Consider the following 57,671-nt stretch of genomic DNA (forward strand, 5'->3'; position numbering starts at 1 on the left):
GCAGCAGGTAATTCAACATGAGCTTCAATCTGGCCAACAAAACCCTCGCCGAACGCGCCGAGCTGGAAGATGAAAAATCCCGTCTGTTCGACCTGTGGCAAAGCAACCTTGGCAAATCCAAGGGCGAGGCTGCACGGTTGTTTGGCGAACGTGCCAAGCGCAAAGGCAAATGGGCTGAATGGGTTCGCGCCGAACTCGATGGCATGTCGCCCCCGGAGTTTGCAAACATGGTGCGCAGCGAAGTGAACCGCTTGATGGCCGCCAAGTAAGGCCCGCCTCAGGCAAAACTTGCGACAATGGCCTCGCGCACTTTTAATACCACCGGATCGAGCTGCGTGTTGGTGCGCCAGCCGAGTTCGATCGGGTAGCGCGGTAACGCCAAAGGGCAGGGCAGCAGCGCCAGGCCGCAGAGCGCCGCGATGCTTTGAGCGGCGTGGGCCGGAATGGTCGCCANCGCCTGGCTGCCCTTGAGCAAGTGCGGCAGCGCGGCAAAATGGCTGGTNGANGCGCACACCCGCCGACTCAGCCCCAGCGCCGCCAACCCCTCATCGGTGATCCCGATAAAGCCACCGGACGACACCAGAATGTGCTCGCGGGCGACGAACTCCTCAAGCGTGAGGCTCTGTTGCCCCGGGGCCAGGCTGAGTGGGTCCACCAGGCACAGATAACCGCCTTCACCCAGCACCTGACGACTGAGCAATCGCTCGCTGAACCCGCCCGCCGTGATTGCCAGATCAATGCTGCGCTCCATCAACGCCTGGGCGACGATCTGGCTGTGGGTTTGCCGAAAGATCAGGCGCAACTTCGGTGCACTGCGCGCAATCGTCTCGATCAATCGCCGTCCGTAGGCCACCTCGAAATCATCCGACAACCCTACCGTGACCGAACGCCCGTCGTAATGATTGGCCGCCGGATCGACCATCGCCAGGCTCTGACGGCATTTGTTCAGCGCATCGCTCACTACCGGTTTCAACTGATTGGCCTTGAGCGTCGGCGCCAGGCCACGGCCGGTGCGCACGAACAATTGATCGCCATACAACTCGCGTAGCCGCCGCAGNGCNGCACTGATTGCCGACTGGGTGACGCCCAGGCGCAATGCCGCGCGGCTGGCGCTGGACTCGTCGTGCAGGGCTTCGAAGGTTTTCAGCAGGTTAAGGTCAACCTGCGCGATATTCATTTGGCTCATATCATTCAGCAGTGAGTCGGGCTTTATTCATGAACCCGTGGCGCAGGAGAATGGGCAACACCTCAATGCTTTCGGAGTGACCGTCATGCCCAAGTCCATTGTTGCAGCGTTGCAAATCGGCGCCTTGCCCGGCGGCAAGGCCGAGACCCTTGAACAGATCCTTGCCTGGGAAAACGCAATTATCGAATCCGGCGCCGCGCTGGTGGTCATGCCCGAAGCGTTGCTCGGTGGTTACCCCAAAGGCGAGGGCTTTGGCACGCAACTGGGCTACCGTTTGCCGGAAGGTCGCGAAGCGTTTGCCCGCTATTTTGCCAACGCCATCGACGTGCCCGGGGCCGAAACCGACGCCCTGGCCGGGTTGTCGGCACGTACCGGCGCGAGCCTGGTACTCGGTGTGATTGAGCGCAGTGGCAGCACGCTGTATTGCACCGTGCTGTATTTCGAGCCGTCGGGCGGCCTGGTCGCCAAGCACCGCAAGTTGATGCCCACCGGCACCGAACGGCTGATCTGGGGCAAGGGCGATGGCTCGACCTTGCCGGTGATCGACGCAGCGGTAGGCCGCATCGGCGGCGCAGTGTGCTGGGAAAACATGATGCCGTTACTGCGCACAGCGATGTACGCCAAGGGCGTGGAGGTGTGGTGCGCGCCGACCGTGGATGAGCGCGAGATGTGGCAGGTGAGCATGCGCCATATTGCCCATGAGGGCCGCTGCTTCGTGGTCAGTGCATGTCAGGTTCAGGACTCACCGCAAGCCTTGGGCGTGGAGATTGCCAACTGGCCGGCGGATCGACCGCTGATTGCGGGCGGCAGCGTGATTGTCGGGCCTATGGGAGACATTCTGGCGGGGCCGCTGCGTAACGAGGCCGGGTTGCTCACCGCTGAAATCGACACTGACGATTTGGTCCGCGCGCGGTATGACTTCGATGTCGTCGGTCACTACGCGCGCCCCGATGTGTTCGAGTTGACCGTCGATGAACGGCCTAAACCGGGTGTTCGCTTCACCTCATGACCCTCCTGCGGGAGCGATGGGGTCGATCACAAATCTCCCGGCCGGCCAGGAACCCTGTGGGAGCGAGCTTGCTCGCGATGAGGCCGGCACATCCCACATTGATGTCGCTCCCACAGGGGATATTCATTGTCGGTATGACCGAGTTCCGGGCTGTCGACCTCGGCAAGCGCAGTTTTCCGGTGTCGACGAAGCGCACCGTTCCAAACAAGCCGCCCGCCAGTTTGCCGCGTAACACGTAGGGAAGATTATTCAGTGTCTGCGTCTGGCTCAGCCCCAACGTCCGGCGTAACAACGAGAACGCCGAAACGCTCAGCACGGTTTCGGAAAAGCGTGCAATCGAGCCCGACTGATCGCTGACGCCGGACGCCATGCCACGGCTGGCTACGCTGCTGACCCAACAGCATTCACGTGCTGTCATCGGTTGTTCTTGTCCCTGGTATGCAACCATTCCTGCCAGGCTTGTCGGTATTTTTCATCCGCCCGTTTTTTTGCGTCAGAAAACTTATGGATGGTCTGCGCCGAAACGGGCTCGTTCAAAAATGCATAGGCTTGATCGTTCAAACGGTCGGCTTCAAAAAACAACGCCCTGCTATGGCTGATCGATTTAAGGTTGGTTGCATGCGGCGAGGCTGATTCATTGGTGGCCATGGTCGTACTCCTTCTGGAAGCACAAGAAGGTGAGCTCGGTGTCCTGATCCCCCCTCAACTTTCCATATTGAGACAACCGCGCCCGGTTCTATTCGTCACGTGTCCAGTTAACGCTCAAGCCATACTTATCATCGCCGTACCGGTAATCAGAGTTCCCTTTGAACGCGGCTTCCAGTGCATGGCCCAGGCGATTCGCGAGATGGATGCCGGTCGTGGTCACGATTAGAGCAGCCGCTGAGTCGGTAAGGCCGATGATGCGCTCCAGGGCATGCTCGGCTTTTTCCTTTTTTTCGGTGTTTTTGATCAGGTTGATGATTTCATTTCGATGCTTGAGCAAGAAGCTGCCCGATAACGTGAGCGTCCCCGCTGGCATGTTGTCATCGATGCGTCGGCAGGCTGGGCACGTCACTGTTTGCGCATCATGAATGACCGTATTTTCAGGGTGTTTCCAAGTCCAGTTCCCGGCTTGATAGACCGCATCACACTGCGGGCAGATGGCTGAACCTTCAACCCGCTGCGAGCAATAGGGGTCATGAGTGGATGTTTTGAACAGCTTGCTTTTTTGACTCTGCTGAAACTTGTCCATGGCTTTTCTCCTCGCGCATCAAATGGGAAAAGATCTCACCTGTAACCGTGAAACCGTGACTGAAAAACAGATCCCTTCTCCTTCCAGCCTGCTGAACACACACCCTCATTTGGACTCTGTTTCTTGCTGCGCGAATTGATCTTTGTCAATTCCGGGACGTGAACTGACAGTCGGTCATCCCGACGGTGCGCGCATTGTTTGGGCGGTCTGGGGCGCGGTGGCGTTGTGAGTTTGTTGATAAAAGTCAACGTCGCCCGGGCCAGTTCATAGAAGCTGCCAAAACGCACTTGTTGTAAAACTGGCCAGGAGAACACCCTGATGGCTCACACTAAAATCGTGTTTCGTGCTGCAGCCCGCGAGAAAATCCTGAGTGGCGCCACACAGTTGGCAGACGCCGTGCGAGTGACGTTGGGGCCAAAATCAAAATCGGTACTGATCCAGAGTAAATGGGGCAATCCAACGGTCTGCAATGATGGCGTCACGATCGCCAAACGCATTGACTTGCTCGACCCCGAGGAAAACCTGGGCGCGCAAATGCTGCGTCAGGCGGCCGAACGCACAGGCGATGCGGTAGGGGACGGAACCAGTACGTCAACGGTGCTGGCCCATGCAATCCTGGCCGATGGCATCCGTAACGTCGTCGCGGGCGCCAGTGCAATCGACCTCAAGCGCGGCCTGGATCGCGGGCTGTTGTTGGTCGTCGAATCCCTGGCCGCCCAGTCACGTCCGGTCAGCACCCCCAAGGAAAAGGCCCAGGTCGCCTCGCTGTCGGCGCATAACGATGCCGTCATCGGTCAGCTGGTGGCAGACGCTCTGGAAAAGGTCGGCGTTGAAGGCGTCGTCAGTGTCGAGGAATCCAAGACCACCGAAACAGTGGTCGAAGTCATGGAAGGCATGCGGTTTGACCGGGGTTATGTCTCACCCTATTTCGTCACCGATGCCGAGAAGATGCAGGTCGAACTCGATGACGCCTACTTGCTGCTCTGTGACCATAAGATCGGTGCACTCAAAGACTTGCTGCCCTTGCTTGAACTCGTGGCTAAAAGCGGGCAACCACTGGTTTTGATCGCGGACGATATCGAGGGTGAGGCGTTGACCACGCTAGTCGTCAACCAGATACGCGGTGTTCTGCGAGCGGTGGCGATCAAGGCTCCGGGCTTTGGTGATCGGCGCAAGGAAATGCTGCAGGACATGGCCGTTCTGACGGGGGCAACGGTGGTTTCCAGCGAACTGGGCGTCACTCTGGAACAGGTGGAACTGAACCAGTTGGGACGTGCACATCGAGTCGTGGTGCAAAAAGACAGCACGGCGCTGATAGGGGGCGCCGGTACGCGCGAGGCCATCGAGGCGCGTTTGCAGCAGATCCGTGCGCAACTAGACAGTACCACCAGCGATTACGACCGTGAAAAGCTTCAGGAACGACTGGCAAGGCTGTCTGGCGGTGTTGCGGTGATCCGGGTCGGGGCGCCTTCCGAAGCCGAAATGAAGGCGCGCAAGGATGCGCTGGATGATGCCATCTCAGCGACCCGGGCGGCGATCGCCGAAGGCATTGTGCCGGGGGGTGGTCTTGCGTTGCTCAAGGCCGTCCCGATTATCGCGGCCGAAGAGGCCCGATATGAGGGCGATGCCAGGACCGGCTTGCAGATTCTTCGCCGGGCGCTGGAAGCTCCGGCCAGACTCATCGCTGAAAATTCGGCAGTGGATGCCGGCGTCGTGGTTGCGCGCATGCTCGCCGAACCTGGGAACATTGGCTTCGATGCGTCTGCCAATTGCTATGTCGACATGTACGAAGCCGGCATCATTGACCCGACCAAAGTGGTGCGTATTGCCCTCGAAAATGCTGTTTCAGTCGCCAGTATCTTGCTGCTGACCGAGGCGACCATGACGGATATTCCGGAAAAGGAATCACCAGCCCAGGCCCCTTTCCCTGAATGAAACGCCCATCGTGGGTAACGTCATGTATAGGAGACCGCCTCAGACATCGCCAGGTGATTGAGAATCGGGTTTTCGCCGTGCAAGTAACTCAGTGCCTGGTGCATCAACTGGACAGCTTTTTCTTTTTTCTCGTATCGCTTGGCCGGATCGGCATGACGTAGCGCTGCACCCGCAAGGGAGAAGCTGCGCGTGGCAGCCCGCAAAGAAAGGAAAAACGCCAAGGGTTTGCAGTCTTCCTGCACATCACTGTGGTTGAGGTAACTGGACAACAGCCGAGCACCTAACCTGTTCAGGCCATGGTGTTGCAGGTCCATCAGCACAAAAGCCAGGTCGTAGAGCACATCGATGCAGGAAAGCCGGTCACTGAACTCGATGCCATCGAAGAGGGTGGGCTGACCGTCGAGCAGGCAGATATTGGCCAAGCGCATATCACCATGGCAACGGCGAACGCGGCCCTCACGGCGGCGATCTTCGAGGCAGCCGGTCAACGACTCCAACAGGGTCCGGGAGGTATGAGCAATCGCGGTGACTGTCGCGAAATCGAGGATGGGTGGGTAGCGAGACATTTCCCGATGGTTTTTCTCGATTTCTTCATACAGGTCCGGGATGTGACCGTAAGAAGGAGTGATGGGTGCATTGGCATGAAAGCGGGCGATCTCAGCCCCCAACTGTTCCATCATCGGTTCAGTCAGACGTCCTTCAACGGCCATACGGTCAAACAGCCGATCCTGAGCGAAGCGGCGCATCACCACGAGCCAGTCAACCGCTGGTCCGCAACCGTTGAGCGCCAACTGGCCATTCGCCTGGCGATTGATCGGACACAGGCTCAAATACAGCGTCGGCGCAGTCCGTCGATTGAGCAGTAACTCTGCCTCGCAGGCGTTTTTGCGGCTTTCCAGGCTGAGGAAATCCAGCTCGGCAAACGCCACGGCGCGTTTGAGTTTGTAGGCGCGGTTGGCATGCAGAAAAATCACCGAACCATGGGTCTCGATACGCTCCACGGGTTGGTTTGACGCGCCATAGCTGGACGGCCTGGAGAGAAAGGCTATGACCTCGTCTTGCGGGGTGTGCATTCTCGCCTCCACGTCGTCTGCGGACTTTTCGGCAGTGTGAAGAAGGGAAGGCCTGCTCCGATTGATATTGATCAAGTACGGTGGAATGAAAGGCTGCTCCTCTTACGGGGGCTCACGCCGGTAGTTGATATTTATCAACGTCAGGCACTTTCCAGCGGAGCAACCTGAATCAGCGCTGGTGCTTGGTCCGGCGTGGACGCAACGGCTGAGCCCTACGAGGCCAACGGCAGGCGTTGAACCCTCTGCCTGGAGTCAGACCATGAGCCAGTATCAACAACTGTTACTCATCCTCCACCTGGCCCTGCGCCATTCTCCGGCAATCGACCATGCAGCAGCGCTCGCCAGGGCCAGCGGTGCACGTTTGCATATTGCGACGTTGATTCCTGCGTTGAAACTGTTGTCGCTGCTCGAAGAAGGCGACCGGGAAAAGGCTCGGGAGCGTTACCTGCAGGACCATCACGATTGGCTGGAGGACCAGTCCAAACTTCTGCGTGGCAGAGGGATCGAGGTGACCACCGAGGTGGCGTGGGCTGATGACATGGAGCAAGACATCCTGTATCACGTCAAGGAATTGCAGCCCGACCTGTTGATTAAGGAAATCCAGCAAGAATCAGCGCTTAAGCGCACGTTTTTCACCCCGCTGGACTGGCACTTGCTGCGCCACTGTCCGGTACCGGTTTATCTGGTGGGCGAGGCTCGCCATGTCCTGCCGCGCAAGATTGTGGCGGCGGTTGATGCTTCGGCGGGTGGGCCTGAGAACAGTGAGTTGAATGACCGCATTATCCACCAGGCTTCCAGCCTCGCCATACAGTGTGATGCCGAGTTGCACCTGCTGTATGCCTATGACATTACGGAAGACTACCTGGAGGAATTGGGCGGTGGCTTGAAACTGTCGGAGCTGACCAAGGGGCTGCGCAAAGAGCTGGAACAATCGTTTCTGAAACTCGCCGGTCGGTACGGTGTGCCTGCTAACCGTCGACATTTCATTCTGGGACATCCCGTTTCGGCGCTGAGCGAGTTCGCCAACAAGCACAACATAGATGTGATCGTGATGGGCAGAGTCCAGTACCACGGGGTGGAGAAACTGCTGGGCAGCACGACCGAACATATTCTGTATCAGGTGCCCTGCAGTGTCCTGGCGGTCTAGGGACGGACCGAAGACGACTCAAGGTGGCAAACATGCATCCAGCGATCATTAAGAAAACCCTGGCCAACTTGCCGTTAGCGCCGAATTGGCTCGATAGCGTGCAAGCTCGGGAGGCCTTTTCCTGGCAGGTGGAAGCCAATGCGCTGGCCGGTTTGCCGGGCGGCGGTTTGAACCTGGCGTATGAGGCCGTGGATCGGCATGCGCAAGGGGCGCGTCGACGGCATACGGCATTGCGCATTCTTGATCGCAACGGGGGTAGTTGCGACATCAGTTACGCCCAACTGAGCATCCTGACCAACCGGTTTGCCAATGTATTGCAAAAGCTGGGCGTGATGCCCGGTGATCGACTATTTGTACTCTGTGGCCGAGGGCTGGAACTGTATCTGGGGGTGCTCGGTGGCCTGAAACTCGGTTGCGTGGTGTCGCCATTGTTCTGTGCGTTCGGCCCGGAGCCCATCGAAACCCGTATGCGTCTTGGCGAAGGCAATGTGTTACTGACCAGCGAAACCCTCTACCGGCGCAAGGTCGCGGCCATACGCGAGCGTTTGCCGGCACTCAAACATGTGCTGCTGTACGACGAAAACGGCGGTGATACGGCGCAGATCGAGGGGACGCTCAATCTGCATCAACTGCTGGCGCAGGCAGAGGAAGCCTTCACCGTTGCCAATACGACCGCCGACAGCCCGGCACTTTTACACTTCACCAGCGGCACGACAGGCACTCCAAAAGGCGTGTTGCATGCCCATGGCGCGGCGCTGACCCATCGCGTCACCGGGAAATACGCCCTGGACTTGCACCCCGAAGATGTCTATTGGTGCAGCGCCGATCCGGGCTGGGTGACCGGTACTTCCTACGGGATCTTTGCCCCGTTGTTGCTGGGCGTCACCAGTGTGGTCGAGGGCAATGAATTCGATGCCGAGCGTTGGTACCGGATACTTGAGGAGCAACAGGTGACGGTCTGGTATACCGCCCCGACGGCCATTCGCCTGCTGATGAAAGCGGGGGCGGAGTTGGCGCGCGGCCATCGTTTTCCGAGTCTGCGGTTTATCGCCAGCGTCGGCGAGCCGCTTAATCCCGAGGCTGTCTGGTGGGGCAAAGAGGTGCTTGGGCTGCCGATCCACGACAATTGGTGGCAGACCGAAACCGGCGGCATCATGATTGCCAACACAGTTGCCATGCCCATCAAACCAGGCTCCATGGGTAAGCCGCTGCCGGGTGTCGAGGCGGCCATCGTCGTTCGAGGAGAAGAGGGCGGACTGGCGTTTCTGGCTGACAACGAGGTCGGTGACCTTGCCTTGAAACAGCCATGGCCTGCCATGTTCCGTACCTACCTGGGGCAGGAGGAGCGTTATCGTCACTGCTTTGTCGGCGAGTGGTACCTGAGCGGCGATCTCGTGCGTCGCGATGCCGATGGTTACTACTGGTTCATTGGTCGCAGCGACGATGTCATCAAGTCGGCGGGTCACCTGATCGGTCCGTTCGAAGTTGAAAGCTCCCTCATGGAACACCCGGCCGTAGCCGAGGCCGCGGTGATCGGCAAGCCCGACCCGCTGTTGGGTGAAACCGTGAAAGCCTTTGTTTCACTCAAACGTGGTTTCACTGCCAGCCAGGCCCTGCACGACGAGTTGCTCGGTCATGGACGCAAGCGCCTCGGGGCGGTCGTTGCGCCCAAGGAACTGGAATTTGTGGAAGTGCTTCCGCACACCCGTAGCGGAAAACTCATGCGGCGTCTGCTCAAGGCCCGGGAACTGGGTTTGCCTGAAGGCGACACTTCCAGCATGGAGAGTGCGCCATGAGCCTCCCACCGCGGTCCCAGGACATTGCTCTCGACCTGCTGCGGGACATGGTGCGTATCCGTCGTCTTGAGGAGCGCGCTGGCGAGTTGTACGGGGAGGGCAAGATTCGTGGCTTTCTGCACCTGTACATCGGTGAAGAAGCGGTCGCCGTCGGCGTACTGCATGCACTGGCAGCCAACGATGCGGTGGTCGCGACGTATCGCGAACATGGCCACGCCCTGATCAAGGGCGTCCCCATGAAAGCAATCATGGCCGAAATGTATGGGCACCAGGAAGGATGCTCGCGAGGGCGCGGCGGCTCAATGCACCTGTTTGATGCCACGACACGATTCTTCGGCGGCAATGCCATTGTCGCGGGTGGCTTGCCACTGACGGTCGGTCTGGCGCTCGCTGAACGTATGCAAGGTGGATCGCGTCTTTCAGCCTGTTTTTTTGGTGAAGGCGCGATGGCGGAAGGGGCTTTCCATGAGTCCATCAACCTGGCCGCATTGTGGCAACTGCCGATGCTGTTTTGCTGTGAAAACAACCTCTATGCGATGGGGACTGCCCTGGACCGTTCGCAGTCGCAAACGGACCTGTGTGTGAAAGCCTCGGCCTACAAAGTCGATACCCGGTCCGTCGATGGCATGGACGTGATCGCGGTGTATGAAGCCGCTCGTGATGCGGTTGAACACATCCGTGCGGGGCGTGGGCCTTTTTTTCTGGAGTTCCGCACCTATCGGTTTCGTGCCCATTCGATGTTCGACCCACAGCTGTATCGTGACAAGGACGAGGTGGAGCAATGGAAGACCCATGGGCCGATCCATACGTACAGTGCACAGCTTAAGGCCGAGGGTCTTTTGGACGAACCCGGATTTCTGGCGATCCTCGCCCAGGTGGACGCTGAAGTGGAAGCCGCCGTTACTTATGCCGAAAGCGGTAGCCTGGAGCCGCTCGAGGATTTGTCTCGCGATGTCTACACCCCAAGGGCGGCGCCATGAGCATTCGTATGAGCTATCGCGAGGCGCTGCGCGAGGCAATACGTGAGGCGCTGCAGCGGGACCCACGGGTATTTCTGATGGGCGAAGACGTCGGTCGCTACGGTGGCAGTTATGCCGTGTCCCTGGGGTTGCTTGAGGCGTTTGGCCCCGAGCGCATTCGAGACGCGCCATTGTCCGAGCTGGGTTTCGTGGGAGCCGGTATAGGGGCGGCTTTGGGGGGCATGCGGCCGATTGTCGAAATCATGACCGTGAACTTCAGTCTGCTCGCCCTCGATCCGTTGATGAATACGGCTGCTGCCTTGAGGCACATGTCCGGTGGACAGTTCTCCGTGCCCCTGGTTGTGCGCATGGCGACAGGCGCCGGACGCCAGCTTGCGGCGCAACATTCGCACAGCCTGGAGGGCTGGTACGCCCATATTCCCGGGCTGAAAATCCTGGCGCCGGCGACCATCGAAGATGCACGCGGCATGCTCTGGCCAGCGCTGCTGGATCCGGACCCGGTGCTGATATTCGAACACGCCCAGCTCTACAACCTGGAGGGTGATGCGGGCGAGTGGGAGACGGTGGACATCAGCTCCGCCAAGGTCCGCCGAACCGGCAAGGACCTGACCCTGATCACTTACGGCGGCACACTCGGCAAGACCTTGGAGGCTGCGCAGGTACTGGCCGGGGAGGGCATTGATTGCGAAGTCATCGACCTGCGTGTCCTGCGCCCTCTGGATGACAAGACTTTGATGGCTTCTGTCTGCAAGACCCGTCGGGCCCTGGTGGTCGATGAGGGATGGCGCAGCGGCAGTCTATCCGCCGAGATCATTACACGGATCATAGAACAAGGCTTTTTCGAGCTGGATGCACCGCCGGCACGGGTGTGCAGCGCCGAAGTGCCGATACCTTATCCCCGGCATCTGGAAGAGGCAGCCCTGCCACAAGTGTCGACGATCGTCGCGGCCGCTCATGAACTGTGCCGGGGGACATCAGGGTGAGCGCAATGACGTGGCGTATTCAAGTATCAGGCCAGGAAGGTAAACGATGATCGAATTCAAATTGCCCTCTCTGGGGGCTGATATGGATGAAGGCACGTTGCTGGAGTGGAAAGTCCATCCGGGCGATGTGGTCAAGCCGGGCCAGGTGATTGCCGTCGTCGATACCGCCAAGGCCGCCATCGATGTCGAGTGCTGGCATGAGGGCACGGTGTCGCAACTGCTGATCGATATCGGCGCCAAAGTCCCGGTCGGTACCACCATCGCCCGGTTGTTGGAACCGGGCGAAGATCCGCACAGTGCGCGACGAACAACGACGGCGGCGCCGCTGCTGATCGAAGAGCAGGCATCGTCCGGCAGACGCCCGCGGATATCTCCCGCGGCGCGCAAGCGTGCAGCCGAGCTAGGCGTCAGCACCGCTGATTTGAAAGGCCATGGTCCACAGGGAGTCGTTACCCTGGAGGACATCGAGGCCGCCGCTCATGTGGCACACCCGCCGGACCCCGACCAGGCCATGCGGCACGCCATTGCGGCGGCCATGACTCGTTCAAAACGCGAGATTCCCCATTACTACCTCAGCGAAACCATCGCCCTGGATAAAGCCATGGCCTGGCTGCAGGCACACAATGCGCAAAGCACACTTCAAGAGCGCCTGCTGCCCAGCGTCTTGCTGCTCAAAGCGGTGGCGCTGGCCTTGCGCGACTATCCGCAGCTCAATGGTTTCTGGCTGGATAACGCCTTCAAGCCCGCACTCGATACCGACCTTGGGGTGGCAATCACCTTGCGCCAGGGTGGCCTGGTCGCCCCGGTGCTGCATCATGTGGCGGACACATCCTTGACTCATTTGATGAGTGAACTGGCCAGCCTGGTCGAGCGCGCCCGCAGCGGATCCCTGCGCAGCTCCGAGCTGGGAGGCGCCGGCCTGACGGTCACTCAACTCGGCGATCAGGGCGTGGACAGCGTATTGGGGGTGATCTATCCGCCCCAGGTTGCCTTGGTCGGTTTCGGTCGTATCAGTGAGCGGCCCTGGGTGAAAGAGGGCCAGCTGTGTGTCATGCCCACTGTCATTAGCAGTTTGTCCGCCGATCATCGAGTCAGCGACGGTCATTACGGCGCACGTTTTCTGGGCGAAGTTCGTCGTTTGCTGCAGACGCCAGAGGCGCTTTGAGGAGAGGGCATATGAACCCGCAAATGATCCGCGATGAAGTATTGAAAGCCTTGAAAGGCATTGCCCCGGAACTTGAAATCGAGCAGTTGCGATCTGATCGGTCACTGCGCGAAGAGGTTGATCTGGATTCCATGGATTGGCTTCGTGTCATCGAGGCTCTGAATCGGAGCCTGGGAATAGCAATTCCTGAAAGCGATTACCAACACGTGGACACCCTGGACAAGCTCATCGCCTATCTGGGGCAAAAGGCGAAATCCGGCGAAGCCGAGCCTTCGATCCGCAAGGGGTGAAGGTACTGGGCAGTAGTGCCGTCACGCATTGTTTGCCACTCAAACGGTGAGCCGATCGAATCGTCGGTTGCCACCGGTTCCGCCCTGATCTGATTTAAATCAGCAGCAGGTCTGCGTGAGTGGACGACTTTATGAAATGACCTACCTTGAGGTATGCACTCATGAACATCGACAAGGCAATCTCCGGCCGGCGCTCCACGCGTGAATACACGACAGAAGCCGTTGATGAAAATGTCATTCGTCGTTTGATCAATGCCGCTGCCCAAGCGCCCAGCGCGGTCAACCAACAACCGTGGACGTTCACGGTGATCCGAGACCAAGCAGTGCTGGATCGGATCTCGCGAGAAGCAAAGGCCTACATGCTCAAGACGATGCCCGCTGGCCCCCATTCCGCGCACTTCCATTCGTTACTCAATGACGAAAACTTTCACATCTTCTACCACGCGCCAGTACTCATCCTTATTTCGGGGAACGCGCCAGGTCAGTGGGTCGTCGAAGACTGCGCATTAGCCGCCGAAAACCTGATGCTCGCCGCGTACGCTGACGGGCTGGGTACCTGCTGGATCGGTTTCGCCCAACGTTTTCTTGATACGCCGCAGGGGAAGCATGCACTGGGCCTTCCTGCCGAGTGGACGCCAGTGGCGCCCATTATCGTTGGCCATCCGAAATCGGCGCCTGCACCGGTCTCGCACAAGGCGCCGGAGATTCGCTGGGTCGGCTGATCGCAAAACACGCACAGCATGTGCCTCACCGGCATTTAGCGCTGAACTCGGCTACCGTGGCGAGCTTGCATATTGCCGCTTTCGTAAAATCGTCACTGCTTGAGGAATCGCGCGGGAAAAGCCCGACCTGTTAGTCAAGGACGTGCAATACGAATCAACGCTCAAACGCGCGTTCTTCATTTCACTGGACGGGCACTGCCATGAAGCTCACCGCCGTACCGCCTCAGGAACCGTTACCAGACTGGCTATCGGCCTCGCTCAAGGACAGGCGGGTGATTGGCAATGATCAAATTGCCGAGGTTTTTGACGAAATCGCTGATCTGCTGGAAATCGATGACGCCAACCCCTTTCGGATCCGGGCCTACCGTAATGCGGCGCGTACCTTGAGGGCGTTGACCTTTGAGCTGGCAGAGATCATCGCGCGTGGCGAACCACTGCCCAAACTGACCGGTATTGGAGTTGATCTGGCAGGCAAGATCAACGAAATCGTTACCACTGGAAATTGCGCTTTGCGCCAGCGGTTGCGTTCGACATTGCCGCCCGGATTGGTTGAACTGTTGTCCATCGCCGGATTGGGCCCCAAACGCGTCAGGCACCTGTATCACGATCTGGGGATCGAAACCGCGCAGCAGTTATGCGAGGCTGCTCGACAGGGGCGCATTCGCCATCTGCCCGGTTTCGGCGAAAAGATGGAAACGCGGCTGTTGAGTGCCGCGCAGAAGGGGATTGGAAGCGATCGCCGTTTGCCGCTGGCGTTTGTCGAGCCCGTGGCGCACCGTCTGATCGAATACTTGCAGCAGCTTGCGGGTATCGAGGAAGCGACGGTGGCCGGAAGCTTGCGTCGCATGCGCGACACTGTCGGTGATATCGACCTCCTCGTGGCCGCAGCGCCTTCTGTGAATGTCACGGCACACTTGCTCAAGCACCCGGAGATTTCCACCGTGTTGGTTAAAGGGCGCACGCGTGCCAGCGTCGTGCTGGGCTCAGGCCTGCAAGTGGATATGCGCATTGTAAAGCCGGCGCAATTTGGCGCCGCTCTGGTGTATTTCACTGGCAGCAAGGCGCATAACATCGCGATTCGCCAGAGGGCCCGGAAGCTGGGGCTCAAACTCAACGAATATGGGGTGTTCAAGGCCGAAGAATGCGTGGCCCGTGCCACCGAGGTGGCGGTTTATCAGGCCTTGGGATTGGTATGGATCACGCCGGAACTGCGCGAAGATCGCGGTGAAGTCGAGGCGGCACTGACAGGTCGTTTACCGAGGCTGATTGAGTTGAGCGACCTCAAAGGTGACTTGCATGCTCATACCCGTGACTCGGATGGAGGCAATAGCCTGGAAGAGATGGCATTTGCGGCGCAGCACGCCGGACTGGAATACCTGGCGATTACCGACCACTCCCGGTCCCTCAGGGTGGCCCATGGCCTGGACACTGATCGATTGTTGAAGCAAATCGACCAGATCGATGCGCTCAACGCCCGCTTGCAGGGCATGACCTTGCTCAAGGGCGTTGAGGTCGACATTCTCGAAGACGGTCGCCTGGATCTGCCAGATGACATTCTGGGGCGCCTGGACCTGGTGGTGGGCGCCGTCCACAGTCATTTCGGCTTGACGCTGCATCAACAAACCCAACGCCTGCTCAGGGCCATGGATCATCGCTACTTCAGCGTACTGGCACATCCCCTATGTCGGTTGATCAATGAACGCGCGCCCCTGAACATGGACCTGCCTGCAATCATCAAGGCAGCCTCAGAGCGTGGTTGCTGCCTGGAACTCAACTCGCAGCCCCAGCGCATGGATCTGTTTGACCTTCAGTGCCAATACGCCAAGGATCAAGGCGTGCTCATCAGCATCAATTCGGACGCCCATCGCGCCGCGGATTTTTCCTATTTGCGCTACGGCGTCGCTCAGGCGCGTCGAGCCTGGCTGGAAAAACACGATGTGCTCAATACCCGTTCGCTGACCTCACTCAAGAAGTTTTTACGCGATGGCGGTGGCGGTCGCCCTCAAAGCGCACAAAACTGATGTCAGGCCGTAGAGCGCCTTGTTGCCCGGGGCAGCCCCACGATCGGCACCTCATTTGAGCTTAACGATCACCGTCGGCGGGTTGACCGGCGTGCCGACGCTTTACAGCACTTCTCGGCGAGCCATCGAATACCTTCAGGGGATGAGGCGCGGGGCGGATCGAGCTTGCTGATTGGCTGGCTCTGTCAGGCGCAGGGCATCGAGCGCCGTGACCCATTCTTCGTTGGTGGCCTCGACCACCACCTTGACTCGGCTGGCCGGGGTCGAGATCACTGAGGCATTGGCCTGGTTCGCCGTTTCGTTCAGTTCGACACCCAGATACTGCAGGCCAGCGCACATACGAGAGCGAATCGCCGCGTTGTGTTCGCCAATACCTGCCGTGAACACCAGCATGTCCAGACCACCCAGTGCCGCGACAAGGGCACCGGCTTCGTGGATGAACCGGCGCAGGTACAACGCAAGGGCCATGGCCGCGCGAGGCTCAGTATCTTCGACTTTGAGCAATTCGCGCGGGTCGCTGGAAATGCCGGAAACTCCCAGCAGGCCAGACTCGTGATACAGAATATGGCTGACCCGCTCCAGGCTCAGCTTCCAGATTTCCATCAGGAAAATCACCGCGCCAGGGTCCAGCGCCCCGCAGCGGGAGCCCATCATCAAACCGTCCAGCGCCGAGAAACCCATGGTGGTGGCGACGCTTTTCAAGTCCCGCATACCGCACAGGCTGGCACCGCTGCCCAGGTGCGCGACCAGCGTCCGGCCGCGCGCCTGATCGCCATAACGTTCGGCCAGCGCAACGGATTGATAGCAATAGGACAGTCCGTGAAACCCGTAACGGCGCAAGCCGCTTTCCCAGGCCGACCAAGGCAGCGGCAGGATTTTCTCCACGTCTGGCAGGGTCTGGTGGAAGGCGGTATCGAAACACACCACTTGTGGCAGGTCGGGGTGGGTTTGCAGCAGCGTTTCGATGGCCTCCAGTGCGAAGGGCTGATGCAACGGGGCTAGCGGGATGTAGCTTTTAAGGTCGGCCAGCACCTGCGTGTCGATCAATACCGGTTTGGAGTATTTAATCCCTCCATGCACGACGCGGTGGGCGATGGCCCTGATCGAACGGCCTACCAGTTGAGTTCGCAACCGCTCACGAATATACCCAAGGGCATCGTGATAAGGATGTTTTGCATCGAGGGTCAGTGGCTGATCGTCGCCGCCGTTTTCGCTGACCACCGAGTTTGGCCCCGTGATGCCGTCGACCTTTGCGCGCCACAGTGGTGTGCGAGCCAAAGGGCTGCAGGTGGCGTCGAACAAGGCGAACTTGATGCTCGACGACCCCGCATTGAGGACCAGGATCACTTCACCGTTATCCGTGCCGTTCATGGCGGGGTGACCCGATAGTGATGGGCGACCAGCGCGGCGATGGCGCAGGACGCGATGCGCGATTCGACGGAGTCGGCGCGGCTGGTCAGGACAATCGGCACTTTGGCGCCAAGCACGATACCCGCGCTGGAGGCACCGCCCAGGTATTCCAGCTGCTTGACGAGCATATTGCCGCTTTCCAGATCAGGCACGACGAGAATGTCGGCTTTACCGGAAACAGCTGAGTGAATGCCCTTGATACGCGCCGCCGCCAGGGAGATGGCGTTGTCGAACGCCAGCGGCCCGTCAAGGACCGCGCCAGTGATCTGGCCGCGATCAGCCATTTTGCACAGCGCTGCGGCATCAAGGGTGGCGGGCATGTTGGCATTCACCGTTTCCACGGCTGCGAGAATTGCCACGTGGGGATTACTGACGCCGAGGATATGTGCCAGATCGATGGCGTTACGCACGATGTCCACTTTGTCGACCAACGCCGGCGCGATATTGATCGCTGCATCGGTGATGATGAAGGGGCGCGGATAAAAAGGCGTCTGCATCACGAAGCAGTGGGTGATGCGCCGCTTGGTACGCAGTAGCGCCGACGACGGCACCACGGCGGACATCAATTCGTCGGTGTGAAGGCTACCTTTCATCAACGCTTCGACTAGACCATCACGGGCCATTTGCGCACCGCGCAGGGCGGCAGCATGGCTGTGGGGCACGTATTCAATGGTGAGACCGCAAAGGTCGTGGCCGCCCTTGGCCGCCAAGGCTTCGAGTTTGGCTCTTGGGCCAATCAGGATCGGGTCGATCAACCCTGCATCGCGGGCATCAAGGGCCGCCTCGAAACTCACCTCGTCGCAAGGATGTACCACCGCAACGCGGATCGGTTCCAGCGTCTGGCAGGCTTGCAACAAACGATTCAGACCGTCGGCGCTGTGGCGCAGTTCTATGCCCGGCAGGCTGGCTCGATGCACATCGATATGCTCGCCGGCCGCGTGGACCAGGGATTCACCTTCCAGCACGACCACGCCTTCCTGATTGATGCCGGTACAGGCCAGCGTGAGCAGATACCGCGCTACGTCGCGAGCAGTAACCGTCACCGAGACCGTCAGTGTGTCACCGATGCGTACCGGGGCAAGGAACTTGAGGGTTTGCCCCAAGGGCACCGAACCGGGCCCTGGCAACTGCGTACCAATCAACGCCGAAATCAACGCTCCCCCCCACATGCCATGGGCGAAAACAGTGTTGAAGTGGGTGGTGGCAGCAAATTCCGGATCGACGTACAGCGGGTTCACATCGCCGGAGACCAGTGCGAACAGCTGAATGTCTTGAGCTGTCAGGGTGCGCTCCAGAGAGGCGGACTCGCCGATGACGATTTCCTCGAACGATCGATTATGCAGTCGCTCCAGATCGTCGGCGTTTACAGGAACAGAACGGGTCATGGGTTTGATCCTGAATAGGATGGCGGACGGCTCGGCTACATCATTCAACGCTCAATCGGCGCAAGTGACCAGAGCCGGCTGCCATTGCAGACGGTGAGGTCTTGGTAGCGGCGGTACTTCTCGTCCAGCTACGCCCTCTGCATACATCAAAAAGCGGGCTGATACTCCCGGCTATTGCTGCTCAAAGGGCGCTCATTGATCTAAATCAACACACGCAGGCGGCATCAAGCCATAAAGCTCTATATCAAGTAGAAGCGGCCGACAAAGTCTCCCCCCATCAAATGGAGAAATATCGTGATGCATTCACATATCCGCTGGTTCAAAGAGCTGGGTATCAACGATGTATCGCTGGTCGGTGGCAAGAACGCCTCGCTGGGTGAGATGTACCAGAACCTCACGACTGAGGGTGTATGCATCCCCAACGGTTTTGCCATCACCGTTGAGGCGTATCGTTATGTGCTTGATCACAATGGCGCCTGGCAGCCTCTGCATGCGGCACTTGACGGACTCGACCCCGACAACATCAAGGATTTGCAGGCGCGGGGGAAAAAGGCGAGGGCGATCGTATATGGCTGTTCATTGCCGGAAGATCTAAAGACGGCGATTTTGCAAAGTTATGCCCAACTCAAACAGGAATACGGCGAAAACATTTCATTGGCGGTACGTTCCTCGGCGACCGCTGAAGATTCGCCGCAGGCCTCATTTGCCGGGCAGAACGATACCTATCTCAACATCGCCACTGACGGTGATCTGCTCGATGCCTACAAACGTTGCCTGGCGTCCAACTTTACCGACCGCTCCATCCACTACAAATACGACAATGGCTTTGATTACTACAAGGTCTATCTCGCCGTCGTGGTCATGAAGATGGTGCGTAGCGATATAGGGGCCAGTGGCGTGATGTTTTCGCTGGACACGGAAACAGGCTTCAGGGATGTCGTCTTCATCAATGCCGCGCTGGGGCTCGGCGAGAATGTCGTGCAGGGCACGATAGACCCCGACAGTTTCTATGTGCACAAACCCAGCTTTCTGCAGGGTTATCGTGCTGTCTTGAAGCGCAGCCTGGGTAGCAAAGCAAAGAAGATGATTTTTGCCGGCGAGCTCAATACCGGCACTATCGCGGTGGAATACACCAAGAATATTGATACGCCCGGCGAAGAACGAACCCGCTTCTGCATCTCTGATGCGGATGTGATGGTGCTGGCCGACTATGCCATCAAGGTTGAAAACCACTATTCGGGCAAAGCCGGTTTTTACAAACCCATGGATATGGAATGGGCCAAAGACGGCATCGATGGCCGGTTATATATAGTGCAGGCGCGACCGGAAACGGTGGAGTCGCAAAAGAAAGGCAGCGTGCTTGAGATTTACCATCTCAAGCAAAGATCGACAGTGCTGCTTAAGGGCAGGGCGGTCGGCACCAGAATTGGCGCCGGCAAGGCGCGTGTCATCAACGATGCCAAGCATCTCAGTGATTTTCAACCGGGCGAGGTGCTGGTCTCAGATACCACGGCACCCGACTGGGAACCTGTCATGAAGACCGCCGCGGCTATCGTGACGAGCAGGGGCGGACGTACTTGTCACGCCGCCATCGTCTCACGTGAGCTGGGCATTCCCGCCATCGTGGGAACCGCAAACGCGGCAGACATAATAGAAACCGGCACCCCGATCACCATCAGCTGCGCGGAAGGCGAAACCGGAAATGTCTATGAAGGCATTCTGGGTTTTGACATTCAGCACACCGATCTCAGCCAGCTGGGACATCCAAAAACAAAGATTATGATGAACCTGGGCAATCCTGATCAGGCCTTTAGTCTTGCCTCGCTACCGGTGGATGGCATTGGTCTGGCGCGTATGGAATTCATTATTAATGAATACATCAAGGTGCATCCGATGGCACTCGTACACCCGGAAAAGGTGGATGACGCAACACGTGAAAAAATCGCGGCCTTGAGCATTGCTTACAATGATCCTGCGGATTTTTTCGTCAAGACCTTGGCCGAAGGCGTCGCCACAATTGCGGCGGCGGTGTATCCAAAACCCTGCGTAGTGCGCATGAGCGACTTCAAAAGCAACGAGTACGCGACCCTGCTGGGCGGTCAGTATTTCGAGCCGGAAGAAGACAACCCGATGATCGGTTTTCGTGGGGCGTCCCGTTATACCCATAGCGCCTATGCCGAAGGTTTTGCGCTGGAGTGCGCGGCAATGAAGCGGGTGCGCGACGAGATAGGCCTGACTAACGTCAAGTTGATGATCCCTTTTTGCCGCAGAGTGGAGGAGGGCGAAAAGGTGTTGGCAGCAATGGCCAGCCATGGCCTCAAGCGCGGAGAAAACGGACTGGAGGTCTACGTCATGTGCGAGATCCCCAACAACGTCATCCTGATCGACGCCTTCGCCAAACTGTTCGACGGATTCTCCATCGGCTCCAATGACCTGACCCAGTTGACCCTCGGCGTTGATCGCGATTCGGAAATCGTCGCCTTCGATTTCGATGAACGCGATCCGGGGGTTAAACAGATGATTCGCCTGGCGGTGGAGGGAGCAAAACGTAACGGCCGCCACTCCGGTATTTGCGGACAGGCGCCGTCTGACTATCCTGAGATGGCTGAATTTCTGGTGGAAATTGGCATCGACTCGATAAGCCTCAATCCGGATGCAGTGCTCGCCACGACCCGGCATGTTCTGGCGGTGGAAAAGCGCCTGTCACTTAATCGCACACCGTAAAACCGTTGCCTCATGGCACGCCTGATCAAGATCCGCAAAACTGCCGATTACATTGAGGTATCGACGTGTATGCCTTCTTGCCACGTGAGTTGCCAGAGCAACTCTGCGCACTGACCGACCTCGCGCTTAACCTGCGCTGGACCTGGAATCATGCACTCGACGACCTGTGGAAATCGATTGACCCGGAACTTTGGGTGCGTACCCATAATCCGTGGATGATTCTGCAGAATGCTTCGCAGCAGCGTCTTGACGAACTCTGCCGAGATCCTGACTTCTCGCAGAAACTGGCGCACGCCATCGCAGAGCACCGGCGTTATCTCGACGACTCAGGCTGGTATGCACAGCAGCAAGGGGCCAGGGATTCGGCGCGGATCGCCTATTTCAGCATGGAGTACGGTTTGAGTGAGGCCTTTCCGCTCTACGCCGGCGGACTCGGTGTGCTTGCAGGAGATTACCTGAAGACGGCGAGCGACATGGGCGTTCCGATACTTGGGGTGGGTTTGCTCTATCAGGAAGGCTATTTTCGGCAATACATCGACGCGCAAGGCAGGCAGCATGAGGCCTATCCCTACAACGACGCCACCAGCCTGCCGATTCAGCCAACGATCGGAAATGACGGCGCCTGGCTGAAAATCGTGCTGCAACTTCCCGGTCGCACTTTGTATTTGCGTATATGGCAGGCCATTGTCGGACGTACGCGCCTGTATCTGCTGGACAGTAACGATCTGCGCAATGGGCCCGCCGACCGCGGTATCACCTCTAAGTTGTATGGCGGCGGCTCGGAAATGCGTTTGCTCCAGGAAGTGGTGCTCGGCATTGGTGGCTGGGCGGTACTCGACGCACTGGGTATCGACGTTGACGTGTGCCACCTTAACGAAGGTCACGCCGCACTGCTTGTGCTGGAACGTGCCCGTCGCTTTATGCACAAGATGGGTACATCGTTCTGGGAAGCATGGTGGGCAACGCGTGCAGGTAACGTATTCACAACGCATACGCCAGTGGCTGTGGGTTTCGACTTATTTCCACCCTCGCTCATTTACAAGTACGCGCGTGAGTATCTCGAAGACTGTCGCATTTCATTGCGCGAGCTGCTTGCGTTGGGCCGGCGTGATCCGGCGGACGACGATGAGCCGTTCAACATGGCTTTTCTGGCATTGCGTGGGTGCGCCCAGTGCAATGCCGTGAGTCGTTTGCATGGCGAGGTCAGCCGTCAATTGTTCAGTGATCTTTATCCACGCTGGCCGCTTCAAGAGATACCTGTGGGGCACATTACCAACGGCGTCCATGTGCCATCCTGGGATTCGGTGTGGTCCGATCACCTATGGACTAGCACCTGTGGCAAGGAACGTTGGCTCGGCACGGTGGAGTCTCTCTCAGGGACGGTCTCCCACAGTGATGACAGGGCCTTGTGGACGATGGCCGCCGAGCAACGCCGCGATCTGGTGCATTACACGCGTCACCGTTTGGCATGGCACCTTGGACAGCGTGGCGAGTCACCTCAGCGGGTCGAAGAAGCCGCGCAGGTGCTCGATCCCAATTGCCTTACGCTCGGCTTCGCGCGGCGATTCACCGACTATAAGCGACCGAATTTGTTGCTGCATGACCCGGAGCGCCTGAGCCGCCTGCTAACCGATGAGCATCGACCCGTCCAACTGATCATCGCCGGTAAAGCCCATCCCAGTGACGAGCAGGGCAAGCAGCTGATCCAGGCATGGATGGAGTTTGTTCATCGTCCAAATCTGCGAAGGCATGTCGTGTTCCTGGAGGATTACGACATTGAACAGGCCCAACATCTGGTGCAAGGCGTCGATGTCTGGATCAATACACCGCGACGACCATGGGAAGCCTGTGGCACCAGTGGGATGAAGGTTCTGGTCAATGGCGGACTTAACCTGTCCCAACTGGACGGTTGGTGGGCGGAGGCGTACCAGCCCACCTGCGGTTGGGCAATCGGCGACGACGCCCCCAGCGACGATGTAGCCGACGCCGAGTGCTTGTACCGCCTGCTCGAAGAAGAAGTAGTGCCCACCTTTTACACACGCGACACGCAGGGAATTCCACGAGACTGGGTGCAACGCATGCGCGCCAGCATGTCGCAACTGGGGCCGCAATTCAGTAGCAATCGCATGCTGCTCGAATACCTGGGTTGTTGTTACCAACCGGCGATCCAGGCGTTCCGACGCCGTAGCAAGGATAAGGCTGAACTCGCACGTGGGCTTCATGCCTGGCACAAGGCGGTTGCCTTGGGATGGGACAACATACATTTCGGCACGGTCGATGCGAAACACGACGGCGAGTGGCTGTACATCAGCGTGCCGGTCTATCTGGGGGAGATCGCACCGGAGTGGGTAAGGGTGGAACTCTATGCCGCCCCGTGCGATGGACACCCGGCAGAATGCCTGCCGATGAACGCTGTCGGCCCCATACCCGGCGCCATCCAAGGCTATATCTTTTCCACCTCGGTCGCTGCCACGCGGCCCGTGGATGGCTACACCCCTCGGGTACGCGCCTGGCACTCAGACGCCTTTCTGCCAGCGGAAAATGCACTTATTGCGTGGCAACGTTGACGCTGGCTCGCCTTCACCTGACAGGTCTCAACGTATTACCCGGAAGGCTTTTATTAACGCTCGGGAACGCACCAGGTCAGTGACTCGTCGATGACTGTTCATTGCCTGCCAAGTGGACGCCGGTGGCGCTCATTATCATTGACTAACCACCTGGACACCCTCTGGTAGCTTCGACTGCATCATTTCTCTTCTATCCAGTTTGCGTCCGTCCACGACAAAGGAACCATCACCCACTGAATGAAGGGTTCGTGTCTCTTTGCGTGACTCATCGATGTAGGCGGCGAGGCCTTCGAGGACAACAATGTTGTGTTTCTCGATGATATCGACAACCTTGCATTCGATATTGGCCAGGCATTCCTTAATCAAGGGTGACCTGACATGTTTGCCTTTCACGGGCGTCAATCCGAAGGTTGCAAACTTGTCTGTGTCGGCACCAGAACAGGTTCCCACACCAATAACGCAATCGATCAAATCGACAGTGGGGATTGAAATGACGCACTCCTTGGTTTTCAGAAGCGCGGCGTACGAATAGTTCCAGGGCCCGGTGGTGATGGCAAAAATCGGCGTGAAGCCCATCACCATGGTCCACGAGATGGTCATAATGTTGTTCTTGCGGCCATCATTTGTGGTGACGAAGACCACCGGGCCTGGCTCCATCAGTGTGAATGCTGTGTTGATTTTCATCTTTTTCAACGTCAGGCACTCCCCATTGTCTTTGATCGGCCTCTTCATCTGCTCAAACGGTATCGAATGCTCCACTTTCAGCCAGCAAGGTGGCTATCAGGGCGGTGCTGTCGATTACGTGCACGTGCTGCGTCACGCACTCGGGGGATAGGCGAAATGGAGGCACGCTGTCAGAGATCGCAATGTGCTCGAAAAGCGGCTTGTCGAACAGATGGCTGCCCGCCGTGAACAAACCATGGGTCGCCGCGGCAAACAATCGGCTGGCTCCACCCTTTTGACAGGCAAGGCCCGCATGCTTCAGCGTTTCACCGGTACTGATCAGATCGTCGAAAACAATGGCTGTCTTACCCGATACGTCGCCCACCAACAGGGCGCCTGTCAGCGTCGCGTGAGCACGGTGCTTTTCCATCAGCGCACTGCCCACTGAGCGTCCCAGATGTCGTTCGAGGGCCTGACGAAACTGTTCGGCGCGCTTGGCACCACCGGAATCCGGGGACACCGCCACCACGTCGGCGTCGCCGACGAACCTGGCGAAATGCTCGGCGAATAATTCTGTGCACTGCACGTTCCACGTCGGAATGCGAAAGGCATTGTCGAACGCGGCCGGATTATGCACCTCCAGGGCAACCAGACGATCAATGTGGCAGGCTTCAATCATGGCCGCCAGGTAGCGGGTGATCGTGGGGTCTTGAGGTTGGCTGCGACGATCTTTGCGTCCGTAACAGAGATAGGGCGTTACGACTTGCACATGGCGAGCGCCGGCATCCTTGAGTGCTCCGCAAAAGAACAACAGGCGACACAACTTATCGTTAGCGCTCTGCCGGTCATCTCCATACAAAGCATGGAACACCACGACCTCGCGACCGTTAACCGACGCCAGCGGTCGGCATTTATGTTCGCCATCTTCATAGTCGCGCTCTTCATGCAGGGCCAGTTGGCAGCCAAGCCGCTGCGCGACGCGGGTTGCATAGTGCTCACTGCCTTGCAGGGCAAAAAGAAGCGGGCGGTCGGTGAGCATGCATTGGCTCCTTTGAGGCTTATCGAACAGTTGCGCCGTCATCGGACAGCACCATGCCGCAACACTTCAATGCAGAACTCCATTTCGTAGGGCGGGACGTTGCATTCGACGATGTCATGGGCGGCAACTTGCAGGTGCACGCCGACAATGTCGGCACGGATCGGTTGCTGGCAAACATGCCGGTCAACCAATACCGCAGTGTAGACCCGACGAGCGCCCAGCTGCGCCAAATAGGCACAGGTGCGCAGAAGGGAGTGGCCTTCAAAAAGCACATCGTCGACAACAAGCAGGGTGGTATTGGCAAGGTCCAGCTCGCCCAGAAGTGGGTTCTCAGTCAATTCCGTCTGTGCATGCAGGACCTTGAGGTCATCGGCATAACGCTTGACCTTCAGGGGGTAAAGCGGCAGTTCTGGCTGGCCGGTCTGACGCGAAAGATGCTGCTGTAAGCGCTGTGCCAGGGGCTCGCCGCGACGCTGGATGCCAATCAGTGCCGATTGAGCGGGCGGCAACAATATCGCCGCTTGGCGCGCCATCGCCTGCAGCACACCATCGAGTTCATCGCTGTCGTACAAGCGCAACCGCTGACTCGCAAGTTGGGTCGACATTGCCGTCTCCTGTCGAAAGCCGGTGCGGTGGAGGCATCACACCATCAAGGAACCGGCAAGCATCAAAGTCCTGAGCACAGCAAAAATGCCGTCCCATTTTGCCAACGTAATCCTGCTCGGCCCGGCCCTGTTGATATTGATCAAGTACGGTGAAATGAAAGCCCGATCCATGACCCGCATTGGTCCAATGAACGGCGTTACGCGGGGATTTGATATAAATCAACGCCAGGGCGACATCAACAGAGGACGCTGAATCAACGCGGGTGCCTGATCCGGCGCAGGCGTTACGACTAGTCTCAGCAATGGGGCAGCGATGGACGTCGAGTCCCCCTGTATGGAGTCAGATCATGAGCCAATATCAACGCTTGTTACTCATCATCAATCCGGCCCTGCGCCATTCCCCAGCGATAAACCATGCGGCCGCTCTGGCCAAGGCCAGCGGCGCGGGCTTGCATATTGCTGCGCTTGTAAAGCCGTTGGAGAGACTGTCACTGCTTGACGAAGGCGTGCAGGAAAAAGCCCGGGAAAGCTACCTTCAGGACCATCGCGACTGGCTGAAAAACCAGGCAACCAATCTCAATGCGCTGGGGCTCAAAGTGACGACAGAGGTGATGTGGGCCGACGACATGAAGCAAGACATTCTTGATCACGTCACGGAAATGCAGCCCGACCTGCTGATCAAAGAAGTGCAGCACGAATCAGCGCTCAAACGCGCATTCTTCACCCCGCTGGATTGGCATTTGTTGCGCCACTGCCCGATACCGGTCTATCTGGTGGGCGGCGGTGGTCATGCCTTGCCGCGCAAGGTCGTGGCGGCGGTTGACGCGTCGGATGCGGCGCCTGCGGACAGCGAGCTGAACGAGCGGATCATTCAGCAAGCCACCAACCTGGCGTTGCAGTGCGATGCCGAACTGCACCTGCTGTATGCCTGCGATCTTTCAGGGGTCTATCTGGCAGACATGGGGGGGCTGGCGCTTCCAGACATCACCAAAGAGTTGCGCACCACCGAGGAACAATCGTTCAGCAAATTGGCCGGTCGGTACGGCGTCCCCTCTGACCGTCGGCATTTTGTTCTCGGACATCCGGTCGCGGCGTTGAGCGATTTTGCCAACGAGCAGCAGGTGGATGTGATCGTGATGGGCCGAGTCCAGTACCACGGCCTGGAGAACGTGCTGTGGCGGTCTAGACGGTATCGAGACCAGGTTGATGCGCACCGTCGTCAGCACGACAATCGACGGTGCGCAGTTGAGAGGCGAGCCGACAGGCCTGATCGCCTGAGGAGGTTTTCCGATGAGTCAGAATCTCTCGTTGCCCACCACTTTGCAGGACCGGCCCGCCGCCGGTCGACGCCTGGTGGAACCGTTGCTGCAATACGCTCACCGCCCCGATGTGATCATTCTCGCGTTGCCCCGTGGCGGGGTTCCGGTGGCCTATGAGGTGGCGACCGCCCTTGGGGTGCGCCTGGACCTGATGCTGGTCCGCAAGCTGGGCGTGCCGTCACACCCAGAGTACGCCATGGGCGCCATTGCCAGCGGCGGTATTCAGATTCTCAATGAACACGCGCTACGGGCTCACCCCATCGACAAGGCGGCATTCGATGTCGTGGTCGCCCGGGAAACCCGCGAGTTGTTGCGTCGCGAGCAGGTTTACCGGGGAACGCGCGCGCCGGTGCAACTCAAGGATCGGGTGGTGATCCTGATCGACGACGGCCTGGCGACCGGCGCTTCGATGCAGGCGGCAATCCATGCGGCGCGTGCACAGGCGCCGTCGCGGATTGTGGTCGCGGTGCCCGTCGCACCGCTCGAAACCGTCGAGGCGTTGCGCCGCGAAGTGGATGAGCTGATCTGCCCGATCATCCCCGAATGGCTCATGTCGATTGGCTATTGGTACCTGGATTTTTCTCAGACGTCGGATCAAGAGGTCATCGATCTGTTGCAACGGGCCTGGCAGCGCGAAACCGCTTCCGAAGCCGATACCCGGGACCGCCCCGGTGCATGAGCCTGAACTCGAAAACTGGCACGGTTATTTGCGCTTCCAGTACTTCTGCATTTCAAGAAACAGGAGACTGATGGTCTGGTGATCTTCGTGCACGGTAGCGGCAGTGGCCGTCTGAGCCCACGCAATCAGTTTGTCGCAGAGTCCTTGGCCAAGCGGGGGCTGGCGTCGCTGCTGTTCGACCTGCTCACGGAGCCAGAGCAACGCCTGGACAACCTCACCGGGGAGCTGCGTTTCGATATTGCCTTGCTCGCCAGGCGACTGGTGGACGTCATCGACTGGGTCGGTCGGGACGTGGAGTTGCACTCGCTGCGAATCGGTCTGTTCGGCGCAAGCACGGGTGCTGCGGCAGCGTTGTTGGCGGCGGCCGTGCGCCCGGAGGTGGTGCATGCGGTGGTCAGCCGCGGAGGGCGCACCGACCTGGCGGGGGCTGCATTGTCGCAGGTGAGGGCACCCACTTTGCAAATCGTAGGTGCCCAGGACCCAGTGGTGCTCGAACTGAATGATCAAAGCAGTCAGGCCTTGCGGTGTGAGCAGCAGCTGGAAATTGTGGCGGGCGCGACTCATCTTTTCGAAGAACCTGGAGCCCTTGAAGAAGTCGCCAGACTCGCTGGCGACTGGTTCGAGAAGTATTTGCACGACCCCGCCTGACAACGCCTGATCGGCCTCACACGCCAAACGGATAGGTTTCGTCTTCCGGTTCGAGTCTCTGGCTTTTCGGTAGCGCCAGTGCTGTCACGGGTTGGGTCTGTTCAATCCAGATCATGGCGTCGAACTGTTCGGCCAGCGTCGCTTCGAAGTAGTGACTGCCACGCTCGGTTTCAGGGCGGTAAATCACCCCGATGGCCCGTTCCAGCAACGGTTTGGACAGCACACGGCGCAGCTCTTTGCGCGTTGGGTCTCGCCAGTCGGTCAATGACGCCGGCACACCCGCCTTGAGGAACTGGTGCTCCCAACTGTCCGGGCGAGAGGGCCGGATGTCCTTGATGAGCATGTCGCCGTCCCAGTCATCGGCTGCGGCCACCTGGCCACGGTCGGTGCTCATGCCGATCAGTACGGCATCGCGCCCATAAGCACTTCGGCACAGCTGACCGATGTTGAACTGACCCTTCCAGCCCATTTCCGTCGCAGCCGCGTTGCCGATATGAGAATTGTGCGCCCAGACCACGGCTTTGGCTTGTGGACCCCGGTGCTCAAGCAGTGCCCGAAGTGTGTCGAACATGTGCCGGTCACGCAGGTTCCATGAGGCGGTCGACCCTCGATAAATCGCACGGTAATACTGTTCCGCCGCCTGCACCACCCGAGCGTTTTGCGCCGCATTGAAGAAGGCCTCGTCGTTCTGGATGAGCCCGGCCAGTTGTTCGGCCAGCATGGCGTCGAGCTGTTCAATCACCGGTTGCTCACAAGGCATCAAGCCGGCACGTTCGACGAAGTGACCATACAACGCGGGATCATCCTGCCAAGGGGTCAGACAGCCATAGCGCCGCCGGGCTTCGTGGGCCAGCTGTGGGTCGACCCGGTCCAGATAACTCAGCACCTCATGGATGGAGTTGCGCAAGCTGTAGACGTCCAGCCCGCGGAACTCGACGCGACGTTCCGTGGCGAGGGTGTGGTTGTAGAGATGCAGCCAGTGGGCGAATGCTCTCACGTCGGTGTTGCGCCACATCCAGGTCGGGAATCGGCTGAAGATGTGACGTTTCCACGCCGAGTGTGCCAACCCCCGGACATACTGGTCGACATGGCCGGCGTCCGGCCAGTCGGCTTCAACGGCCACAATGTTGAACCCGTGTTGCTCGATCAGCCTTTGGGTGATCGCTGCCCGGGTTCGATAAAAATCACTGGTGCCATGACTGGCCTCACCAATCATCACCACGCGCGCATCCGCATAGCGATCGAACATTTCACCAAAGGCGGATGAGTCCAGCGCCGGCAGAGGCTCAGCGTATTGGCGCAGAAGCGGTGCGATGGCAGCCTGGTCAATGTGCCGAGGTGAGCCATACAGGTTATCCAGCATGTCTTGGGAGGGTGTGTTCATGACCGTCGTCCCCGTAAGGATGGGTTCCCGCCAGCGGTATTGCGCTTGCGCACAACCGCCGGAGATCGATCCGCAGATCCTCGACACATTGTGTTTAAACGCAAACTTTTGTGTCGATTCATCACCTGTTTGATTATTCCTACGCCTTGCTCCAGATGAACAATTGAGTTTCGTCAATAAAGGGTGCAAAGGCTTGAGAGAAGGTGTCGGGATCCAGTATTCGTTGGCTGCCGAATATGACCTGACGCGATGGACAATATTCCGAATGCAGGCTTGGAAGGCGGTCGCCGACCCACGGTGCGGACGGGTCAGGGAGGTGGCCAGATTCCTCGCCTGGCGGGTCAATAGGCCGCTTATATGAGTCGCCGGATCAAGGTGCTTCAACAGACCCGTTGTTTTACAGGTACAGGCAGTGAATCACCTGACGGGTATCGTAGGGATCGTCGCGCGTCTCGAAGCCCAGTGATCTGGCCAGGTCGCGCATCGGGGCATTGCTGGAGGCGTCGAGCGCATACATCTGGTGAAAACCGTTCTTGCGCGCGGCCGTGATCAAATGTTCCAGCAATAACGTACCCAAACCCAGACGCTTCCATTGATCGGCGACTGTCACCGTACCTTCACACTTGTATTCGCCCGTGGCGGCATAACGGCTGACGCCGATCTCGATCAATTGGCCATTTTCGTGGACCAGTGCGATGTAAGCCAGGCACTGCTTGTTGCCGGGTTCGCTGCTCTGCATGAGAAAGCGCATGTGCCGGGACTCCGGGCACAGATGTTTGATGAAGCGGTACTCTCGCTCGCGGTCTTTTTCCGTCAGTTGCCGGATCAACACGTGACGACCATCCTTGAGCGCTTCGATCCAGTATTTCCCAGTGACTTTGGAATAGGCTTCAGAGGCCCGATCATTATGGTCTTTGACAGTGAGCATGATGCGATCCTCCAGCCGTCTTCATAGGTTGGCGCGCAGTGGCAAATCTCGCGATTCACTTCTTTCTACTCCGCTGACTGCGCCTGAATATGATCTGGATCAGATCTCTTGTGACAGTGCACTTAATTGCCTGGATTTGATGTAAATCAAACAGGCATAGGGCGCAACGAGCGCAGTCTTTGAACATGGCCACGCTATGGGCCGGTGTATAGACGAGGTGTGTCATGGCCCACTATCAACGCTTGCTGCTGATCGCCAACCCAAACCTCAAAGAGGCCCCAGCCTTGCTGCGTGCCATCGCCCTGGCCAGGGCCAGTGGAGCCATGCTGGATGTACGAGCCTTTATCGAACCGGCGGCCATGGCGCATGTGTGGGAAGAGAACAGAGACGAGGAGGGGGACCAGCGATATCAGCGCCATTATCTCCACTGGAGGGACCAGACACTTCAGGGGCTCAATGCACAGGGATTGGACGTGAACGTGCAAGTTGTCTTCACCTGCGATCCACTGCTCGACATCGTGAAGTGTGTAGAAGAGCTCAAGCCCGACCTGGTCATCAAGGATGTCACGGTGGACCCGGTACTTGGACGGGTGTTCGTCACACCTCTGGATTACCATTTGCTGCGCGGGTGTCCCGTTGCGTTGCACCTGGTCAACCAGGTCCATCATGAGTTGCCTCATCAGATCGTCGCCGCTGTGGACCTGTTTGATACGGTCACACAAATCCGTGATGTGAACGATGCCATTATTCAGGCAGCTCATACGCTGGCCGTGCAATGCGACGCATCGCTGCACCTGCTTTACGCCTATGACTTATCGCCTGCATTCAATGGCGATACGCCGCTGATCACCGGCTGCTGGAATGTGGCCTTCATGGATGAGTTGCGAGCGTCCCTTCATCAGGCCTTCAACACCCTGGCTGAGCGCTATGGCATTGCTCCAGAGCGCCGGCATTTTTTCATGGGGCTGCCGATGCCGGTGATCAGTGCATTTGTCGATGATTACCAGGCTGACGTCGTGGTGATGGGCACCTTGCATCGGGTGGGTACTAATCGATTCATCGGCAGCACTATGGAGCGCGCGCTGTATTCGTTGCAGGGCAGCATTCTGGCGGTCAGACAATCAGATTCGTGTGTCGAAGAGAACATGTGATCGCAGCGTTAACGCGCCCCTTGCTTCAGCCTTTTGCACTGTCTAGTCCTGAAATAGGTTTACACCTGGTTCGTCCGGGCACAACCGTGACTTCTATTGTGTCCAGCGCCGAAATTGCGGCGCGCCGGGGACACGAAAGACATTCGAGTCCTAAGCTATACCTCGATGAGCGACAGCTGTTTTTACAGCGAGGCCTGCAAATCGCTTTTGAGGAACTCACTTCGATGCTCAATAAGTGGCTGGACCCTGTTCTGTTGCTGCTCACCGCACTGACGCTGCTGGCCGGCGGCATTGCGTATGTTGCGCAAGCACCTGATTGGGCATCGAGGTGCTGGGCCGCCGGAAGTCTGGTGATGGCTGCGGTACTGCTCCTTGAAATCGTCAGGCGCCTGGCCCGGCGCGAGGCCGGTGTCGACCTGATCGCGCTGCTGTCGATCACTGCCGCCCTTGTCTTTGATCAGACACTGGTGGCAGCGGTGATTGCCTTAATGCTGGCGACCGGACGGACCCTGGAGTTTTTCACCAAGCAACGCGCCGACCGTGAGCTTCGTGCGCTCATCGACCGGGCGCCACGTTTTGCCTGGCTGCAGGAGGAGGGCGGCTTGCGCGAGATCCCCGTTGAGCAGGTCCAGCTGAATCAGACATTGCTGGTGCGGCTGGGGGAGGTGATACCGGTCGACGGTCGGTTGCTAAGTCCTGCGGCCATTCTGGACGAATCGGCGCTCAGCGGTGAGTCGTTGCCCGTCACCCGTCGAGAAGGAGAGCAACTGCCCAGCGGCGTTTCCAATGTCGGTGCCCCCATCCTGATAATCGCCACGCGAACGGCCGCGCAGAGTACCTATGCCGGCATAGTGCGGCTGGCCGAGGAGGCACGTCGTTCACGCGCACCTTTCGTGCGCCTGGCCGACCGCTATGCATTGTTCTTCATCCCGCTGACGTTGCTGATTGCCGGATTGGCCTGGCAATTGAGTGGTGATCCTTTGCGAGCGCTGGCGGTACTGGTGGTGGCCACACCTTGCCCTTTGATTCTGGCCGTACCGATTGCCATCATGTCGGGGATTTCCAGGGCAGCGCGGCGCGGGATACTGATCAAGGACGGCGTGACCCTGGAAGCGTTGGCCGGAGTCAAGCAGGTGTTCCTCGACAAGACCGGCACGCTGACCAGCGGCCATGCCCGTCTGCAGTCGATAGAGGTCAACGGACTGGTCGATCCGCAGCGCCTGCTTGGCCTGGCCGCTTCGCTGGCGCAGGCCTCGACGCACCCTGTCTCCCAGGCCATCGTTGAGGCGGCGCATCAGCGTCAATTGCCTCTGAGCGTCCCACAGGAAGTAGAAGAAAGCCCCGGCTCTGGACTTTGTGGGCAAGTCGATGGCGTGCAGGTGCGTTTCGGCTCGTTGTCTTTCGCTCACAAAGACGCCCCTGAAACTGACTGGGTCGCCGCCATGCTGCGCCACATGGATTACCTGGCGTGCAGTGGAAGCTTCATCGATGTGGATGGGCAACTCGCGGGCCTGCTGGTTTTCTCGGACAAGGTTCGGCGCGAAACGCCACAGACTCTGCATCGACTGCGTAATCGGGGCATCGAAAAGATAGTCATGCTCACCGGGGATCGCCTGGAAACCGCCGAGATGATTGCGCTATCTGCCGGGATTGACGAGCTGCGTGCCGGGTTGACCCCTGAGGATAAAGTGCGTGCTGTACAGGAAGGTTGCCTGCGCACCAGCACACTGATGGTCGGTGATGGCATCAACGATGCCCCGGCCCTGGCGGCGGCCACCGTCGGCGTAGCCATGGGGGCCAGCGGTGCCACTGCTTCTGCACAAGCCGCAGGTGTTGTGCTGCTGGTGGATCGCCTGGATCGTCTGGTCGAGGCGTTGGACATTGCCCGACGCACCCGCTACATCGCCCGCCAGGGTGTGCTGGTCGGCATGGGGATGTCGTTGCTGGCCATGGCGGTGGCGGCCCTCGGTTACCTGCCGCCGCTGATTGGCGCCGTGGTGCAGGAGGGTATCGACGTGGTGATTATCCTTAACGCCTTGCGGGCACTGGGGCCGTTGTGGGTGCTGAGGAAACGAAAGCTTGCCGCAGAACATATCGATCGCCTGCAAGATGAACACCAGCAACTCTCCACCGTACTGAGCGATCTGCACCAACTGGCCAATGACTTCGCCCGGCGCCCACTGGCGCAAGCACAGACCGACCTGGTGCAACTGGTCGACAAGCTGCAAACATCACTGGCGCAGCATGAACACGAAGATGAAAACATACTGTACCCGCTGCTGACGCGAAGCATGCCGGGCGAGGACCCGATGTCGGCTATGAGCCACGCTCACCGGGAGATTTTTCGCCTTATCCATTTACTGGCGCGCATGAGTAACGACTTCAGTTCCGACCCCGCAACGGCATCTGCTGATGAGATCCAGCATCAGTTGATTCGTCTGGATACCCTCGTGCGACTGCACTTTGATCAGGAGGAGGAACTGTTTCGTTATCTGGATTGGCGCTAGAAGATCAAGTCGCGCGCGTTAGGACTACGACCTGATCGGTCACTACGCGCGCCCGGCCCGGCGTCCGTTGCACCGCATAACCGTCACTGGTTGAACAGCATCACCCCNNTGGNNGCGATGAGGCCGGCACATCCCACATTGATGTCGCTGGACACATCGCTATCGCGAGCGAGCTCGCTCCCACAATGGGATCTTCAGCGTTGCTGGTCCTTCGGTATTACCGCGTTCCGGCGGTCGCCCCCGGCAAGCTCAGTTTTCCGGTGTCCACAAATCGCATCGTGCCGAACAAGCCGCCCGCCAGTTTGCCGCGTAATACGTAGGGAAGATTATTCAGCGTTTGTGTCTGGCTCAGCCCCAACGTCTGGCGTAACACCGAGAACGCCGAGACGCTCACCGGCACGGTCAGTACGGTTTCGGAAAAGCGTGCAATCGAGCCCGACTGATCGCTGACGCCAGACGCCAGCGGCTGGCCATTCACTTCCAGGTCCAGCGCCACGCCGTCGTAGTCGATCGGCGTTTCGTTGGGGTTNTGCACCCGCAGCTTCACGGCGAAGCGTACTTCCAGGTCCTGGCTTTGCAGCGGCTCGATGCCGACCACCGTAATGTTGACCGGGTCGCGGTTGGGGAAGAGGGCGCAGGCGCTCAGGGAGAGCAACAGCAGGGAAAGGATGACGGCGTGGACGCTGCGCATGTAGACGCTCTCATAAAGAATAGGGCTGAACCGCCACCGGCTCAGCCCTCGAGCCTTTCTAGCGATTCAACTGTGCGACCGCCGCAGGTCGTGCGGGTTCACCCTTGGCCGGGACATCGGGGTTTTCCATGACCTGCAAGATCGAAGCTTCCGGGTCGAAATCATCCTCTTCCAGCTCGATGAACTCCTCGGGCAGGAAGATGTTCAGCACGATAGCGCACAACGCNCCCACGGTGATGGGCGACTCGAAGATGTTGTGCAGCGCCTTGGGCAAGTCGCGCAAGACTTCCGGCACGGCCGCGACACCCAGGCCCATGCCCAGGGAAATCGCCACAATCAGCATGTTGCGCCGATGCAGGCCGGCTTCGGCGAGGATCTTGATGCCGGCCACCGCCACGGTGCCGAACATCACCAGCTCAGCGCCGCCGAGCACCGGTTTGGGCATCAGTTGCAGCACGGCTCCGATCATCGGGAACAGCCCCAGCAGCACCAGCAGGCCGGCGATAAAGTACGCCACGTAGCGACTGGCCACGCCGGTCAGCTGAATCACGCCATTGTTTTGGGCGAAGGTCACCATCGGCAGGCTGTTGAACGTCGCGGCCATCGCTGAATTGAGGCCGTCGGCCAGCAGGCCGGACTTGATCCGGCGGATGTAGATCGGCCCCTTGACCGGNTGCTGGGAAATCATCGAGTTGGCGGTCAGGTCACCGGCGGCTTCCAGCGGCGACACCAGGAAAATCACCGCCACCGGCACAAACGCCACCCAATCGAAATTGAAGCCGTACTTGAACGGCACCGGCACGCTCATCAGCGGCACGTCGGGCAGGCTGGCGAAATTGACGTCGCCCATCAGCCAGGCCACGACGTAACCCAGCGTCAGGCCAATGACAATCGCCCCCAGGCGCAGAAAGGGCACATCGACCCGGTTCAGCACCACGATCGTGCCGAGTACCAACGCCGCCAACGTCAGATGACTGGCCGCGCCCAGGTCCGCTGCGCCGAAGCCGCCGGCGATGTCGGTCATCGCGACCTTGATCAGCGAAAGGCCCATCAGGGTAATGATGGTGCCGGTCACCACNGGGGTTATCAGCTTGCGCAGCTTGCCGATGAACTGGCTGAGCACCACTTCGATAAAGGCTGCGAAAAAGCAGATGCCGAAGATCGTCGAGAGGATCTCATCCGTGCCGCCGCCTCGGGCCTTGACCATGAACCCGGCACTTAAAATAACGCTGATAAACGAAAAACTGGTGCCCTGCAGGCACAGCAGGCCGGAACCGATCGGACCGAACGTGCGCGCTTGCACAAAGGTCCCGAGCCCGGACACGAACAGCGCCATGCTCACCAGGTACGGCACTTCGCTTTCCAGACCGAGTGCCCCGCCCATGATCAGGGTGGGCGTGATGATGCCGACAAAACTCGCCAGTACATGTTGCAGGGCGGCGAAGACTGTGGCGGTGAGGTGAGGACGATCGTTGAGGCCGTAGATCAGATCGGAGCGGGGCTGGGGTTTTGCGTGTTCGGATGAGGTCACGAGGAAAGCGCCAGGGGACGGGTCAAAAAATGGAGGCGCAGGATGCCAGCAGCGGGCACGGAGGGCAAACGATACACACGGAACCTGTGGCGAGGCAGCAAGCTCTCTCGCCACAGGTCGGTGCGTGCTCATTCAAACGCCGCGAGCAGGTCTTCTTCAAAGGCTTTCTGCGCATCCCCCGGCACCTGCGCACGATGGCGCGCCAGGTGAAATGCCACATCAAAACTCAGGTCATCCCGGCGCACAGCACGCAGCAAGCCTTTTTCTTCCCAGCTACGGGCGAAATGATCGGGCAAATAGCCCACATGCTTGCCGGACAGGATGAAGGCGAGGGTGCCTTCGACCTGCTCGGACCGAGCTGAACATAATTTGCCTTGAAACGGCTCGTCACTGCGCAGAAAGCGATAGGGATGATCGACCCGGTCGCACGCCTGCAATGCCAGATCGTCCGGCGCATCGTCGGTGTACAACGGATGCCCGGGGGCGCAGTACAGGTGCTGGGTTTCGCTGAACAGTTCGCGGTAGTCAAACGCGCTTTGCACCTGGGAGAAATAACCGATCGCCAAATCCAGTCGTTGTTGCAGCAGCAGGCGTTCCATTTCGCCGGGCATGGCGCTCATCAACTCGATGCGCACCGATTCGTCCCGCTCGCGAAACCGCCGGATCGCATCGGCCACTTTTTGCAGCACCGATTGATCGAGGGCTTCGGACAAGCCCAGGCGCACTTCGCCGATCAACCGACCCGCCACCCCATTGGATTGATGGCGGAACGCTTCGATGGATTCAAACAGTCCACGCGTCGCGCTCAGCAGCTGTTCGCCCTTGGGCGTGACGCGGAATCCACCCTTGCCGCGACTGCACAAACGATAGCCGAGCCGGGTTTCGAGTCTGGCCATTTGCTGGCTGATGCTCGACTGGCTCAAACCCAGCTCACCTTGCGCCGCGCTGAACCCGCCGCACTCGACCACGCGGACAAACAAGCGCAGCAGTTGCAGGTCGAGGTCGTGGAGTTGACCGAGCATCAAACATTACTCCGCAATAAAGTCAGGTTAACAAACTTGATATTTCGCCAATGTATCCGAGGGCGCACGCTGCAACCACTTCCTCTGGTCAGGTGTTCGTCATGGCTCCCGTATTCAAACTGTGTTTACCCGCGCTGTTTATCGCCATGGCCACGTCGGCCCAGGCGGAGGAAAAAACCCTCAACCTCTACAGTTGGGCCGATTACGTGGCGCCTGAAACTTTGCAGCGTTTCGAAAAGGAAACCGGCATTCACGTGCGTTACGACACGTTCGACTCCTCGGAAGTGCTGGAAACCAAACTGCTCACCGGCGGCAGTGGCTATGACGTGGTGGTGCCGTCCTCCAGCGTGCTGGCCCGTGGTCTGGCGGCTGGTGCGCTGAAGGAAATTCCTCACGAAGGGCTCAAGGGCTACGCCAACCTTGACCCGGACCTTCTGGAAAAACTGGCGGCCGTCGACCCCGGCAATCGTTATGGCGTGCCGTATACCTGGGGCACGCTGGGGCTGGGGATGAACGTCGAGGCGGTGCAAAAACGCTTGCCGGATGTGCCGCTCAACAGCCTGGACCTGCTGTTCAAGCCGCAATACGCCAGCAAGCTGAAGGACTGCGGCATCGCGATTCTCGATTCGCCACAGGAAGTGATTGGCCTGGCGTTGCACTATCTCGGTAAAGATCCCTACAGCACCGACAAGGCAGATCTGACCGCCGCCGAGGCGTTGTTGCATCAACTGCAGCCCAATGTGCTGTACGTCGCCACCGGACGGCAGATCAGTGATCTGGCCAACGGCAGCGTGTGCCTCGCCTTGACCTACAACGGCGACGCCAGCATGGCCGCCGACCAGGCGCGCAAGGCCAACAAACCCTTCGAAGTGGCCTACCGGATTCCGAAGGAAGGCACGCTGGTCTGGCAGGACAACCTGGCGATTCCCAAGGACGCGCCGCACCCCGAAGCGGCCCGGGTGTTCATCGAGTTCATGCTGCGCCCCGAGTCCGTCGCGGCGCTGACCAACACCCTGTTCTTTGCCACGGCCAACGCGGCAGCGACGCCGCTGGTGGACGAAGCCGTGCGGACCGACCCGGACATCTACCCCCTGGCCGACACCCGCGAACGGCTGTACGCCGACCGCAGCATGAGCCTCAAGGACATGCGCTCGCGCACTCGCCTGTGGACCACTTTCCGTAGCCGCCAATAAAAAACAAGGAGATATCCATGGACGTCCCGATGCAAAACGATCAGGCCATGACCCGCGACAGCCTCTTTGGTACTGCCGCCGAAAGTACCTACGCCGGTATCACCAGTTTCATGCGTCGTCGCTACAGCCGTGATTTGCGCGGCGTCGACGTGGTGGTCAGCGGTGTGCCGTTCGACACTGCCACCAGTAACCGTCCCGGTGCGCGATTCGGCCCGCGTGGCATTCGTGCCGCGTCGACCGGCATCGCCTGGGAACGTCACTGGCCATGGACGTTTGACCCGTTCGATCATCTGGCGGTCATTGACTACGGTGATTGCGCCTTCGATTACGGCTCGCCGCACTCGGTGCCGGAAAGTATCGAAGCCCACGCCGAGCACATCCTGAACGGCGGTTGCGCGATGCTGACCTTCGGCGGTGACCACTTCATCAGTTATCCGCTGCTCAAGGCCCATGCGCGCAAACATGGTCCGCTGTCGTTGATTCACTTCGACGCCCACAGCGACACCTGGCCGGACGAAGAGGGCAAGCGCGTCGACCACGGGACGATGTTCTGGCACGCGGCCAAGGAAGGCCTGGTGGATCCGTCGCGCTCGGTGCAGATCGGTTTGCGCACCACCAATGATGATCACCAGGGCTTCCAGGTACTGGATGCGCGGCAAGTACATCGACAAGGGTGTGAGGCGATTGTCGAGGCGATTCGTGCGCGAGTGGGGGATAACCCGGTGTACCTGACGTTCGACATCGATTGCCTCGACCCGGCGTTCGCACCGGGCACCGGAACGCCGGTGTGTGGTGGTTTGAGTACGGTGCAGGCGCTGGAGATTCTCGGCGGGTTACGCGGGATCAATCTGGTGGGGATGGACGTGGTGGAAGTCGCGCCGGCCTACGACCATGCGGACATTACCTCATTGGCAGCGGCGACATTGGCGATGGAGATGCTGTGCCTGTATGCGGCCAGACACAAAATAGACCGGTAAAACACCATCCCAAATGTAGGAGCGAGCCTGCTCGCGATAGCGGATTTACACTGAATGTAATGACCTCATCGCGAGCAGGCTCGCTCCCACATTGTGATCAGCGTCAGGCCACTGGAATGATTGGCAGGTCGAGGGTTTCAGCCCCGGTATACCGCGCCGCCGAACCGGCAATCGTTTCATGCGGCACACCCTTCGGCACGTCACTGACCCCATCAAGCCGCGACAATTGCTCCGCGCTCAATTGCACGGTCAACGCGCCCAATGTTGCATCCAGTTGCTCACGAGTGCGCGAGCCCAGAATCGGGATCAGCGCCGTCGTCGAGCGCTTGGCCTTTTCCCGCAGCCAGGCAATGGCCACGTGGGTCGGCGTAGCTTCAAGCTCCGCCGCCACTGCGAGCAAGGTGTCGAGCAGGGCGGTTTCGTGGGCGCTTTTCTCGGTGTGGATCAGCACGCCGAGTTTGGCGGCGCGGTTGTTGTCATCATTGCTGCGGTACTTGCCTGTGAGAAACCCGCCACCTAACGGCGACCAGATCGTAGCCGCCAGCCCCAATGCTTCGGCCATCGGCAGCAACTCACGTTCGGCGGTGCGTTCGGCCAGGCTGTATTCGGCCTGAATCGCTGCAATCGGCGCAAAACCACGGACTTCGGCCAATACGTCGGCACGGGCGATGCGCCACGCTGGGAAGTTCGACAGCCCGGCGTAGTGAATCTTGCCGGCACGCACCAGGTCGTCGAAGCCACGCAGGATCTCTTCCATCGGTGTCACGCCGTCACTGATGTGCGCCCAGAACAGGTCGATGTGATCGGTGTTGAGTCGTTTCAGGCTTTCCTCTACGGCACGAACCATGTTCTTGCGGCTGTTGCCGGTGTGGGAAATGCCCGCGGCTGGCGTGGTGCCCATGGTGTATTTGGTGGCGATGACCAGGCGATCGCGTTCAGGCGCGATGAACTCGCTGAGCATGGCTTCCGACTGGCCGGCCTGATAACCGTTGGCGGTGTCGATGAAGTTGCCGCCGGCTTCCAGGTAACCGTCGAAAATGCGCTTGGCTTCATCACGCTCGGCGCCATGCCCCCAACCGGTGCCGAAATTACCGGCGCCCAGCGCCAGTTCCGAAACCCGCAAGCCGGTTTTGCGGCCGAAGACTTTGTAATGCATGAGGTAACTCCTGAAGAACGACGCCGGGGGTAATTTAAATGTCTAGCAACATGTATTTAATATGATGCGAGTAATATGGCCCGTCAAGACGCTTTTTCATTCAGGGCAAAAGGGCCGACCGCCAGTGCTTTGCTCCTGCCAATTTCTGACAGCCGCCTCTGCTAAGCTCCGACGACTTTTCAGGAAAGAGCCTGCCGATCGTGTCGCGTACCACTCGTTTACTCACGTTGTTGCAAGTGCTGCGGGGTAAAAGTCGTCCGGCCACGGCCGCGACGCTCGCCGGGGAATTGCAGATTTCCGAACGCACGCTGTACCGCGACATCGCCGAGTTGACGGCGCTGGGCGCACCGATCTTCGGCGAAGCAGGGGTCGGCTACGTGTTGCGCAGCGGGTTGTTCCTGCCGCCATTGATGCTCAACGCCGAGGAAACCGAAGCCATCGTGCTGGGTTTACGCTATGTGGACCAGCGTGGCGACGAGGTCTTGAGCAAAGCCGCGGCCGATGCCCTGGCGAAGATTGCCGCCGTGTTGGCCCCTGAAGCTCAGGATGCATTGCGCAACCCGACGGTGCTGCCGGGCCCGCGCGGCTATGGATATCCGCAAAATGCCGTGCCGTTGAACGTGTTTCGCCAGGCGATTCGCGATCAATCCAAGCTGAACATCGATTATGCGGACGCTCAACAGGTGCCCAGTCAGCGACTGATCTGGCCATTGGCGCTGGGCTTTCTCAATGAAGTGCGGATCATTGTCGCCTGGTGTGAATTGCGCAGTGCCTACCGCACGTTTCGCACTGACCGGATCTCGGCCGCTCAAGAGCAGGGCGAGCGTTATCCGGGGCGGCGCAGCGATCTGCTGCGCACCTGGCGCAAGCACATGCAACTGGATGAAGCCGGGCGTTTCACTCCTGACAAGAACTGACACAGACCTGTTCTAGCATGGCTCCAGAATCGATCAACAAGGAGCCGCACCCATGTCCAATCCAGCCTCTTCACTGGCGCCCGCCATCGCCGCCTACATTGCCGCCGCCAATGCCCGCGACACCTCGCGGGTCGGCAGTTTTTTTGCCGAGGACGCCAACGTGTTCGATGAGGGCCAGCACCGGATCGGCACGCAAGCCATCGCCCAGTGGATGCAAGACACCGCGCAACGTTATGAACCCCGGGTCGAAGTGCTCGGCGTTCAGCAGCGCACCGGCAAAGTCCTGGTGCATAACCTGATTTCCGGGACCTTTCCCGGCAGTCCGCTGGAACTGCGCTACATGTTCCGCCTCAATGAGCAGGGCAAGATCGCCCGGCTGGACATCTCTCTGTAAACCCTAGCGCATGGCATACTGCCGCGCATGAATGTCGACTCTCCCCTAAGCGCCTGGCAACACGCCATCGAACAGAAGGGCTTCGTCCAGGACGAAGCCCAGGAACATGCCGTGTGGGCGCTGCAAAAATGCCACGAAGCCCTGCATGAAGGGCGCACGCCGATCACCGGTGTTTACCTNTGGGGGCCGGTCGGTCGAGGCAAAACCTGGTTGATGGACCAGTTCTATCAAAGCCTGCGAGTGCCTGCGCGGCGCCAGCACTTTCACCACTTCATGGGGTGGGTGCATCAGCGCTCGTTCCAGCTGACCGGCACCGCCGACCCGTTGAAGGCGCTGGCCCGTGAGCTGAGCGAAGAAGTGCGGGTGCTGTGTTTCGATGAGTTGTTCGTCAACGACATCGGTGATGCAATCATTCTCGGGCGTTTGTTTCAGGTGATGTTCGAGCAGGGCGTGGTGGTGGTCTGTACCTCCAATCAACCGCCGGACCAGCTGTACGCCGATGGCTTCAACCGCGACCGTTTCGTGCCCGCCATCGAGGCGATCAAAAAGCACATGCAAGTGATCGCGGTGGATGGCGGCGAAGACCATCGCCTGCATCCTGGCGCGGGTCTGCAGCGGTATTGGGTGGCGGCGCCCGGGCAACCCAGCGCGCTCGGTGGCGTGTTCAACGCGTTGACCGCAGGCCAGCCCACGTCCAGCGATCCGATCACGGTCGGTTACCGCTCGATTAACGTGGTGCAGGCCAGTTCGACGGTGCTCTGGTGCCGTTACGCCGACCTGTGCGAACAACCGTTCGCCGCCATGGACTTCATGGCGCTGTGCGACACGTTCAGCGCTATTCTGTTGAGTGAAGTGCCAAATCTGAGCGCACAGAAACGCGAAGGACGCATCGCCCGAGGCACGGAAGACGGTGCCGAGCGGGTAGTGGCCGGTGATCGCGAGCTGCCGCAATTGTCGGTGCATGACGACGGTGTCCGGCGTTTCATTGCTCTGGTGGACGAGTGCTACGACCGCAAGGTGCCGCTGTACCTCGAAGCGCAGGTGCCGATGGCGGCGTTGTACACCGAGGGTTATCTGGAATTCCCGTTCCGCCGCACCTTAAGCCGTTTACAGGAAATGCAGCTGCAACGTTTCGCCGAAGCCTGATGGCTGGGAGCCGCGAATATGAATCAGCCTCTGTCTCATCATTTGCTGACCATGGCGTATCAGAATGCCTGGGCGAATTATCGACTCGCCAAAGCCTGGAATCAGCTGAGCCCGGCGGAACTGGCGGCACCGCGAGTGAGCTTCTTCCCCAGCCTCATTGCCACCCTCAACCACATCCTGACGTGCGACTGGTTTTACGTGGATGCGCTGGAGCGGGAGTTGCGCGGGGACGATCCGCATCCTGATTGTTATGTGTTTTTCACCGAGGACGAACCGTTCGCGGCGGCCGTCGAGCTGCAACGTGAACAAGCGCATGTCGATCGTCGCCTGATCGCCTACTGCGAACAATTGCGCGACGCCGACCTGGAGCGAATCGTGACCATTGCCCGGGACACGCCGCAACATGACAGCCGTTTGCGCCTGCTGTCGCACCTGTTCGAGCACCAGCTTCATCATCGCGGTCAGGTTCACGCCATGCTCAGCGACACCTCAGTCAAACCGCCGCAACTGGACGAGTTTTTCTGCGCCGGTGAATCGCAGCTGAGGGCCGAGGATTTTGCCGAATTGGGCTGGACCGAAACGCTGATCTGGGGCGTTTGAGGCAGGTTCGGGTTGTCGCCGATTGCGCCTCGCGATAATGTCCGTCGACCTCCCGGCGCGAGCGACGCGCAGGGACAACTTGATGGGACGTTGACGATGGGAATGGAATCCGCAGAAATTCTGGTGCTTCAGGCCAGCTACACCAACACGTTGCATGCTGAGGCGATCGGTGTGGTGCTCAATGCCTACGCCGAAGACCCGATGGGCGGCGGGCAGCCATTGCCCGAAGACATCCTGCGTCAACTGCCGGCGGAACTGGCCAAGCGTCCTCATGCGTTCAGCGTATTGGCGTTTGTCGGTGGCGCGCCGGCCGGGCTGGTCAATTGCTTTGAAGGTTTCTCGACGTTNGCCTGCCGNCCNTTGATCAACGTGCACGACGTGATGGTGATGAAGCAGTTTCGTGGCTTGGGGTTGAGCCAGAAGATGTTGAACAAGGTCGAGGAGATCGCGCGTCAGCGTGGTTGCTGCAAGATCACCCTGGAAGTCCTCGAAGGCAATGCCGTCGCGCAGGCGTCTTATGGCAAGTTCGGATTTGCCCCCGGCATGTTCGACCCGGCTCATGGCCAAATGCTGTTCTGGACCAAGGACCTTTAACGCCACATGAACAGCCTCGGTGACGCGCAGGGCAGGGCACCCGTGACAACAGACAAACCGTGGGTGATTTTCCTGATCTTCCTGCGCCTGGGGCTGACCTCGTTTGGCGGTCCTGTCGCCCATCTGGGCTATTTTCGTGACGAGTTTGTGGCGCGTCGGCGCTGGTTGAGCGAAGCCGCTTACGCCGAATTGATTGCCCTGTGCCAGTTTTTGCCGGGCCCGGCGAGCAGTCAGGTGGGCATGGCGCTGGGTTTGTCCCGCGCCGGCTATTCGGGGGCATTGGCGGCGTGGGCAGGGTTTACCTTGCCCTCGGCGCTGATCCTTTCGCTGCTGGCATTCGGCATCACCCACGGAGGCTGGGCGTTGCCGCCCGGTTTGATTCACGGGCTGAAAATTGTCGCCGTCGCCGTGGTTGCCCAGGCCGTGTGGGGCATGGCCCGCACGTTATGCCGAGGTCCGGTGCAAGTGGGCATCATGCTGGTGGCGACTGCCGGGGTGTTGCTCTGGTCATCGACTGGCGGGCAGTTGACGGTGATGGCCGTGGCGGCGGTGATCGGCCTGGCGTTGCTGCACAACACAAATGCTGCGCAAAGGGAGGGCCTGTCGATTCGGGTCAGTCGACGGGCAAGCTGGCTGGCGATTGGAATGTTCGTGGCGCTGTTGCTGGGTTTGCCGCTCATCGCGCATCACTGGCCGGACTCGCTGACCAGCCTGTTCGACAGCTTCTACCGCACGGGGGCGCTGGTGTTCGGCGGTGGCCACGTTGTGTTGCCGTTGTTGCAAAGCCAGGTGGTGAGCACGGGATTGCTGAGCAATGACGTGTTTCTTGCCGGTTACGCCGCCGCGCAAGCGATGCCGGGGCCGTTGTTCACGTTCGCGGCTTTTCTCGGCGCGTCCATCAGTGGCTGGAGTGGTGCGCTGGTGGGCGTCCTGGCGATTTTCCTGCCGTCGCTGCTGTTGGTGATCGGTGTCCTGCCGTTCTGGCAGCGCTTGCGCGGTAATGACCGAGTGCAAGCGGCGCTGGCCGGGGTGAATGCGGGGGTGGTCGGGTTGTTGCTGGCTGCGTTGTATCAGCCATTGTGGACCACTTCGATCCTCAGTCCGCTGGATGTGCTGTTGGCGGTCCTGGCGTTGATGGCGTTGCTGTTCTGGCGATGCCCGCCGTGGTTGCTGGTGCTGCTGGGCGGGATTTGCGGTGTGTTGCTCGGCGCGTGAGACCTTCCGAACAGGCATAAAAAAGGGCGTCCATCAGGACGCCCGTTTGCCGTCGTTTATTTCGGCCGATAGGTTTCGGTCACTTGTGCGGTTTGATCGTTCGGAACCCTCAGTTCAATAGTCCTGGTTTCGATGCCGTTAGCCTGCTGTTGTTTGAGATGCAGGGTTTCGAAGTAATACCTCATGCGCTCGGCGCCGCCTTCGGCAAAGGCAGCGGTCGAACCGAACATCATCAGACTGGCGAGGATCAACGCGGTACGTTTCATGGTTTGCCTCCCACTACGGATATCGGGTGCCTTCCATCCATGAAGCAATGTTGCCGGGCCATTATCCGCCGATTCCGTTATTTGGGAATTACTGCGTCAGAGCTTCCAGTCCAGGCTCAAGGTGACTGTGCGCGGGTCGCCCCAATAAACGCCGTTGTAGAAGCCGACGTTGTCGTAATACTTCTTGTCGAACAGGTTATCGACGTTCAGCGACGCCGACAGGTGCTTGTCGAACTCGTAACGCGACATCAGCTTGACCACGGTGTATGCCTCCTGACGGATGTTGGTGCTGGCGGTGATGATCTCGCCATCGGCGCCACGGCCGACCGGGCGTCTGGCGGCGCGGTAGACATCGCTTTGCCAGTTCACCGCGCCGCCCACGGTCAGTGCCTGCCAGTCACCGGGCAAGCGATAGGCCGTGGAGAAGCGGAACATGTTCAACGGCTGGTTGGTGTTGTTGCGCTGCTTCTGGCCATTGGCCGAGTGGGTGTAGGTGTAGCCGGCCGTCATGTTCCAGCCGGCCATCACTTCACCTGAGACCTCGGCTTCGAAACCCTGGACCTTGTTGCCTTTGCCGCCCGATTTGAAAAATTCCTCACCGGTGACCGGGTCCGGCGGCACTGAGTCGTCGAGTTCGGCGACGTTATCCTGCTTGCTCCAGAACACCGCGGTGGCGAGGTTGAGTCGCTCTTCCAGCAGACTGCCCTTGAGTCCGACTTCATAGTTGCTGCCAACCACCGGTTCGAGGTATTTGTGATTGCTGTCGCGGTCCTCTTGCGGCTTGAAAATGTCGGTGTAGCTGACGTAGGCCGTGTATTCGGGCGTGATGTCGTAGAGCACCCCGGCGTAGGGCGTCCACATGTCGTTGTGCTCCTGGCTCGTGTCCTCGACAGCGGTCAGTTGCAGATTTCCATCGTAACTATTGGCCTTTTTAGACATTTTCCAGCTGCCATAACGACTGCCGAGTACCGCGTGCAGGTCGTCGGTCAGGGTCAGGCGCGTGGCCAGGTAACCAGCCTTTTGCCGGGTGCTTTCATCGGAGCCTTTCAGGCCGGTGACGGTGTCCGGAAATTTTGGAATGCCGCCCATGTACTTCCAGTCGGGGACTTTCTCGTAATCCGGCGACCGTGGGCCGTCTACCGTGTAAGGGTTGTCTTCGCTGCGTTCGGCTTCGCCATAGCCGATCATCATTTCGTGCTCACGCCCGAACAGCGAATAAGGTCCGGACACGTTGAAGTCATAGGCCTTCATTTTTTGCGTGCCGACCATGTGGCTGACGTTGGCGAACATGCCGCTGCGGTCCGCCTCGGGGAAGCCGCCACCGCCGTAGTAAATCTTGCCGTCGGTGTCACTCTCGCGGTGGGTGTAGGCGGCCTTGAGGTGCCAACCGGCGCCCAGTTGCTGGTCCAGCGTGGCAAACGCGGTCTTGTCCTTCAGCGGCCACGAACTCCACGGCGTGGCCATGTTGGTGGAGCGTCCGAGGTTGGCTTTGCTGCCGTCAGCATTCCAGTAGGGCACGGTGCCCCATGAGGTGCCTTGCACCTGTTTGTCTTGGTAGTCGTATCCCACGGCCAGCACGGTGTCGTCGGTCAGGTCGGCTTCGAGAATCCCGTAGCCGACTTCCCGTTGCAACGCGTACTTGTCTCGGTAGGAACCGCTGTCGCGATAAGCCAGCACACCGCGACCGCGCAGGCGGCCGTCGAAGGCCAGCGGTCCGCCGACATCGACGTAACTGTAGTAATCGTCATAGCTGCCGCCGCTGACACCGGTCTGGGCTTCCCATTGTGCAGTCGGCCGTTTGCGCACCATGTTGATCGTCGCAGAAGGGTCGCCGGCGCCCGTGGTCAGGCCGGTCGCGCCGCGAACCACTTCGATGCGGTCGTAGATGATGGTGTCGGAATCGGACTTCATGTAGCTGAAGGTGTTGAGCATCCCGTCGATCTGGAAATTGTTGATCGAGTAACCGCGGGACGAATAGCTGACACGGTCCGAATCGTTGTGCTGAACCACCACGCCGGTGGTCTGGCTCATGGCTTCGGAGAGCGTGCCGAGTTTGAAGTCGTCCATTTGTTGACGTGTGACCACGGACACCGATTGTGGCGTTTCCTTGATCGACAGGTTGAGCCGCGTCGCGGTGCTCATGGCGCCAGTGGTGTAGGACTCGGTGTTTTCGGTGGTGCTGCCCAATCCTTGGGCGGTCACATGGGTGGCGCCCAGTTCAAGGGTGCGGCTTGGCGCTGGATCTGGGGTGGATTCAGCCAATAGATCGGGGCTCAGGGCAGCACTGCACAAGCCCAGGGTAAAGGTCATGGAACGGGTGATAGGCGCGAACATCGCAGCCGACTCCTTGTCTTCGAGGGAAAAATTCCGTTTGTTCAAAGACGAAGGGGGGAGAGGGGATTTAGGTATAAACGAGAATTATTGTCATTTTAAGATGTGACGGAGACAAAACAGGGGAATGACGCAGCAAAAGGGGCCGGAACCGGCCCCTGGGGAATGACGCAGCAAAAGGGGCCGGAACCGGCCCCTGACAGAATTACTTATGCGCGACTGTCGGATCGGCCGGCGTGCTTTTCGGTTTCATCAGGCTGAAGTCGATCAACGGACGAGTCTGACGCTCATACGGGTTGCCGATCATCAACGGACGCGGTTTGAAGCTGTCGCTGACCAGGCTTTTGCTGCGGTCCAGTTCATCGAAACTCAGACCCGCCAGGTCGGCCCAGGTGTGGATCAGCTGCGAACTGCTGTAAGGACGCCCCAGGTCACCGGCAAAACTCCAGTCGTGGGTTTCACGCCATTTCGGCGAAGCCCAGGCCATGAATGGAATGGTGTACATCGGCGCCGTCGGTTTGGCTTCATTGCGCCCCAGCGTGCTGTGGCCCGCGGAGTCGAAGACGTCTTCGCCGTGGTCCGAGAGGTACAGCAGGAAGCCGTTGGGGTCGGTCTTGGCGTAATCCTTGATCAGGCTCGACACCACAAAGTCGTTGTACAGCACGGCGTTGTCATAGCTGTTGTACGTCGGCACCTGATCGTCCCGCACGCCGTCCGGCACCCCTTTGCGATCGGTGAACTTGTTGAAGCTTGGCGGGTACCGGTACTGATAGCTCATGTGAGTGCCCAGCAAATGCACCACGATGAATTTGCGCTCGGCGGGGTCGGCCATGGCCTTGGCGAACGGCGCCAGTACGTCGCCGTCGTACTGGCGGGCGTTCTGGTTGCGGTTGTTATTGAGGTACACCTGCTCGTCGGCCTGTTCGGAAAAGGTCGTGAGCATGGTGTTGCGCTTGGTCATGGTCTGCTGGTTGGTGATCCAGAAGGTCTTGTACCCCGCCTGTTTCATCATGCTGACCAGGGACGGCGTGGACAGGTAAAGGTCCGGGTTTTCTTCGTCGGCGAACGTCAGTACCTGCTGCAACGCCTCGATGGTGTAAGGGCGCGGGGTGATGACGTTGTCGAACACCGCCAGTTGGTCGCGCAGCTTGTCCAGTTCCGGTGTGGTGTTGCGCGGGTAGCCATAAAGGCTCATGCGCTGACGGTTGGTGGACTCGCCGATCACCAGCACCAGGGTCGCTGGCTGGTTGGCCATTGTGTCCTTGAGGTTCTTGAGCGGTNCGAATTTCTCGAAGCCACCGGCCAGGCTGCCGGTGCGCGCGGTTTGCTTGATCAGCGGGTAGCCGACCACGGCCACCAAAATGGCCGTCGCAGCCACCAGCGCCCGCCCGCGGGGCATGTACACCGGGCGCAAGCGAGTCCACAGGAAATACGAGAACAGCGTGTGGGCGAGGAACGCCGCCACCATCCACCAGGCGAAGTATTGGGTCGCGTATTCACCCGCTTCAGAGATGTTCGACTCGAACATGATGAAGATGACGCTTTGGGAGAATTCCTGCTGGTAGATGAAGAAATAACCCAGGCTGGCCATGGAGCAGGCCCACAACACCACGCCGATCAATGCGGCCATGACGCGTGTCTGTCTAGGGAACAGCAGCATCGGCGCGAGCCAGATAGCGCTCATCACAAAGGCCTGGCGGAACCCGCTGAAGCCCGAGGTGCCCGTCAGTTGGATCAGCAGTTGGGTAATGCCGGAAAAATACCAGAAGAACAGGAACAACCAGAGAAACCCTGCCCAATCGAAACCTTTCGCAGTCGTAGTGCTGCGTTTAAACACCGTCATTCAGCGCTCCAGCAAGGAAATCACGTCGACCCGTCGGGAGCCTTCCATGTTGCCGACGAACGGAAGCCGCGCGGATACCGAGCGGCCATAATGACCTTGATTATCAACACTTCGATGTGAAAACTTTGTGAGTTGCCGCAAACGGCAAGGCGGAGAAGCGGTGTCGGAAACAGCAGAGGGCTGTTTCCGAATCAAGCGTGGAGATCAGGCGTGTGGCGCGCGCGAAGTGACAGGCAAGGGTTGAGCCGAAGAGCTTTGTGTGAGTAAGCGCAGCTGCGCGAGCTCCTGCTTCAACAGGTCGCGCTCTTCTTTCAACTGGCGCAATTCATCACGACGGATCGTGACGTAAAGGGTTTGTGCTGGCCGTGCTGCTTGTACTGTGCCCATTGCTCACCTCGCAAATGGCGTGCATCAACTGTAAAACCGCCCCGACATCGGGTGCTGAATTACTATCGGCGCCAATTTTGATTTCTTTTGCCCCCGAAGGGAACTTTTTTATTTTTCATGGTCGTTGTGTCTTGAGTTCGATTTCTGACGTTATCAGTCAGGATCGGGCACAATGCCCGGAAACTTCACGCCAACGCTCTGGACTAACCCACATTAGTCGCGTTGGGCTATAACCTNTGNCACACATTATTTGTAGTTAGGAGCATCAGCACATGCAACTGGGGATTATCGGACTAGGCCGCATGGGCGGTAACATTGCGCGTCGCCTGATGCTCAACGGGCATACCACCGTTGTTTACGACCGCAATACCGCCTTCGTCGACACCCTGGCCGCAGAAGGCGCCAACGGCGTCATCGACTTGCCGGCGCTGGTCGCAGGCCTGGCCAAGCCACGTGCGGTGTGGGTCATGCTGCCGGCCGGCGCGCCGACCGAAGACACTATCGACTCCCTGAGCACCTTGCTCGAAGCCGGCGACACCATCATCGACGGCGGCAACACCTTCTATAAGGACGACATCCGCCGGGCGAAAACCCTGTCGGAAAAAGGCCTTCACTACATCGACGTCGGTACATCCGGCGGCGTCTGGGGTCTGGAACGCGGGTACTGCATGATGATCGGTGGCGAAGCCGAGGTGGTGAAGCGCCTTGATCCACTGTTCGACAGCCTGGCCCCTGGCATGGGCGACATCCCGCGCACCAAGGACCGCAAGTCGGAAGATGATCGCGCCGAGCGCGGTTACATCCACGCCGGCCCTGCAGGCTCTGGCCATTTCGTGAAGATGATCCACAACGGCATCGAGTACGGAATGATGCAGGCCTTTGCCGAAGGCTTCGACATCCTCAAGACCAAGGCCAGCACCAACTTGCCGGAAGACGAGCGCTTCGACCTCAACGTTGCCGATATCGCCGAAGTGTGGCGCCGTGGCAGCGTGGTGTCGTCCTGGCTGCTGGACCTGACCGCTGACGCGCTGGCCACCGACCCGAAACTCGACGGTTACTCCGGCTCCGTGGCCGACAGTGGCGAAGGCCGCTGGACCATCGAAGCGGCCATGGAGCAAGCGGTGCCGGTACCGGTGCTGTCTACCTCGCTGTTCGCACGCTACCGTTCGCGCGGCCAAGGCACCTTTGGCGATAAAATTCTCTCGGCCCAACGCTTCGGCTTCGGCGGCCATGTGGAGACCTCGAAAAAATGACCCGTCTGATCCGCAATAAATCCAAGGCAGAACCCGCACCACCGACCACGCTGTTTCTGTTCGGTGCCCATGGTGACCTGGTCAAGCGCCTGCTCATGCCGGCGCTGTACAACCTGAGTCGCGACGGGCTGCTCGGTGACGGCCTGCGCATTGTCGGCGTTGACCACAACGCGATCAGCGACGCCGACTTTGCGCAGAAGCTCGAAGATTTCATCCGCACCGAAGCGGCCACCAAAGTCGGCAAGGGCGATGAAGCCCTTGACCCGGCGCTGTGGGCCCAGTTGGCCAAAGGCATCAGCTACGTCGAGGGCGATTTCCTCGACGACAGCACGTATCAAGCGCTGGCGGCGAANATCGCCGCCAGCGGCACGGGCAACGCGGTGTTTTACCTGGCCACCGCGCCACGTTTCATCAGTGAAGTGGTGCGCCGCCTCGGCGCCGCCGGCTTGCTGCAAGAGACGCCCGAAGCCTTCAGAAGGGTGGTGATCGAAAAGCCGTTTGGCTCCGATCTGCACACCGCTGAAGCGTTGAACGCATGCTTGCTCAAGGTCATGTCGGAAAACCAGATCTACCGGATCGATCACTACCTGGGCAAGGAAACGGTTCAGAACATTTTGATCAGCCGTTTCTCCAACGTGCTGTTCGAAGCGTTCTGGAACAACCATTACATCGACCACGTGCAAATCACTGCGGCGGAAACCGTCGGTGTGGAAACCCGGGGTAATTTCTTCGAAAAAACCGGCACCCTGCGCGACATGGTACCCAACCACCTGTTCCAGTTGCTGGCGATGGTGGCCATGGAGCCGCCAGCGGCGTTCGGCGCCGATGCAGTGCGTGGCGAGAAAGCCAAAGTGGTCGGCGCGATACGCCCGTGGACCACGGAAGAGGCGCGGGCCAATTCGGTGCGTGGCCAATACACGGCCGGCGAACCCGATGGCAAACCCCTGGCCGGTTATCGCGAGGAAGCCAACGTCGCGCCCGACAGCAGTACCGAGACGTTCGTTGCGCTCAAAGTCATGATCGACAACTGGCGCTGGGTCGGCGTGCCGTTTTACCTGCGAACCGGCAAGCGCATGAGCATTCGCGACACGGAAATCGTGATCTGTTTCAAGCACGCACCGTATGCGCAGTTCCGCGATACCGAAGTGGATGAGCTCAAGCCCACCTACCTGAAAATCCAGATCCAGCCTAACGAAGGCATGTGGTTCGACCTGTTGGCGAAAAAGCCTGGGCCGACCCTGGAAATGGCTAATATCGAGTTGGGTTTCGACTACAAGGACTTCTTCGAAATGCAGCCGTCGACCGGGTATGAAACCCTCATCTATGACTGTATGACCGGTGACCAGACCTTGTTCCAGCGCGCCGACAACATCGAAAATGGCTGGCGTGCGGTGCAGCCATTCCTTGATGCCTGGCAGCAGGACGCAAGCGTGCAGCGCTATCCTGCGGGCGAGAACGGCCCGCAGGCCGCTGATGAACTCCTGGCCCGTGACGGTCGCGTCTGGCACAGCCTCGGATGAGTGACGTCACGCCACAACCCATCCGTTTTCTATTGAGCGACATGGACGGCACGTTGCTACTGCCCGATCACAGCCTCAGTCAGCGCACCATCGAGGCCGTCCGTTCGTTACGCGAGGCCGGCGTGCTGTTCAGCCTGGCCACCGGGCGTCCACCGAAAGCCATGCTGCAGCAGATCGAAGCCCTCGGTGTCGACCTGCCGACGGCGGCGTTCAATGGCGGCACCATCGTCCATCCGAATGGCAGTTTGCTGGTCGCGCATTATTTGCCGGCCACCGCTGCGCTGACGGCGTTGGCGCTGTTTGCCGATCAGCCGGACGTTGAAATCTGGGTGTTCAGTGGCGGTGACTGGTTGCTGAAGGACCCGAACGGGCCGATGGTCCCGCGCGAGCAGCACGGCCTCGGCTATCCGCCGGTGGTGGTCGAGAGTTTCGAGCCGTATCTGACGCGCGTCGACAAGATCGTTGCCACCAGCCACAACACGCAACTGTTGATTGAGCTGGAAGCGCAGCTGCTGCCAAAAGTTGAAGGCCAGGCACAAGTCTCGAGGTCGCAACCGGTGTATCTGGACGTGACGGCGATGCAGGCCAATAAAGGCGCAGCATTGGCGACACTGGCGGAGTTTCTCGGCGTACCGCTGGAGCAGACTGCCGCGATGGGCGACGGCGGCAATGACCCGGCAATGTTTCAGGTTGCCGGCTTGTCGATTGCCATGGGGCAGGCGGAAGAAGCGGTGAAGCGCCAGGCCGACGTGGTGACAGGTGCCAATACCGAAGACGGCGCGGCCCAGGCGATCGAGCAATACATCCTCCCTCGCCAGTTCACCTGAACCCCTGTGGGAGCGAGCTTGCTCGCGATAGCGNGACTGACACGGCCTCATCGCGAGCAAGCTCGCTCCCACATTGGCTACGGTTACAGCCAATAACTCACGGCGTACCAACCCAGCACACCCATCACCACCGTGTACGGCAACGCCATCCACACCATTCGCCCATACGACAGGCGAATCAGCGGCGCAATCGCCGACGTCAGCAAAAACAGAAACGCCGCCTGGCCATTAGGTGTCGCCACGCTCGGCAGGTTGGTGCCGGTATTGATCGCAATGGCCAGCGTTTCAAAGTGCTCGCGGCTCATGTGGCCGGAGATGAATGCCTGTTTCACTTCGGTGATGTAAATGGTCGCCACAAACACGTTATCGCTGATGGCCGACAGCAAACCGTTGGCAATGAACAACATGCCCGGCTGCTGATCGGCCGGCAGCGCCAGCACCCACTGGATCAGCGGCGTGAACAGCTGCTGATCGTGGATGACCGCGACCACCGCGAAGAACACCACCAGCAACGCGGTGAACGGCATGGCGTCCTTGAACGCATTGCCGATGCGGTGCTCGTCGGTGATGCCGGTGAAGGCGGTGATCAACACGATCACCATCAAGCCGATCAGGCCGACTTCAGCCAGGTGAAACGCCAGGCAACCAATCAGAATCAGCGCCGCCAACCCTTGAACGATCAGGGCAGCGCGTTGGCGCGAGGTGCGTTCAGCGTTGTCTTCGGCTGCATAGTTTGCCAGCACCACGCGCACGTTGTCCGGCAGCAGCGTGCCGTAACCGAACCAGCGCAGTTTCTCCAACAGCACGCAGGTTACAAGGCCTGCTGCGAGCACTGGCAGCGACACCGGGGCAACCTTCAGGAAAAACTCGGCGAAGTGCCAGCCCATTTCATGGCCGATCAACAGGTTCTGCGGTTCGCCGACCAGCGTGCAGACGCCACCCAATGCCGTGCCCACGGCGCCGTGCATCAGCAGGCTGCGCAGGAACGCACGGAACTGATCGAGGTCGTCGTGGTGCAGCGTGGGCAGGTGCTGGTCGTCACTGAACTCACTGTCCTGACGCGGATCATTGCCCGAGGCGACGCGGTGATACACCGAATAAAACCCTACGGCGGCACTGATGATCACCGCCGTCACCGTCAGGGCATCGAGGAACGCCGACAGGAACGCCGAGAGAAAGCAGAACATCAAGGCCAGTAGGGCCTTGGAGCGAACCCCCAGCAGCAGGCGCGAGAACAGAAATAGCAGCAGGTCTTTCATGAAGTAGATGCCCGCCACCATGAACATCAGCAGCAGGATCACCGGAAAGTTGTGCACCAGTTCGTCATAGAGTGCCTGGGGTGTGGTCATTTTCAGCAGCAGCGCTTCAATCAGCAGCAAGCCGCCGGGCATCAGCGGATAACATTTGAGCGCCATGGCCAGGGTGAAGATGAACTCCAGCACCAGCAGCCAACCGGCCGCCACCGGACCGACCGTCCACAACACCAGGGCGTTGAGAATCAGGAAACCGACAATGCTCGCCTTGTACCAGCGGGGGGAGTGGCCTAGAAAGTTGTGCGCGAAAGCCTGGGCCATTGAACCGGACATCGGCTACTCCTTGTATTAAGAAGCGCGCAACTTGCCGTAAGCCGAAGGGAAGATCAAGTGTGGGAAAAGTCGTTGGCTTAACCGAGATAGCGCACCACAACCGCGCGGTAGTTGCCGTCCAGCGAATAACCGCCTACGACGATGCCTCCATCCGCCTGAACGGCCACTGACGTGGCGGTGTCCAGGCTGCGGCCCAGACGGGTGCGAACCCAGCAAGTGCCCTCGGCAAAACCAGGATCGAGTTGTCCGCCGGGTAAATACCGGGCCAGCAGAAAGTCGGCTTCGACGCCGCCAATCGTGGCGCCAACCGCCAGCACGCGACCGTCCGGTTGGAGTTGGGCGGCGTTCCACTGGCAGCCGCTGCGCCCGATCTTCAGCAGGTGTGGCTGGCCGCTGTTGCAATGAGTGTTCGGGCGACCGTTGCAGTGCAGTGTCAGCGCCAGGCAATGCATCGGGTCGCGACTGCTGCCAAAACAATGCAAATCGCCATTGTCCTGCTGGACGATCTGGCTGACCTGAGCGCTGTGCCCTTGGACACTGAAAGTCATGAAACCATCCACGGCGAAGTGATCATCCAGGCTGCCGTCGGGGAGGTAGCGCGCCAGCAAGCCTTCTTCGGGGAAATTGATCGATCCGCCCACCATGATCCGACCGTCCCGCTGCACCATCAGGCTGCTGAGCCAGGAGTTCATCAGCAAATGCCTGACCACGACAAAGCCGCGGCCGTTGAAGGAGGTATCGAGTTCGCCAGTGTCGGTGAGGCGAATCAGCAGGCCCACATGATCGGCCAGTTCGAAAGGGTGATTGGCCAGCAGCAGGATTCGGCCGTCAGCCTGTACCTGGACGTCGCAAGCTTCGGCCCCCGGTACGCCGGGAGGAAGCCAGGCGTCGCGCACGCCCTGGGACAGATTCCCCGGCAGGCGTATGACGCAGCATCCATTGTCGCCAAAGTCCCTGACCGGGTGACCTTGCGCGTCGAACAGCGCCAAGGCCGGCAGCGTCCGGTGAGCGTCTTCATAGTGCAGGCCGGCGACCAGGATGTTCCCGTCGGCCAATGCGAGGACTTTACCCGCCATGGCCTCATGGCCGCGCTGAAATTGCCCGATGACGCTGCCATGAGCGCCGAATGCCAGGTCTGCCGAGCCGTCTTCAAGCAAGCGAGCCAGGCCAAAGCAATGGCCGCCTCGAGTGCCGACTTTGGCTGCCACCAGTACGCGACCGCTCGAATCGATCGCCACGCCGTTGGCGATGCTCGACGTACTGCCGGCGAAATACACCTGGGTTTTACCATTGGAGGCGAAGCTTTTATCGAGGTGCCCTGTCGTGTACTGAACTGCAGGCTGGGCAAAAGCAGTCTGGTTGGGCATGCGCGCATCTCCTTGCGAGCTGACCGGAACCCGGGGGCCGGGAGGACAACTGCGTGTGCAAAACATTCAATCCTTGAACGCTCGATTGCACAACTGTCACAACTAACAGATGGAGGGTCGCTTTGTGCCAGAACAGTGTCTTTTCGAACCACTGAAAAGCCTGCCAAGTAATTCGTGGCGGGCAAGTTGGAAGGGGGGGCGCAGTGACTACCGAAGGAGTCCGCTAAAAGACAGGCGGATGACACTTAAGTCATCCGCCAGCGTTCTTAGTGCGGCATCGACCACGATTGCAGCGTGTAACCTTC

At 59.4% G+C, this 57,671-nt stretch carries 50 protein-coding genes and 2 pseudogenes (1 of these 52 running past the window's edge); 29 read left to right on the forward strand and 23 right to left on the reverse strand.

Annotation, left to right across the window (positions count from 1 at the left end; translation table 11 throughout):
• Window positions 1-17 precede the first annotated feature (17 nt).
• Window positions 18-269 carry a hypothetical protein gene (locus B7L09_RS00685; RefSeq protein WP_094467338.1) on the forward strand — a complete coding sequence of 84 codons (252 nt, stop codon included), beginning with the start codon at window positions 18-20 and terminating at the stop codon, window positions 267-269.
• Between the two features lie 8 nt (window positions 270-277).
• Here B7L09_RS00685 and B7L09_RS00690 read toward each other — a convergent pair whose 3' ends face one another.
• A complete protein-coding gene (locus B7L09_RS00690) occupies window positions 278-1,186 on the reverse strand; it encodes a LysR family transcriptional regulator (RefSeq protein ID WP_094467339.1) in 909 nt (302 codons plus the stop codon).
• A gap of 85 nt (window positions 1,187-1,271) precedes the next feature.
• On the opposite strand from B7L09_RS00690, the gene B7L09_RS00695 reads away from it, so the two are divergent.
• Window positions 1,272-2,195, forward strand: coding sequence for a carbon-nitrogen hydrolase family protein (locus B7L09_RS00695; RefSeq protein WP_094467340.1), 924 nt, complete (start codon window positions 1,272-1,274; stop codon window positions 2,193-2,195).
• A gap of 154 nt (window positions 2,196-2,349) precedes the next feature.
• Here B7L09_RS00695 and B7L09_RS00700 read toward each other — a convergent pair.
• The 3 genes and pseudogenes from B7L09_RS00700 to B7L09_RS00710 form a co-directional block, all read right to left on the reverse strand.
• Window positions 2,350-2,580 (reverse strand): annotated as a pseudogene (locus B7L09_RS00700) (LEA type 2 family protein); the annotation flags it as partial.
• A 29-nt stretch (window positions 2,581-2,609) separates the two neighbouring features.
• The gene (locus B7L09_RS00705) at window positions 2,610-2,843 is read right to left on the reverse strand and encodes a hypothetical protein (RefSeq protein WP_010460643.1); all 234 of its coding nucleotides are present in this window, start codon (window positions 2,841-2,843) and stop codon (window positions 2,610-2,612) included.
• Between the two features lie 88 nt (window positions 2,844-2,931).
• Window positions 2,932-3,429, reverse strand: a complete 498-nt coding sequence (locus B7L09_RS00710; RefSeq protein WP_010460640.1) for a BCAM0308 family protein — start codon at window positions 3,427-3,429, stop codon at window positions 2,932-2,934.
• A gap of 318 nt (window positions 3,430-3,747) precedes the next feature.
• Here B7L09_RS00710 and groL point away from each other — a divergent pair, with 318 nt between their 5' ends.
• Window positions 3,748-5,364 carry a chaperonin GroEL gene (gene groL, locus B7L09_RS00715; protein WP_010460639.1) on the forward strand — a complete coding sequence of 539 codons (1,617 nt, stop codon included), beginning with the start codon at window positions 3,748-3,750 and terminating at the stop codon, window positions 5,362-5,364.
• Between the two features lie 20 nt (window positions 5,365-5,384).
• On the opposite strand, the gene B7L09_RS00720 is transcribed toward groL, so the two are convergent.
• Window positions 5,385-6,437, reverse strand: a complete 1,053-nt coding sequence (locus B7L09_RS00720; RefSeq protein WP_010460636.1) for a phosphotransferase — start codon at window positions 6,435-6,437, stop codon at window positions 5,385-5,387.
• Window positions 6,438-6,696: 259 nt separating this feature from the next.
• Between B7L09_RS00720 and B7L09_RS00725 the strand changes: the two genes are divergently transcribed.
• From B7L09_RS00725 to polX, 8 genes are all read left to right on the forward strand, one after another.
• Window positions 6,697-7,584 carry a universal stress protein gene (locus B7L09_RS00725; protein ID WP_010460634.1) on the forward strand — a complete coding sequence of 296 codons (888 nt, stop codon included), beginning with the start codon at window positions 6,697-6,699 and terminating at the stop codon, window positions 7,582-7,584.
• A 32-nt stretch (window positions 7,585-7,616) separates the two neighbouring features.
• Window positions 7,617-9,380: an acetate--CoA ligase gene (gene acsA, locus B7L09_RS00730; protein WP_010460632.1), complete on the forward strand. Its 1,764-nt coding sequence runs from the start codon at window positions 7,617-7,619 to the stop codon at window positions 9,378-9,380.
• Window positions 9,377-10,360 (forward strand): pyruvate dehydrogenase (acetyl-transferring) E1 component subunit alpha, encoded by a 984-nt coding sequence (gene pdhA, locus B7L09_RS00735; RefSeq protein WP_010460630.1) that lies wholly within the window; start codon window positions 9,377-9,379, stop codon window positions 10,358-10,360. The genes acsA and pdhA overlap by 4 nt, the downstream gene beginning before the upstream one ends.
• Complete coding sequence (locus tag B7L09_RS00740) at window positions 10,357-11,343, forward strand: alpha-ketoacid dehydrogenase subunit beta (RefSeq protein ID WP_042932032.1); 987 nt, start codon at window positions 10,357-10,359, stop codon at window positions 11,341-11,343. The genes pdhA and B7L09_RS00740 overlap by 4 nt, the downstream gene beginning before the upstream one ends.
• A 46-nt stretch (window positions 11,344-11,389) precedes the next feature.
• On the forward strand, window positions 11,390-12,508 hold the full coding sequence (locus B7L09_RS00745; RefSeq protein WP_010460626.1) for a dihydrolipoamide acetyltransferase family protein: 1,119 nt from the start codon (window positions 11,390-11,392) through the stop codon (window positions 12,506-12,508).
• Between the two features lie 11 nt (window positions 12,509-12,519).
• The gene (locus B7L09_RS00750; protein WP_010460623.1) at window positions 12,520-12,798 is read left to right on the forward strand and encodes an acyl carrier protein; all 279 of its coding nucleotides are present in this window, start codon (window positions 12,520-12,522) and stop codon (window positions 12,796-12,798) included.
• Window positions 12,799-12,959: 161 nt separating this feature from the next.
• Window positions 12,960-13,520 (forward strand): nitroreductase family protein, encoded by a 561-nt coding sequence (locus B7L09_RS00755; protein WP_010460622.1) that lies wholly within the window; start codon window positions 12,960-12,962, stop codon window positions 13,518-13,520.
• A 200-nt stretch (window positions 13,521-13,720) separates the two neighbouring features.
• A complete protein-coding gene (gene polX, locus B7L09_RS00760; RefSeq protein WP_010460621.1) occupies window positions 13,721-15,541 on the forward strand; it encodes a DNA polymerase/3'-5' exonuclease PolX in 1,821 nt (606 codons plus the stop codon).
• A 135-nt stretch (window positions 15,542-15,676) separates the two neighbouring features.
• Here polX and B7L09_RS00765 read toward each other — a convergent pair whose 3' ends face one another.
• Together B7L09_RS00765 and B7L09_RS00770 are read right to left on the reverse strand one after the other, a co-directional pair.
• Window positions 15,677-16,912 carry an acetate/propionate family kinase gene (locus tag B7L09_RS00765; protein WP_010460620.1) on the reverse strand — a complete coding sequence of 412 codons (1,236 nt, stop codon included), beginning with the start codon at window positions 16,910-16,912 and terminating at the stop codon, window positions 15,677-15,679.
• Window positions 16,909-18,336 (reverse strand): bifunctional enoyl-CoA hydratase/phosphate acetyltransferase, encoded by a 1,428-nt coding sequence (locus tag B7L09_RS00770; protein ID WP_010460619.1) that lies wholly within the window; start codon window positions 18,334-18,336, stop codon window positions 16,909-16,911. Before B7L09_RS00770 ends, B7L09_RS00765 begins: the two co-directional genes overlap by 4 nt.
• Window positions 18,337-18,633: 297 nt before the next feature.
• Here B7L09_RS00770 and ppsA point away from each other — a divergent pair, with 297 nt between their 5' ends.
• Window positions 18,634-21,060: a phosphoenolpyruvate synthase gene (gene ppsA, locus B7L09_RS00775; RefSeq protein WP_010460618.1), complete on the forward strand. Its 2,427-nt coding sequence runs from the start codon at window positions 18,634-18,636 to the stop codon at window positions 21,058-21,060.
• Window positions 21,061-21,125: 65 nt separating this feature from the next.
• Window positions 21,126-23,627 (forward strand): alpha-glucan family phosphorylase, encoded by a 2,502-nt coding sequence (glgP, locus tag B7L09_RS00780; RefSeq protein WP_010460617.1) that lies wholly within the window; start codon window positions 21,126-21,128, stop codon window positions 23,625-23,627.
• A gap of 135 nt (window positions 23,628-23,762) precedes the next feature.
• Here glgP and B7L09_RS00785 read toward each other — a convergent pair whose 3' ends face one another.
• The 3 genes from B7L09_RS00785 to B7L09_RS00795 are packed head-to-tail and all read right to left on the reverse strand — an operon-like array spanning window position 23,763 to window position 25,934.
• Window positions 23,763-24,311: a flavin reductase family protein gene (locus B7L09_RS00785; protein ID WP_197678990.1), complete on the reverse strand. Its 549-nt coding sequence runs from the start codon at window positions 24,309-24,311 to the stop codon at window positions 23,763-23,765.
• Between the two features lie 52 nt (window positions 24,312-24,363).
• Window positions 24,364-25,329 (reverse strand): ribose-phosphate diphosphokinase, encoded by a 966-nt coding sequence (locus B7L09_RS00790; RefSeq protein WP_010460613.1) that lies wholly within the window; start codon window positions 25,327-25,329, stop codon window positions 24,364-24,366.
• A gap of 38 nt (window positions 25,330-25,367) precedes the next feature.
• Window positions 25,368-25,934, reverse strand: coding sequence for a phosphoribosyltransferase family protein (locus B7L09_RS00795; RefSeq protein WP_010460612.1), 567 nt, complete (start codon window positions 25,932-25,934; stop codon window positions 25,368-25,370).
• Between the two features lie 347 nt (window positions 25,935-26,281).
• Here B7L09_RS00795 and B7L09_RS00800 point away from each other — a divergent pair.
• The 3 genes and pseudogenes from B7L09_RS00800 to B7L09_RS00810 form a co-directional block, all read left to right on the forward strand.
• Window positions 26,282-27,109 (forward strand): annotated as a pseudogene (locus B7L09_RS00800) (universal stress protein); the annotation flags it as partial.
• Window positions 27,110-27,224: 115 nt separating this feature from the next.
• The gene (locus B7L09_RS00805; RefSeq protein WP_094467341.1) at window positions 27,225-27,932 is read left to right on the forward strand and encodes a phosphoribosyltransferase; all 708 of its coding nucleotides are present in this window, start codon (window positions 27,225-27,227) and stop codon (window positions 27,930-27,932) included.
• Window positions 27,933-27,947: 15 nt separating this feature from the next.
• On the forward strand, window positions 27,948-28,580 hold the full coding sequence (locus tag B7L09_RS00810) for a dienelactone hydrolase family protein (protein ID WP_094467342.1): 633 nt from the start codon (window positions 27,948-27,950) through the stop codon (window positions 28,578-28,580).
• A 16-nt stretch (window positions 28,581-28,596) separates the two neighbouring features.
• Here the strand turns inward: B7L09_RS00810 and B7L09_RS00815 are convergent, their stop codons facing one another.
• Together B7L09_RS00815 and B7L09_RS00820 are read right to left on the reverse strand one after the other, a co-directional pair.
• A complete protein-coding gene (locus tag B7L09_RS00815; protein WP_042932034.1) occupies window positions 28,597-29,964 on the reverse strand; it encodes an erythromycin esterase family protein in 1,368 nt (455 codons plus the stop codon).
• Between the two features lie 397 nt (window positions 29,965-30,361).
• Entirely contained in the window at window positions 30,362-30,892 is a 531-nt protein-coding gene (locus B7L09_RS00820) for a GNAT family N-acetyltransferase (RefSeq protein WP_010460601.1), read from the reverse strand.
• 224 nt (window positions 30,893-31,116) lie between these two features.
• Between B7L09_RS00820 and B7L09_RS00825 the strand changes: the two genes are divergently transcribed.
• Both B7L09_RS00825 and B7L09_RS00830 read left to right on the forward strand, forming a co-directional pair.
• Window positions 31,117-32,043 (forward strand): universal stress protein, encoded by a 927-nt coding sequence (locus B7L09_RS00825; protein ID WP_010460599.1) that lies wholly within the window; start codon window positions 31,117-31,119, stop codon window positions 32,041-32,043.
• Window positions 32,044-32,267: 224 nt separating this feature from the next.
• Window positions 32,268-34,550, forward strand: a complete 2,283-nt coding sequence (locus B7L09_RS00830) for a heavy metal translocating P-type ATPase (RefSeq protein ID WP_010460597.1) — start codon at window positions 32,268-32,270, stop codon at window positions 34,548-34,550.
• A 217-nt stretch (window positions 34,551-34,767) separates the two neighbouring features.
• On the opposite strand, the gene B7L09_RS00835 is transcribed toward B7L09_RS00830, so the two are convergent.
• The 3 genes from B7L09_RS00835 to B7L09_RS00845 all read right to left on the reverse strand — a co-directional run bounded on the left by B7L09_RS00835 (window position 34,768) and on the right by B7L09_RS00845 (window position 37,794).
• A complete protein-coding gene (locus B7L09_RS00835; protein WP_094467343.1) occupies window positions 34,768-35,241 on the reverse strand; it encodes an LEA/WHy family protein in 474 nt (157 codons plus the stop codon).
• A gap of 58 nt (window positions 35,242-35,299) precedes the next feature.
• Window positions 35,300-36,772, reverse strand: coding sequence for a nucleobase:cation symporter-2 family protein (locus tag B7L09_RS00840; protein ID WP_094467344.1), 1,473 nt, complete (start codon window positions 36,770-36,772; stop codon window positions 35,300-35,302).
• A 128-nt stretch (window positions 36,773-36,900) separates the two neighbouring features.
• Complete coding sequence (locus B7L09_RS00845) at window positions 36,901-37,794, reverse strand: LysR family transcriptional regulator (RefSeq protein WP_094467345.1); 894 nt, start codon at window positions 37,792-37,794, stop codon at window positions 36,901-36,903.
• Window positions 37,795-37,895: 101 nt separating this feature from the next.
• Between B7L09_RS00845 and B7L09_RS00850 the strand changes: the two genes are divergently transcribed.
• Both B7L09_RS00850 and speB read left to right on the forward strand, forming a co-directional pair.
• Window positions 37,896-38,987, forward strand: coding sequence for a polyamine ABC transporter substrate-binding protein (locus tag B7L09_RS00850; protein WP_094467346.1), 1,092 nt, complete (start codon window positions 37,896-37,898; stop codon window positions 38,985-38,987).
• Window positions 38,988-39,004: 17 nt separating this feature from the next.
• Complete coding sequence (gene speB / locus B7L09_RS00855; RefSeq protein WP_094467347.1) at window positions 39,005-39,964, forward strand: agmatinase; 960 nt, start codon at window positions 39,005-39,007, stop codon at window positions 39,962-39,964.
• A gap of 103 nt (window positions 39,965-40,067) precedes the next feature.
• On the opposite strand, the gene B7L09_RS00860 is transcribed toward speB, so the two are convergent.
• Window positions 40,068-41,120 carry an aldo/keto reductase gene (locus B7L09_RS00860; RefSeq protein ID WP_094467348.1) on the reverse strand — a complete coding sequence of 351 codons (1,053 nt, stop codon included), beginning with the start codon at window positions 41,118-41,120 and terminating at the stop codon, window positions 40,068-40,070.
• 200 nt (window positions 41,121-41,320) lie between these two features.
• Here B7L09_RS00860 and B7L09_RS00865 point away from each other — a divergent pair, with 200 nt between their 5' ends.
• The 6 genes from B7L09_RS00865 (at window position 41,321) to chrA (ending at window position 45,986) form a co-directional block, all read left to right on the forward strand.
• Window positions 41,321-42,037 carry a helix-turn-helix transcriptional regulator gene (locus B7L09_RS00865; protein WP_094467349.1) on the forward strand — a complete coding sequence of 239 codons (717 nt, stop codon included), beginning with the start codon at window positions 41,321-41,323 and terminating at the stop codon, window positions 42,035-42,037.
• Between the two features lie 52 nt (window positions 42,038-42,089).
• Window positions 42,090-42,431, forward strand: a complete 342-nt coding sequence (locus tag B7L09_RS00870; protein ID WP_094467350.1) for a nuclear transport factor 2 family protein — start codon at window positions 42,090-42,092, stop codon at window positions 42,429-42,431.
• 27 nt (window positions 42,432-42,458) lie between these two features.
• Window positions 42,459-43,577, forward strand: coding sequence for a cell division protein ZapE (gene zapE, locus B7L09_RS00875; protein ID WP_094467351.1), 1,119 nt, complete (start codon window positions 42,459-42,461; stop codon window positions 43,575-43,577).
• A gap of 18 nt (window positions 43,578-43,595) precedes the next feature.
• On the forward strand, window positions 43,596-44,177 hold the full coding sequence (locus B7L09_RS00880) for a DinB family protein (RefSeq protein ID WP_094467352.1): 582 nt from the start codon (window positions 43,596-43,598) through the stop codon (window positions 44,175-44,177).
• A 102-nt stretch (window positions 44,178-44,279) separates the two neighbouring features.
• Entirely contained in the window at window positions 44,280-44,771 is a 492-nt protein-coding gene (locus B7L09_RS00885) for a GNAT family N-acetyltransferase (RefSeq protein ID WP_094467353.1), read from the forward strand.
• A 6-nt stretch (window positions 44,772-44,777) separates the two neighbouring features.
• Window positions 44,778-45,986 carry a chromate efflux transporter gene (gene chrA / locus B7L09_RS00890; RefSeq protein ID WP_094467354.1) on the forward strand — a complete coding sequence of 403 codons (1,209 nt, stop codon included), beginning with the start codon at window positions 44,778-44,780 and terminating at the stop codon, window positions 45,984-45,986.
• A 56-nt stretch (window positions 45,987-46,042) separates the two neighbouring features.
• Here the strand turns inward: chrA and B7L09_RS00895 are convergent, their stop codons facing one another.
• From B7L09_RS00895 to B7L09_RS00910, 4 genes are all read right to left on the reverse strand, one after another.
• A complete protein-coding gene (locus B7L09_RS00895; RefSeq protein WP_094467355.1) occupies window positions 46,043-46,252 on the reverse strand; it encodes a hypothetical protein in 210 nt (69 codons plus the stop codon).
• Between the two features lie 96 nt (window positions 46,253-46,348).
• Entirely contained in the window at window positions 46,349-48,586 is a 2,238-nt protein-coding gene (locus B7L09_RS00900) for a TonB-dependent siderophore receptor (protein WP_094467356.1), read from the reverse strand.
• 202 nt (window positions 48,587-48,788) lie between these two features.
• Window positions 48,789-50,426, reverse strand: coding sequence for a phosphoethanolamine transferase CptA (gene cptA, locus B7L09_RS00905; protein WP_094467357.1), 1,638 nt, complete (start codon window positions 50,424-50,426; stop codon window positions 48,789-48,791).
• Window positions 50,427-50,630: 204 nt separating this feature from the next.
• Window positions 50,631-50,813 (reverse strand): DUF6026 family protein, encoded by a 183-nt coding sequence (locus B7L09_RS00910; RefSeq protein WP_094467358.1) that lies wholly within the window; start codon window positions 50,811-50,813, stop codon window positions 50,631-50,633.
• A gap of 272 nt (window positions 50,814-51,085) precedes the next feature.
• Between B7L09_RS00910 and gnd the strand changes: the two genes are divergently transcribed.
• The 3 genes from gnd to B7L09_RS00925 all read left to right on the forward strand — a co-directional run bounded on the left by gnd (window position 51,086) and on the right by B7L09_RS00925 (window position 54,413).
• Complete coding sequence (gnd, locus tag B7L09_RS00915) at window positions 51,086-52,066, forward strand: phosphogluconate dehydrogenase (NAD(+)-dependent, decarboxylating) (RefSeq protein WP_094467359.1); 981 nt, start codon at window positions 51,086-51,088, stop codon at window positions 52,064-52,066.
• Entirely contained in the window at window positions 52,063-53,586 is a 1,524-nt protein-coding gene (zwf, locus tag B7L09_RS00920) for a glucose-6-phosphate dehydrogenase (protein ID WP_094467360.1), read from the forward strand. Before gnd ends, zwf begins: the two co-directional genes overlap by 4 nt.
• Window positions 53,583-54,413 (forward strand): HAD family hydrolase, encoded by an 831-nt coding sequence (locus B7L09_RS00925; protein ID WP_094467361.1) that lies wholly within the window; start codon window positions 53,583-53,585, stop codon window positions 54,411-54,413. The genes zwf and B7L09_RS00925 overlap by 4 nt, the downstream gene beginning before the upstream one ends.
• 83 nt (window positions 54,414-54,496) lie before the next feature.
• Here the strand turns inward: B7L09_RS00925 and nhaB are convergent, their stop codons facing one another.
• From nhaB to B7L09_RS00940, 3 genes are all read right to left on the reverse strand, one after another.
• Window positions 54,497-55,999 carry a sodium/proton antiporter NhaB gene (gene nhaB, locus B7L09_RS00930; RefSeq protein ID WP_094467362.1) on the reverse strand — a complete coding sequence of 501 codons (1,503 nt, stop codon included), beginning with the start codon at window positions 55,997-55,999 and terminating at the stop codon, window positions 54,497-54,499.
• A gap of 77 nt (window positions 56,000-56,076) precedes the next feature.
• Window positions 56,077-57,366: an NHL repeat-containing protein gene (locus tag B7L09_RS00935; RefSeq protein ID WP_094467363.1), complete on the reverse strand. Its 1,290-nt coding sequence runs from the start codon at window positions 57,364-57,366 to the stop codon at window positions 56,077-56,079.
• 266 nt (window positions 57,367-57,632) lie between these two features.
• Window positions 57,633-57,671, reverse strand: the 3' portion of a protein-coding gene (locus B7L09_RS00940) for a hypothetical protein (protein ID WP_094467364.1). 228 nt of this gene lie beyond the right edge of the window; only the last 39 of its 267 coding nucleotides appear in the window; its start codon lies off the right edge, out of view; its stop codon occupies window positions 57,633-57,635.

The sequence above is a fragment of the Pseudomonas mandelii genome (genome assembly GCF_002251635.1).
GTDB lineage: Bacteria > Pseudomonadota > Gammaproteobacteria > Pseudomonadales > Pseudomonadaceae > Aquipseudomonas > Aquipseudomonas mandelii_B.

Coding starts and splice junctions, on each gene's coding strand:
- B7L09_RS00935 (WP_094467363.1), bottom strand. CDS start 57,366: ATGCCCAACCAGACTGCTTTTGCCCAGCCTGCAGTTCAGTACACGACA.
- B7L09_RS00925 (WP_094467361.1), top strand. CDS start 53,583: ATGAGTGACGTCACGCCACAACCCATCCGTTTTCTATTGAGCGACATG.
- ppsA (WP_010460618.1), top strand. CDS start 18,634: ATGCATTCACATATCCGCTGGTTCAAAGAGCTGGGTATCAACGATGTA.
- B7L09_RS00695 (WP_094467340.1), top strand. CDS start 1,272: ATGCCCAAGTCCATTGTTGCAGCGTTGCAAATCGGCGCCTTGCCCGGC.
- B7L09_RS00725 (WP_010460634.1), top strand. CDS start 6,697: ATGAGCCAGTATCAACAACTGTTACTCATCCTCCACCTGGCCCTGCGC.
- B7L09_RS00790 (WP_010460613.1), bottom strand. CDS start 25,329: ATGCTCACCGACCGCCCGCTTCTTTTTGCCCTGCAAGGCAGTGAGCAC.
- B7L09_RS00860 (WP_094467348.1), bottom strand. CDS start 41,120: ATGCATTACAAAGTCTTCGGCCGCAAAACCGGCTTGCGGGTTTCGGAA.
- B7L09_RS00770 (WP_010460619.1), bottom strand. CDS start 18,336: ATGACCCGTTCTGTTCCTGTAAACGCCGACGATCTGGAGCGACTGCAT.
- B7L09_RS00710 (WP_010460640.1), bottom strand. CDS start 3,429: ATGGACAAGTTTCAGCAGAGTCAAAAAAGCAAGCTGTTCAAAACATCC.
- nhaB (WP_094467362.1), bottom strand. CDS start 55,999: ATGTCCGGTTCAATGGCCCAGGCTTTCGCGCACAACTTTCTAGGCCAC.
- B7L09_RS00870 (WP_094467350.1), top strand. CDS start 42,090: ATGTCCAATCCAGCCTCTTCACTGGCGCCCGCCATCGCCGCCTACATT.
- B7L09_RS00845 (WP_094467345.1), bottom strand. CDS start 37,794: ATGCTCGGTCAACTCCACGACCTCGACCTGCAACTGCTGCGCTTGTTT.
- B7L09_RS00895 (WP_094467355.1), bottom strand. CDS start 46,252: ATGAAACGTACCGCGTTGATCCTCGCCAGTCTGATGATGTTCGGTTCG.
- B7L09_RS00765 (WP_010460620.1), bottom strand. CDS start 16,912: ATGAACGGCACGGATAACGGTGAAGTGATCCTGGTCCTCAATGCGGGG.
- B7L09_RS00785 (WP_197678990.1), bottom strand. CDS start 24,311: ATGAAAATCAACACAGCATTCACACTGATGGAGCCAGGCCCGGTGGTC.
- B7L09_RS00825 (WP_010460599.1), top strand. CDS start 31,117: ATGGCCCACTATCAACGCTTGCTGCTGATCGCCAACCCAAACCTCAAA.
- B7L09_RS00795 (WP_010460612.1), bottom strand. CDS start 25,934: ATGTCGACCCAACTTGCGAGTCAGCGGTTGCGCTTGTACGACAGCGAT.
- B7L09_RS00750 (WP_010460623.1), top strand. CDS start 12,520: ATGAACCCGCAAATGATCCGCGATGAAGTATTGAAAGCCTTGAAAGGC.
- B7L09_RS00745 (WP_010460626.1), top strand. CDS start 11,390: ATGATCGAATTCAAATTGCCCTCTCTGGGGGCTGATATGGATGAAGGC.
- B7L09_RS00685 (WP_094467338.1), top strand. CDS start 18: ATGAGCTTCAATCTGGCCAACAAAACCCTCGCCGAACGCGCCGAGCTG.
- groL (WP_010460639.1), top strand. CDS start 3,748: ATGGCTCACACTAAAATCGTGTTTCGTGCTGCAGCCCGCGAGAAAATC.
- B7L09_RS00805 (WP_094467341.1), top strand. CDS start 27,225: ATGAGTCAGAATCTCTCGTTGCCCACCACTTTGCAGGACCGGCCCGCC.
- chrA (WP_094467354.1), top strand. CDS start 44,778: ATGAACAGCCTCGGTGACGCGCAGGGCAGGGCACCCGTGACAACAGAC.
- B7L09_RS00830 (WP_010460597.1), top strand. CDS start 32,268: ATGCTCAATAAGTGGCTGGACCCTGTTCTGTTGCTGCTCACCGCACTG.
- gnd (WP_094467359.1), top strand. CDS start 51,086: ATGCAACTGGGGATTATCGGACTAGGCCGCATGGGCGGTAACATTGCG.
- B7L09_RS00910 (WP_094467358.1), bottom strand. CDS start 50,813: ATGGGCACAGTACAAGCAGCACGGCCAGCACAAACCCTTTACGTCACG.
- B7L09_RS00720 (WP_010460636.1), bottom strand. CDS start 6,437: ATGCACACCCCGCAAGACGAGGTCATAGCCTTTCTCTCCAGGCCGTCC.
- B7L09_RS00755 (WP_010460622.1), top strand. CDS start 12,960: ATGAACATCGACAAGGCAATCTCCGGCCGGCGCTCCACGCGTGAATAC.
- B7L09_RS00815 (WP_042932034.1), bottom strand. CDS start 29,964: ATGAACACACCCTCCCAAGACATGCTGGATAACCTGTATGGCTCACCT.
- B7L09_RS00740 (WP_042932032.1), top strand. CDS start 10,357: ATGAGCATTCGTATGAGCTATCGCGAGGCGCTGCGCGAGGCAATACGT.
- B7L09_RS00880 (WP_094467352.1), top strand. CDS start 43,596: ATGAATCAGCCTCTGTCTCATCATTTGCTGACCATGGCGTATCAGAAT.
- B7L09_RS00705 (WP_010460643.1), bottom strand. CDS start 2,843: ATGGCCACCAATGAATCAGCCTCGCCGCATGCAACCAACCTTAAATCG.
- polX (WP_010460621.1), top strand. CDS start 13,721: ATGAAGCTCACCGCCGTACCGCCTCAGGAACCGTTACCAGACTGGCTA.
- B7L09_RS00820 (WP_010460601.1), bottom strand. CDS start 30,892: ATGCTCACTGTCAAAGACCATAATGATCGGGCCTCTGAAGCCTATTCC.
- speB (WP_094467347.1), top strand. CDS start 39,005: ATGGACGTCCCGATGCAAAACGATCAGGCCATGACCCGCGACAGCCTC.
- B7L09_RS00850 (WP_094467346.1), top strand. CDS start 37,896: ATGGCTCCCGTATTCAAACTGTGTTTACCCGCGCTGTTTATCGCCATG.
- B7L09_RS00900 (WP_094467356.1), bottom strand. CDS start 48,586: ATGTTCGCGCCTATCACCCGTTCCATGACCTTTACCCTGGGCTTGTGC.
- pdhA (WP_010460630.1), top strand. CDS start 9,377: ATGAGCCTCCCACCGCGGTCCCAGGACATTGCTCTCGACCTGCTGCGG.
- acsA (WP_010460632.1), top strand. CDS start 7,617: ATGCATCCAGCGATCATTAAGAAAACCCTGGCCAACTTGCCGTTAGCG.